The 43,682-nt window shown below is 51.5% G+C and carries 39 protein-coding genes; 28 read left to right on the top strand and 11 right to left on the bottom strand.

What is annotated here, in order from left to right; genetic code table 11:
- Positions 1-469 precede the first annotated feature (469 nt).
- Positions 470-1,009 (top strand): DUF962 domain-containing protein, encoded by a 540-nt coding sequence (locus ACMHXE_RS07050; RefSeq protein ID WP_101055418.1) that lies wholly within the window; start codon positions 470-472, stop codon positions 1,007-1,009.
- Between the two features lie 23 nt (positions 1,010-1,032).
- Here the strand turns inward: ACMHXE_RS07050 and ACMHXE_RS07045 are convergent, their stop codons facing one another.
- Together ACMHXE_RS07045 and ACMHXE_RS07040 are read right to left on the bottom strand one after the other, a co-directional pair.
- Positions 1,033-2,301: an HlyC/CorC family transporter gene (locus ACMHXE_RS07045; protein ID WP_165565390.1), complete on the bottom strand. Its 1,269-nt coding sequence runs from the start codon at positions 2,299-2,301 to the stop codon at positions 1,033-1,035.
- A gap of 99 nt (positions 2,302-2,400) precedes the next feature.
- Positions 2,401-3,189: an inner membrane protein YpjD gene (locus tag ACMHXE_RS07040; protein WP_101055416.1), complete on the bottom strand. Its 789-nt coding sequence runs from the start codon at positions 3,187-3,189 to the stop codon at positions 2,401-2,403.
- Positions 3,190-3,485: 296 nt separating this feature from the next.
- On the opposite strand from ACMHXE_RS07040, the gene ffh reads away from it, so the two are divergent.
- The 5 genes from ffh (at position 3,486) to rplS (ending at position 7,015) form a co-directional block, all read left to right on the top strand.
- Positions 3,486-4,859 carry a signal recognition particle protein gene (gene ffh / locus ACMHXE_RS07035; RefSeq protein ID WP_039034760.1) on the top strand — a complete coding sequence of 458 codons (1,374 nt, stop codon included), beginning with the start codon at positions 3,486-3,488 and terminating at the stop codon, positions 4,857-4,859.
- A gap of 204 nt (positions 4,860-5,063) precedes the next feature.
- Complete coding sequence (gene rpsP / locus ACMHXE_RS07030) at positions 5,064-5,315, top strand: 30S ribosomal protein S16 (RefSeq protein ID WP_025010564.1); 252 nt, start codon at positions 5,064-5,066, stop codon at positions 5,313-5,315.
- Positions 5,316-5,336: 21 nt separating this feature from the next.
- Positions 5,337-5,867: a ribosome maturation factor RimM gene (gene rimM, locus ACMHXE_RS07025; RefSeq protein ID WP_025010565.1), complete on the top strand. Its 531-nt coding sequence runs from the start codon at positions 5,337-5,339 to the stop codon at positions 5,865-5,867.
- Between the two features lie 16 nt (positions 5,868-5,883).
- A complete protein-coding gene (gene trmD / locus ACMHXE_RS07020) occupies positions 5,884-6,627 on the top strand; it encodes a tRNA (guanosine(37)-N1)-methyltransferase TrmD (protein WP_101055414.1) in 744 nt (247 codons plus the stop codon).
- Between the two features lie 34 nt (positions 6,628-6,661).
- The gene (gene rplS / locus ACMHXE_RS07015) at positions 6,662-7,015 is read left to right on the top strand and encodes a 50S ribosomal protein L19 (RefSeq protein WP_025010567.1); all 354 of its coding nucleotides are present in this window, start codon (positions 6,662-6,664) and stop codon (positions 7,013-7,015) included.
- Positions 7,016-8,106: 1,091 nt separating this feature from the next.
- On the opposite strand, the gene ACMHXE_RS07010 is transcribed toward rplS, so the two are convergent.
- The gene (locus tag ACMHXE_RS07010) at positions 8,107-8,496 is read right to left on the bottom strand and encodes a DUF3301 domain-containing protein (RefSeq protein ID WP_101055410.1); all 390 of its coding nucleotides are present in this window, start codon (positions 8,494-8,496) and stop codon (positions 8,107-8,109) included.
- Positions 8,493-9,506: a DUF3549 family protein gene (locus ACMHXE_RS07005; protein ID WP_101055408.1), complete on the bottom strand. Its 1,014-nt coding sequence runs from the start codon at positions 9,504-9,506 to the stop codon at positions 8,493-8,495. The genes ACMHXE_RS07010 and ACMHXE_RS07005 overlap by 4 nt, the downstream gene beginning before the upstream one ends.
- Before the next feature lie 104 nt (positions 9,507-9,610).
- Between ACMHXE_RS07005 and ACMHXE_RS07000 the strand changes: the two genes are divergently transcribed.
- Both ACMHXE_RS07000 and truC read left to right on the top strand, forming a co-directional pair.
- Complete coding sequence (locus tag ACMHXE_RS07000) at positions 9,611-9,934, top strand: YqcC family protein (RefSeq protein WP_101055406.1); 324 nt, start codon at positions 9,611-9,613, stop codon at positions 9,932-9,934.
- Entirely contained in the window at positions 9,906-10,748 is an 843-nt protein-coding gene (gene truC / locus ACMHXE_RS06995; protein WP_413731799.1) for a tRNA pseudouridine(65) synthase TruC, read from the top strand. Before ACMHXE_RS07000 ends, truC begins: the two co-directional genes overlap by 29 nt.
- 52 nt (positions 10,749-10,800) lie before the next feature.
- On the opposite strand, the gene ACMHXE_RS06990 is transcribed toward truC, so the two are convergent.
- The gene (locus ACMHXE_RS06990; RefSeq protein ID WP_099049524.1) at positions 10,801-10,977 is read right to left on the bottom strand and encodes a hypothetical protein; all 177 of its coding nucleotides are present in this window, start codon (positions 10,975-10,977) and stop codon (positions 10,801-10,803) included.
- Between the two features lie 127 nt (positions 10,978-11,104).
- Here ACMHXE_RS06990 and ACMHXE_RS06985 point away from each other — a divergent pair, with 127 nt between their 5' ends.
- The 3 genes from ACMHXE_RS06985 to purU all read left to right on the top strand — a co-directional run bounded on the left by ACMHXE_RS06985 (position 11,105) and on the right by purU (position 13,922).
- Positions 11,105-11,569: a flavodoxin gene (locus ACMHXE_RS06985; RefSeq protein ID WP_165565389.1), complete on the top strand. Its 465-nt coding sequence runs from the start codon at positions 11,105-11,107 to the stop codon at positions 11,567-11,569.
- Positions 11,521-13,002 carry a PTS transporter subunit EIIC gene (locus ACMHXE_RS06980; RefSeq protein WP_101055402.1) on the top strand — a complete coding sequence of 494 codons (1,482 nt, stop codon included), beginning with the start codon at positions 11,521-11,523 and terminating at the stop codon, positions 13,000-13,002. The genes ACMHXE_RS06985 and ACMHXE_RS06980 overlap by 49 nt, the downstream gene beginning before the upstream one ends.
- Before the next feature lie 86 nt (positions 13,003-13,088).
- Positions 13,089-13,922: a formyltetrahydrofolate deformylase gene (gene purU, locus ACMHXE_RS06975; protein WP_101055400.1), complete on the top strand. Its 834-nt coding sequence runs from the start codon at positions 13,089-13,091 to the stop codon at positions 13,920-13,922.
- Between the two features lie 25 nt (positions 13,923-13,947).
- Here the strand turns inward: purU and ACMHXE_RS06970 are convergent, their stop codons facing one another.
- The 4 genes from ACMHXE_RS06970 to map all read right to left on the bottom strand — a co-directional run bounded on the left by ACMHXE_RS06970 (position 13,948) and on the right by map (position 18,816).
- Positions 13,948-14,313 carry a DUF3718 domain-containing protein gene (locus ACMHXE_RS06970; RefSeq protein WP_101055398.1) on the bottom strand — a complete coding sequence of 122 codons (366 nt, stop codon included), beginning with the start codon at positions 14,311-14,313 and terminating at the stop codon, positions 13,948-13,950.
- 257 nt (positions 14,314-14,570) lie between these two features.
- A complete protein-coding gene (dapD, locus tag ACMHXE_RS06965; protein ID WP_101055396.1) occupies positions 14,571-15,395 on the bottom strand; it encodes a 2,3,4,5-tetrahydropyridine-2,6-dicarboxylate N-succinyltransferase in 825 nt (274 codons plus the stop codon).
- 17 nt (positions 15,396-15,412) lie between these two features.
- The gene (gene glnD, locus ACMHXE_RS06960; RefSeq protein WP_413731796.1) at positions 15,413-17,992 is read right to left on the bottom strand and encodes a bifunctional uridylyltransferase/uridylyl-removing protein GlnD; all 2,580 of its coding nucleotides are present in this window, start codon (positions 17,990-17,992) and stop codon (positions 15,413-15,415) included.
- Positions 17,993-18,012: 20 nt separating this feature from the next.
- On the bottom strand, positions 18,013-18,816 hold the full coding sequence (gene map, locus ACMHXE_RS06955; protein ID WP_101055392.1) for a type I methionyl aminopeptidase: 804 nt from the start codon (positions 18,814-18,816) through the stop codon (positions 18,013-18,015).
- Between the two features lie 416 nt (positions 18,817-19,232).
- Between map and rpsB the strand changes: the two genes are divergently transcribed.
- From rpsB to tilS, 17 genes are all read left to right on the top strand, one after another.
- The gene (gene rpsB / locus ACMHXE_RS06950; protein WP_025010979.1) at positions 19,233-19,961 is read left to right on the top strand and encodes a 30S ribosomal protein S2; all 729 of its coding nucleotides are present in this window, start codon (positions 19,233-19,235) and stop codon (positions 19,959-19,961) included.
- Positions 19,962-20,093: 132 nt separating this feature from the next.
- Positions 20,094-20,945 carry a translation elongation factor Ts gene (gene tsf / locus ACMHXE_RS06945; RefSeq protein WP_028779851.1) on the top strand — a complete coding sequence of 284 codons (852 nt, stop codon included), beginning with the start codon at positions 20,094-20,096 and terminating at the stop codon, positions 20,943-20,945.
- A gap of 69 nt (positions 20,946-21,014) precedes the next feature.
- Entirely contained in the window at positions 21,015-21,746 is a 732-nt protein-coding gene (gene pyrH, locus ACMHXE_RS06940; RefSeq protein ID WP_039034774.1) for a UMP kinase, read from the top strand.
- A gap of 28 nt (positions 21,747-21,774) precedes the next feature.
- Positions 21,775-22,332 carry a ribosome recycling factor gene (gene frr, locus ACMHXE_RS06935; RefSeq protein ID WP_101055390.1) on the top strand — a complete coding sequence of 186 codons (558 nt, stop codon included), beginning with the start codon at positions 21,775-21,777 and terminating at the stop codon, positions 22,330-22,332.
- Between the two features lie 84 nt (positions 22,333-22,416).
- Positions 22,417-23,244 (top strand): polyprenyl diphosphate synthase, encoded by an 828-nt coding sequence (gene uppS / locus ACMHXE_RS06930; RefSeq protein WP_101055388.1) that lies wholly within the window; start codon positions 22,417-22,419, stop codon positions 23,242-23,244.
- 20 nt (positions 23,245-23,264) lie between these two features.
- On the top strand, positions 23,265-24,122 hold the full coding sequence (locus ACMHXE_RS06925; RefSeq protein WP_039034777.1) for a phosphatidate cytidylyltransferase: 858 nt from the start codon (positions 23,265-23,267) through the stop codon (positions 24,120-24,122).
- Between the two features lie 4 nt (positions 24,123-24,126).
- Positions 24,127-25,317 (top strand): 1-deoxy-D-xylulose-5-phosphate reductoisomerase, encoded by a 1,191-nt coding sequence (gene ispC, locus ACMHXE_RS06920; protein ID WP_165565385.1) that lies wholly within the window; start codon positions 24,127-24,129, stop codon positions 25,315-25,317.
- A gap of 15 nt (positions 25,318-25,332) precedes the next feature.
- On the top strand, positions 25,333-26,715 hold the full coding sequence (rseP, locus tag ACMHXE_RS06915; RefSeq protein WP_165565384.1) for a sigma E protease regulator RseP: 1,383 nt from the start codon (positions 25,333-25,335) through the stop codon (positions 26,713-26,715).
- 31 nt (positions 26,716-26,746) lie between these two features.
- Positions 26,747-29,230 (top strand): outer membrane protein assembly factor BamA, encoded by a 2,484-nt coding sequence (gene bamA / locus ACMHXE_RS06910; RefSeq protein WP_101055382.1) that lies wholly within the window; start codon positions 26,747-26,749, stop codon positions 29,228-29,230.
- Positions 29,231-29,288: 58 nt separating this feature from the next.
- Entirely contained in the window at positions 29,289-29,786 is a 498-nt protein-coding gene (locus tag ACMHXE_RS06905; RefSeq protein WP_413731804.1) for an OmpH family outer membrane protein, read from the top strand.
- 4 nt (positions 29,787-29,790) lie between these two features.
- Entirely contained in the window at positions 29,791-30,816 is a 1,026-nt protein-coding gene (gene lpxD / locus ACMHXE_RS06900; protein WP_165565383.1) for a UDP-3-O-(3-hydroxymyristoyl)glucosamine N-acyltransferase, read from the top strand.
- A 37-nt stretch (positions 30,817-30,853) separates the two neighbouring features.
- On the top strand, positions 30,854-31,315 hold the full coding sequence (gene fabZ, locus ACMHXE_RS06895) for a 3-hydroxyacyl-ACP dehydratase FabZ (protein WP_025010987.1): 462 nt from the start codon (positions 30,854-30,856) through the stop codon (positions 31,313-31,315).
- On the top strand, positions 31,312-32,082 hold the full coding sequence (gene lpxA, locus ACMHXE_RS06890) for an acyl-ACP--UDP-N-acetylglucosamine O-acyltransferase (protein WP_039034782.1): 771 nt from the start codon (positions 31,312-31,314) through the stop codon (positions 32,080-32,082). The genes fabZ and lpxA overlap by 4 nt, the downstream gene beginning before the upstream one ends.
- Before the next feature lie 14 nt (positions 32,083-32,096).
- Positions 32,097-33,257: a lipid-A-disaccharide synthase gene (gene lpxB, locus ACMHXE_RS06885; RefSeq protein WP_413731790.1), complete on the top strand. Its 1,161-nt coding sequence runs from the start codon at positions 32,097-32,099 to the stop codon at positions 33,255-33,257.
- On the top strand, positions 33,254-33,874 hold the full coding sequence (rnhB, locus tag ACMHXE_RS06880; protein ID WP_039034784.1) for a ribonuclease HII: 621 nt from the start codon (positions 33,254-33,256) through the stop codon (positions 33,872-33,874). The genes lpxB and rnhB overlap by 4 nt, the downstream gene beginning before the upstream one ends.
- 240 nt (positions 33,875-34,114) lie before the next feature.
- Positions 34,115-37,588, top strand: coding sequence for a DNA polymerase III subunit alpha (gene dnaE, locus ACMHXE_RS06875; protein ID WP_248952712.1), 3,474 nt, complete (start codon positions 34,115-34,117; stop codon positions 37,586-37,588).
- Positions 37,588-39,156, top strand: coding sequence for a tRNA lysidine(34) synthetase TilS (tilS, locus tag ACMHXE_RS06870; RefSeq protein WP_413731788.1), 1,569 nt, complete (start codon positions 37,588-37,590; stop codon positions 39,154-39,156). The genes dnaE and tilS overlap by 1 nt, the downstream gene beginning before the upstream one ends.
- An 861-nt stretch (positions 39,157-40,017) precedes the next feature.
- On the opposite strand, the gene ACMHXE_RS06865 is transcribed toward tilS, so the two are convergent.
- Complete coding sequence (locus ACMHXE_RS06865; RefSeq protein ID WP_413731786.1) at positions 40,018-41,625, bottom strand: AAA family ATPase; 1,608 nt, start codon at positions 41,623-41,625, stop codon at positions 40,018-40,020.
- Between the two features lie 150 nt (positions 41,626-41,775).
- The gene (locus ACMHXE_RS06860) at positions 41,776-42,936 is read right to left on the bottom strand and encodes a hypothetical protein (protein ID WP_413731784.1); all 1,161 of its coding nucleotides are present in this window, start codon (positions 42,934-42,936) and stop codon (positions 41,776-41,778) included.
- Between the last annotated feature and the right edge of the window lie 746 nt (positions 42,937-43,682).

Genomic DNA, 43,682 nt, shown 5'->3' with positions numbered 1-43,682 from the left:
GGGATAGAGCCTATCCACGTGCGTTAAAAATGAGTAAAAACAAGTATCCCATTAAGCCTAAGAAAAATGCCGTTCACACTAAGTGAACGGCATTAACCCCAGGGTCGGCTTTTTATTCTGGGTTATTGTTCGAGGTGTTCACAGTGTCATTTACGTCGTCAGGATGAGCTATCTCTGAGGGTAGAGGAATGACTGATTTGGCTAATGATATTGACGATGCATTAGCTTCTGGAGGTAAACCGAACAAAGTTACTTGGATAGCTTTGTGCAAGTTGTTCAATGATGGGGAGTTATTGTCACCTAGGAGGTGTTGCGTTAATCTCAAACCATTAATTGGCCTAAATTGTCTTTGATAATTGGTGGCTGAAGCATAAGTAAGCGTTTGCTATGAGCGCTGTGACTCATTACCCAGGCACTCGAGGTCCCTGCTCAGCGGGAGGAGAATAATAACAAAACCAAGGAGAGTATTATGAAGTCGGCTGTTGAGCAGTTGTCCACCTATAAGAGTGTGCATCTGAACCCCACCAATATCAAAAGCCATTTTATTGGTATCCCATTGATAATCTGGTCAGTATTTTTAATGCTGTCGCTATGGCGTCTGCCTTTTGTTGAAGGTACGTTCAGCATAGCCATGCTGCTGGCTGTCGGGGTCATGGTCTATTACATTAAGCTGCATTGGCGTTTGGCGCTGGGACTGGCGCTGTTTATCCTGCCAGTGATTCTGACAACTGAATGGCTCTATAACCTGGGCTATGCCAGTATCTGGTTGGGAATAACCGTTTTTGTTATAGGTTGGATATTCCAGTTTATCGGTCACAAGTATGAAAAGGCCAAACCGGCCTTTATCGATGATCTCAACCAGCTGCTTATTGGCCCGTTTTTCCTGATGGCCGAAGTATTTTTTATGCTGGGACTGGAAGAGGAGTTGGATAACACTATTACCGCTATTGCTCGAGATAAACGCCGGGCATTGGAAGCCGCCAAAAGGGCAGCCAAAACTGCCCAATGACTTAGTTCAAAGCAAGTTGAGTGTCAGGATGGGCGATAAAATTGTGGCATGATCCGTACTGTTTTGATCATGTTGTCGGCCACTTCTACCACTTCCATCGGGTAACCTGCGAGCCGCAGGCTGGTGTTGGCCTGGGGGATCTCCTCCAGATATTCCAGGATCAAACCATTGAGGGTCTTGGGGCCGTCGGTGGGAAAGTCCCACTCCATCTCTTTGTTGAGGTCGCGGATATTGATGGTGGCATCGATCAGGAAGCTGCCATCCTGCTGCGGGGTAATATCTTCGCTGGGAGTGGTGATCATGGAAGTGGTAAAGTCGCCGACGATTTCTTCAAGAATATCCTCCAGCGTCACCAAACCTTGAATATCACCGTATTCATCCACCACCAGGCCGATGCGTTCCTTATTGTGCTGGAAGTTGGCCAATTGCACGTTGAGCGGCGTGCCTTCGGGAATAAAGTACAGCTCTTTTACAGCCCTCAGCAGGGAAGATTTACTGAACTGTTCCTTGGATTGCAGTCTTAACGCATCACGCAGATGCACAAAACCCACGGCATCATCTATGTTGTCACGATACAAGAGTACCCGGGTATGCGGGCTCTGAATAACCTGTTTGTTAATGCTCTTGAAGTCATCATTGACATTAATGGCGTAGAGTTCGGAGCGGGGCACCATGATGTCTTCCACTGTGACCTTTTCCAGATCCAGAATTGACAACAACATCTCCTGGTGGCGCCTTGGGATAAGGGCTCCTGCTTCATGCACAACAGTGCGGAGTTCCTCCTGGCTCAGGGCGTCATCGGTACGTATGGTGCGGATCCCCATCAGTCTGAGTATGAAAGACGTGATGATGTTGACGCTTTTGACCAGAGGCAAAAACAGCCATAACAACCACTTGAGTATCAGGCTTGAAGGGAAGGCGATGCGTTCTGGGTGCAGTGCAGCTACAGTTTTGGGAGTCACTTCGGCAAACACCAATACCACGAGTGTCAGTACCCCTGTGGCGATGGCTAGTCCTAAGTCGCCCCAGAGTCGGATACCCAAAATAGTGGCGATTGAGGAGGCGAGAATATTAACCAGGTTATTGCCTATGAGGATCAGGCCTATGAGTTTGTCGGGACGGTCGAGTAGTTTGATGGCGCGTTTGGCACCTTTGTGGCCATTATTGGCCAGATGACGTAACCGGTAGCGGTTGAGGGTCATCATGGCGGTTTCCGAACCGGAAAAATAAGCCGAAATCAGGATTAACAGCAGTAGAATTATCAGGAGTATGCCGGTCGATATATCGTCCAAAAAGGGGCCCCGTCAGGAATAGCGAAAGTTAGTAAATACTGGCAATTGGATGGAGTGTCAAGTCAGGCAAAGGTCTAGCCTTGCCCGACTTAATTCAGATTAACTCAGGATAAGTTCTTTGACGATGCGGGCGCCAAAGTAAGCCAGGGAGAGCAGGCTGGCACCGGTCAGACTGTAGATTACTGCCGTGCGGATACGACAACCCAGAGTATATTGCTGCCACAGCATAGCGATATAGACGAACCAAGCCAGAATGGAAAGTACCGCCTTGTGGCCCTTGCCATCGGCAAACATGTCATCAAGGAAAATAAAGCCGGTGGCCAGTGACAGACTCAGCAGAATCACCCCTATGATGATCAGATGATACAGCTGCTTTTCGACCGTCATCAGTGGCGGAAGCGCGGGGTTCAAAATCAGTTGCTTTTTCTTTAACTTATTTTGGATTACCGCCAGTTGTATGGCGTAAAGCGCTGCTATCATCAAGGCACTGTAGGCCATTAGCGACAACACCACATGGACCAATACTTCTGGGTGCAGTTCAAAATGAGTGATGTACTTAGGTGGCAGTAGCCATAGCAGGGATACGGATATCACAGAGCAGGCGTACACCACAGGTACCAGCACTATGACCTTGATACGGGAAAGTACCAAGGTAAAGGCCAGGGCGATAATCCAGTTCACCATAGATATTACATTGGTCAGACTGAAATTCTGGCCATCGACAGTAAAGATCGCCTGGTACAAGGCTGCAGCGTGCAGAATCACACCCAAAGCGGCAAAACCGGCAACGGCGCGGCGATTGGGCCCCTCGGCGTGAAACAAGCGGCTTGTCACTAATATCAGCGCTATGCTGTAGAAAAACATCGCGGCAGCAGAGAGAATGACCATCTGGGATTAACCTATCCTTATGTGTAATTGGCCTCTGTGGGCAGCTTTAGAAAACTTGCTGGTATTAGAATAACATGAGCCACTGGTAATTGGGCAGTGACCTAGACGACAAAATTACTCAGTGCCCGGTAGATTAGTGCGTAATAAAGGGTAATTGGTTCCCGTCAAAAACATTCATTTGTACCTTGATAAGCGTCTATTTAACCCCATGTTGAGAACAGGGCTGCATTAATACCCCGGCTATAGTTATAATATGCCCCATCATTTTACATTCATAAACGGTATAGAACTGGACGATGTTTGAGAATCTCACCGACAGATTGTCCCGCACCCTGAAAAATATCAGTGGTCGGGGTCGCTTGACTGAAGAGAACGTGAAGGACACCCTGCGCGAAGTTCGTATGGCACTGCTAGAGGCCGATGTGGCTCTGCCTGTGGTGCGGGAATTTGTCAGCAGCGTCAAAGAGCGTGCCGTTGGCCAGGAAGTGGCCAAGAGCCTGACCCCTGGGCAGGTATTTGTCAAAATCGTTCAGAGTGAACTGGAAAAAGCCATGGGGGAAGCCAACGAGGCTCTCAACCTGGCTGCTCAGCCACCTGCTGTATTGATGATGGCAGGACTGCAGGGTGCGGGTAAAACTACCAGTGTTGCCAAGCTGGGTAAGTTCCTGCGTACCAGACAGAAGAAGTCTGTACTTGTGGTCAGTGCCGACGTATACCGTCCGGCGGCGATTAAGCAGCTGGAAACCCTGGCCAATGAAGTCGAAGTCGAATTTTTCCCATCGGACGTCAGCCAAAAGCCGGTGGATATCGCCAATGCCGCCATCGCTTACGCCAAGCGTAAGTTTATCGATGTAGTGATTCTGGATACCGCCGGTCGTCTGCATGTGGACGAGGCGATGATGGATGAAATCAAGGCACTGCACGCCGCGGTCAAGCCGGTTGAAACTCTATTTGTGGTTGACGCCATGACAGGTCAGGATGCGGCCAATACCGCTAAGGCCTTTAATGAAGCGCTGCCGCTGACCGGGGTGATCCTCACCAAGGTGGATGGTGATGCCAGAGGCGGTGCAGCCCTGTCCATTCGCCATATCACAGGTAAACCGATTAAGTTCCTGGGGGTGGGTGAAAAAACAGATGCGCTCGAGCCTTTCCACCCAGACAGGGTAGCTTCCCGTATTCTGGGGATGGGCGACGTATTGTCGCTCATCGAAGAAGTTGAACGCGGTGTTGATAAGGAAAAAGCCCTTAAGCTGGCCTCTAAAGTGAAGTCCGGCGGCAGCTTTGACCTTGAAGACTTCCGTGAGCAGCTGCAGCAGATGAAGAATATGGGCGGCATGATGGGGATGCTGGAAAAACTACCCGGTGTTGGTCAACTGCCTCCCGATGCTTTGGCTCAGGTGCAAAACGGTAAGCTCACAGGCCAAATGGAGGCTATTATTAACTCCATGACGCCAAATGAACGTAAGCGTCCGGATATGATCAAGGGCTCACGAAAACGCCGCATCGCTGCCGGTTCCGGTACTCAAATTCAAGATGTAAACCGTTTGCTGAAGCAGTTTACCCAGATGCAGAAAATGATGAAGAAAATGTCCGCCAAAGGCGGCATGCATAAGATGATGCGCGGCCTGGGCGGCATGTTGCCCCCGGGAATGAAGTTCCCCGGTCGCTGATACAAAATGACCTTACTTGATGTTCTTAGCTATTGTCCCGCTTGGGATAAGCTGTGAATGGGCGTTGTAAAATTAGCCGGGATCGGTTGCAATCGCCCGAAAGTCAGGTAAAATCTTCCGGCTTTCTATCTGGGACTCTTCGCGAACACGGGGTTCCAGTTTTTATTTTTGCTGAAAAGCAAATCATTAGAGGATAAAGAACGCATGGTTACCATTCGTTTAGCTCGTGGTGGCGCGAAAAAGCGTCCATTTTACAACATCGTTGTTGCTGATAGCCGCAATGCCCGTGACGGTCGTTTCATCGAGCGTGTAGGTTTCTTCAACCCTCTGGCCAAAGGCCAGGAAGAAACTCTGCGCCTGGATCTGGACCGTGTTGAGCACTGGGTTTCAAACGGTGCTGCAACTACAGAACGCGTAGCAAAACTGATCAAAGACGCTCGTAAAGCAGCTGCTTAATAGCGTTTAAGGTATAGATTGATGAGCAGTAACCCACAGCCAATCGTGTTGGGCAAACTTGGTTCCAGCTATGGCATTAAAGGTTGGCTGAAAATCACCGCCTATACCGATTCTGTTGAAGGTATTTTTGACTATTCACCTTGGCTCATTAAAGAGCAGGGCGAATGGCGTGAAGTGAAGGTCACCCAGTGGCGCTATCAGGGCAAGGCGGTTGTTGCCGCACTTGAAGGGGTAGAGACGCGGGAGCGGGCGCAGATGCTCACTAACTGTGAGATCGGCATCTTGCCTGAGCAGATGAAAGACCTGCCGGAAGATGAATTCTACTGGCGCGATCTTATCGGCTGCGAAGTGATCAACACCAAGGGCTACAACATGGGTAAGGTCGATCAGATCGTGGAAACAGGATCCAACGACGTCTTGCTGGTGAAAGCCAACGCCAAAGATAGCTTTGGCAAAGCGGAACGTATGATCCCCTTTGTCACCGAACAGTTCATCAAAGAGGTGAACGTTTCGGCAAAACAGATTTTAGTGGATTGGGATCCGGACTTCTGAGTCGAGGAAACAGCTTATGTGGTTAGGGGTAATCACCCTGTTCCCGGAGATGTTTCGAGCAGTAACAGACTTTGGCGTGACGGGTCGGGCCGTGAAGAATGGCCTGCTGGAAGTACAGACGTGGAATCCCAGGGATTTCACCCATGACAGACACAACACAGTGGACGACAGACCTTATGGTGGTGGTCCAGGAATGTTGATGATGGTTCAGCCCCTTCGCGATGCCATTCATGCAGCCAAGGCTGCGGCAGGTGAGGGAGCCAAGGTGATATATCTGTCACCTCAGGGACGCAAGCTGACTCAGCAAGGCGTATCTGAGCTGGCACTATCATCCAAGCTGATCCTGGTGTGCGGTCGCTACGAAGGTATCGATGAGCGCATCATTCAGACGGAAGTGGATGAGGAGTGGTCGATTGGTGATTACGTGCTCTCGGGCGGTGAATTGCCGGCAATGACCCTGATAGATTCGGTTTCGAGACTGGTTCCCGGCGTGCTGGGCAAACAGGCCTCGGCAGAGCAGGATTCCTTCTCTGACGGATTATTGGATTGTCCTCACTATACCCGGCCTGAATGTCTCGATGGACTGGATGTTCCGGCGGTGTTGCTCAGCGGCAACCACGAACAAATTAGACGCTGGCGTCTACAGCAGAGTTTGATAAGAACACTGCAGCGACGACCAGAATTATTTGAAAATCTAGCTCTGACTGACGAACAGACGACTCTATTAGCGCAGTTCGTTGACGCAATGGACTCAGCCTAGTCGCAGCTCAGTTAATTCTAGAACGGAGTAAGTTATGAACAACATCATTAAAATGCTCAACGATGAGCAAATGAAAAAAGACGTACCTGAGTTCGGTGCCGGTGATACCGTAGTCGTTCAGGTTCGTGTTAAAGAAGGTGACAAAGAGCGTCTGCAGGCCTTTGAAGGCGTGGTTATCGCTAAGCGTAACCGCGGTCTGCACTCTGCATTTACCGTACGTAAGATCTCTAATGGTGAAGGTGTTGAGCGTGCTTTCCAAACGCACAGCCCACTGATTTCCAGCATTGAAGTTAAGCGTCGTGGTCGCGTTCGTCGTGCCAAGCTTTACTATCTGCGTGAGCGTTCAGGTAAGTCTGCACGTATCCGTGAGAAGCTGGCTACTAAGTAAGCCGCTACATAAAGACGCAAGTGTTCGCACAGAGACCCGCCTATATGGCGGGTTTTTGTTTTCAGCCCTAAACCTCCTTCATAGCCGAAGGCGTACATTCAGCTATGCCTGATGAATGTTTTTATTAGAAACTTCCCCTACCGCAACCAAAGCGCTCTGCTTGGGAATGTAAATTCTAAATATGGCATATGGGGCGGTAAGTTCCTGACAAGCGGCTTTTATAGAAAAGCGTTAACGTATTTTAGGGCGACACCTTTATCCCTTATTGAGATTATTGATGTTTGAGTAATTCTGTTGCAGATTTATAGGCGATATGTTTTTTGCTACACATCGTTTTCCATTAAAGCCGGGTCTTGTGTGCGAGATGTCTCACAAGGTTGTGAGACAAACAAGAGTTAAACAGCAGGTTTTGTCGCTGGAAAATAATTAAACCATTTAAAATTAATTACTTATTAAACCCACTTTAATTGCTGCAAAAAAGTTACATGAGTTATTGAACGGTTTGTGTACAACTCCTGAGCCCGGATTGGATTAGTATTTAAATTATCCAAGGAGAAGGATGATTCAGGGAGCAAGGTCAGGATGATCTCAACCGTGAGGAACTCGGTCCAAGGATGATTCAAGGAAGATGCCTATCAGGATGATGGCAAATAGGGAAAGGTACTGACCCAAGGAATGTGGTCAGCGTCAGGAAGACGAAACAGGATGTATTGAACGGATGCGCAAGGACGGTACTGGACACGCTTAAGGATAGAGCAAGGCCCGATCAAGGGATAATCGGGACTAAGGGAACAGGTACGCAAGTACAGGGACTCACCAGGATGGTACAGGGAGCGCAGGACGCACGGCAGACGCATGGATGGTGCAGGGAAGCAACTTAATAGCTGGAAGGCTTAACAGAGAAACAGATGGGCGCGGCTTAATTGTCGCGCCCTTTCTTATTTTGAGGCTTTGACCTCGGGAGTATCTGCACATCAGGCTTTGATGGCTTAATATTTCAAAAGACAGCTTAATAGATAAACTCAGTCGTTCAATACTCTGAATTTTAATGGCAGAACAAGCCTCACTTGCTTTCAGCGGTAGGGAGGACCTCAACGGCACTTACCCGAACTGCACCCCCCTCGTGAGCCACAGCCGCCACCGACGCTGCCCCTGGCCGTTGGCGCTTCATGCCACTCGGGTTCGGGAAATATTGGCCATTCAATTTTCTGGATCTGTTTGCCATGCATCAGAATATGGCCGCGATACTGGTTGATGCCATCGGTACTGAACTCAAACATAAAGCGTGCCTTCCAGCACAGACCATTCTTGCCACCTATGCTGGGACGCGCCGACTCCATGGCAATGGCCAGCATCTGCACCTTTTGTCGTTGGCATTCCCGCTCGGCAAATACCCGGCTGAGTTCGGCCATTTGTCGCAGCTGCCAGAAAAACGCAGCAATCATAACCAGCGCTGCGATCAGTAGAAAATCTGTCATCATTCTGTGGTCGCCCTGAACAGACCGCCAATGGCGCCGGATAGGCGGTCACTGCGGTGAGGATTGCGAAGTTCGCTCAATACCTGGGTACGTATCCCGGGTATGGCCACAATATCAGCAAAGATTTGATTAAAGAAGCTTTGCTCCTGCAAAGCCAAAGCCTCGAGATAAATTTTGCGGCATTCATCCTGTTTCAGACTAAGCCAGCAGCGGGCGGCGATGGCGACCAGGGCATCAATATTTAGCGTTTGTTGCTTGTCCAGCTCAGTTATCGCCTGTTGGCAGAGTCCCGGGTGAGACGCCAAGGCGCGAAGGAAGTAAACCTTATGCTCAGGGGCAGCTTCTTTGAATGCCTGGAAGATCGTTTCGGCAAGCGGCTCAGGCAGCAATATATGTTCCAATTGTTGGCAAAGGGCAATCTGCACCTCGGTGGCGCCTTTGTTCAATCCTTGCTGCAACAGGGCTGAGTGGTCCAGTTCATTGACCCGGGCACAGATATCCGCCAGCCCTTGCAGTCCCAGATGTTGCCAGTTATCGGCAGCCACCTTGCCGCTCAGGTATTGGCAGGCATATTCATACTGTACCGAAGCGGCTTGTCCCAATTGTTTACGCACCAAGGCGTTGAACAGGGCCAATTTTTCCTGCGATGGCTTGAAACTGAAGGGGTGATTGGCCATCTGTTGCTGCTGGGCTTCACTCAGTTCACGGGTCAGGTTTTCCCCCATGGCTTCAAGCAGCATCTGAATAAACTGGCTACGCGCAGCGGGGACCAGGAGTCCGCGCTCATCCAAGGGTAATTTCAAGAACCAGATATACTGCTGATTACTGCCATCCCAGAACACCAGGGCAAACTGGGCGTGCCCTTGAATGGGAAAGGGGTAGGGGCTTTGAAGGGCTTCTATTTGATGAAAAGCCATGGGATCTATGTGCTGCACCCTGCGGCCGAGATCATAGACCTGATATTGGGTGTTGGCGGCGCTGAGAAGTTCGCTGAGGGTAGTGATACTGTCCATGCTCGTTTGACTCTTGTACAACAAATGCGGTGCATTATAGGGATAAGCTTGGCCCGATGGTATGATTGACGCCAATTTATTGTTTTGGATCTGCGAGGTAACAGATGCCTTTTCTGGCGACTGAAAAACTCCTGTTGGCCTTAGAGGTCGAATTGAAAGCGCTGGGAATGTGGAGCACAACTGCTCCAGACGAGGCAGCCTTGACCAGCCAGGTGCCCTTTGCCTGCGATAGCATGGCGTTTGAAGCTTGGCTGCAGTTTATTCTGTTGCCGAAAATGCGCCTACTGATAGAAGCACAAATGCCGTTGCCATCGTCCATAGCAACTGCGCCTATGGCCGAGCACGTTTGGGGTGAAGCGCCCACCTACCGTAATTTGATCACTTTGTTGAGAGCCTTGGATGAACTCCTTACCAAACAAGCAAGATGAGACTCAGCTTCAAGCCGAGCTTTCGGAGCAACCTTTGACTCCTGTGGATGAAGAATGCCCCGAGATCCGTATCCTCTATGAAGATGAACACCTGGTTGCCATTCATAAACCGGCCGGATTGCTGGTGCACAGAACCTATCTGGCGCGAAAAGAGCGTTTTTTTGCCATGCAGCTGACCCGGGATCTGGTGGGTTGCCACGTGTTTCCTGTGCACAGGTTGGATAGGCCGACCTCGGGCGTCCTGTTGTTTGCCAAGAGCAGTGAAGTTGCTGCTATTTTGTGTCAGCAGTTTGCTGGGCGCGAGACGCGTAAGGAATACCTGGCCCTGGTGCGCGGCAATATGCACCAAGCCGGTACGCTCGACTATCCACTCAAAGAAGAGCTCGATGCCGTGGCCGATAAACAGGCCGATCACAACAAGGAAGCCCAGGATGCCATTACTCAATATGCGCCGCTACTCAATGCTGAGATCCCTTTCCCATCAGGGCGGTATCCCAGCAGTCGTTTCGCCTTGATGCGCCTTTCGCCGTTAACCGGACGAAAGCATCAACTCAGAAGGCATATGGCACATCTGCGTCACCCCATTATCGGCGACACCACCCACGGCGATGGCAAGCAAAACCGTTTCTTTCGTGAACACTTTGGTCTCAACCGTTTATGGTTGCTGGCTCAGAGCTTGAGCTTCACTCACCCAAAGACAGGCGAACCCGTCACCATAGTGACAGAGCCGGAGGCCGAATGGCAGCAAGTGTTCGATGGCCTGGGCTGGGATGAGTCCCAGCTTGAGTCAGACAGCGGTTTACTGCTGGCTTAGGGAAGGTGCGAATAAGTCCTCGTGGCACACATGGGACTTGTTCGCACCTTCCTTAGGTTTCGTCTTTATTGGTGCGCTGGTGCATCATGTCAAGCAAGGGACGGTAGGCGTCGAGTGGATAGTGGGCATGGTGTTGGTCTTGTTGAGCGGCTCTAAAGTAACACATACGGCGCACATGAGTTGCCCTTTGATGTTGCTTCTGAAGTTTCTGTCTGCTGCTCTGTCGCATCGCTGCGTTTCCTTATCGCCAATGGCGTGTCGGCTTGGTGTCTGTTGATGCTTATGCTTGCAGCATAAGCAGACGATACAGTATGGTGGAGAACAATGAATATTGGCTCCGAGGTGCAGAGTATAACATGAAAAAAGTGAACCTGGTGTTTGGAACTGTCTATGGTAATGCCCAGTTTGTTGCCGAGACGCTCCAGAAGCAGCTCCAGACTCATGGTGTGGATGCCAAACTTTGGCAAAGTCATGAGCTTAAAGGGTATGTACCGACTGCCGATGAGTATTTGTTGCTGATATCTTCCACTACCGGGCAAGGGGATCTTCCGGATGATATTTTGCCTTGGTTTTTGGAACTGAAAGATACGGCCCCCTACTTACCAGAGCTTAGATACGGGGTTATTGCCCTGGGAGACTCGAGCTATGAGACCTTCTGTGGTGCCGGTAAACAATTGGATGAACTGTTTGCGGAGCTTGGTGCCAAACGTATCGGTGAGCGTTTGGAGATTGATGCCTGCGAAACCATGGAACCCGAGGTCGAGGCTCAAGAATGGCTCAACAACTGGCTACCCCTGCTGAAAACAGAAGCGGGCGCCTGAAAGGCTTTTCACAACATTGGTTTAAGTTTGCTCAGCGCCTGAGTCAGGCGCTGCTTGTCCCCATAGCTATCCTGCCCGCTGCCGGGGTGATGAAAGGCCTGGCCAGTACGCCGACAGGTATTTTGTCTCCTTCGCTCAATGAGCTGTTTGCCACCACAGGCAATCTCATCTTCACTATGATGCCGCTGCTGTTTGCCATCGCCATTGCCATAGGTTTTTGCCGCGATCAGGGGATTGCCGCCTTCAGCGCAGCGTTCGGTTTTGGGGTATTCAATTCCACTTTATCGCTGCTTTCCTCGCAAAACCCCGTGCATACCTCGGTTTGGCTCGGAGTGGAGACCATAGATACAGGTATAGCCGGTGGTATGTTGCTCGGGGTAATGACCTGCCTGGTGATGGCCATGAGTCGTCACTTGCGTTTGCCGGCTATCTTTTCCTTTTTTGAGGGCCGCCGCAGTGCGCCATTGCTGATGCTGCCGTTGGCTATGTTACTGGCTTATTTGTTGGCGCTTATCTGGCCACCTTTGGCTCACTATATTGAGGTGTTCTCCAACTGGGCTGTGTATCAAAAGCCGCAGCTGGCCTTTGCCATCTATGGCACAGTGGAACGCCTTTTGTTGCCACTTGGGCTGCACCATATCTGGAATGCGCCTTTCTACCTGGAACTTGGGCAGTATTATCAGGATGGTCAATGGCTCAGAGGCGAAGTGGCGCGCTACCTTGCCGGCGATCCCCAGGCCGGCAATCTGGCCGGGGGCTATCTCATCAAAATGTGGGGTCTGCCGGCGGCGGCCCTGGCGATTTGGCGCTGTGCCGACAAGAGTGAACGCAATCGGGTGGCAGGCATCATGCTGTCGGCGGCGGCCACCAGTTGGCTCACCGGGGTGACAGAGCCGATTGAGTTTGCCTTCCTGTTTGTGGCGCCTTTGCTGTATCTGGTGCACGCACTGCTGACTGGGCTGGCTTATGCAGTCTGTATCTGGCTCGATATTCACTATGGGCTGGTGTTTTCCAACGGTTTGCTGGATTTTGCTCTTCTGTGGCATCAATCTGCCAACGCCGGTTGGTTTCTGATCCTGGGTCCCTTGACAGCTGTCATCTATTACCTGATTTTCCGTGCTTCCATTATGGCATTCAATCTCAAGACGCCGGGGCGGCTGGAGCCGGAAAATGCCTCGGGCGGCAATCTGCTGGCCATGATAGGTGCCCTTGGCGGCGCCGCCAATATCCGCAACCTCAGTGCCTGTATGACCCGTTTGCGCCTGAGCGTCGAACGTCCTGAGCTAGTGGATAAATCCCGCCTATTGGGATTGGGTGCCAAGGGCGTGATAGTGGTAGGGCAGGGCGTCCAGGTGGTGTTTGGCACCAAGGCCGAGACCTTGAGAGGGCTTTTGCAAAGGTATCTGGATAGTCGTCAGGCCAGCCGGGGATAACGAGCTGCTTTCAATGAATAAATTTTAAGCGCACCAGCGGCGAGACTGTGGCATATTCAAACTTTGATACTGCGACAGGAACCGATATGCCACGCAAAATACTGATGATTGATTGTGCCGATGAATATGGGCTTATCGCCAGAGTGACTGGAGTGTGCTTTCAGCACAGACTGAACATCATCAAGAACAACGAGTTTGTCGATAATCAACAGGGGCGCTTTTTCATGCGAACCGAACTTGAAGGCGAATTCGATGAAACTAAGCTGCTAAAGGAGTTGGCCGAGGTACTGCCCAAGCAAAACCATATGAAACTGGTGGATGCCGGACGCAAGCGCATAGTGGTGCTGGCGACCAAGGAGGCCCATTGCCTCGGTGATCTCTTGATGAAAACCTACTATGGTGCCCTCGATGTGGAAATCGCCGCCATAGTGGCCAACTACGACACACTGGCACCGCTGGCGGCTAAGTTTGAGGTGCCTTTTCATCACGTCAGCCATCAGGGGCTGGATCGCAGCGCCCACGAGCGTGCCATGTTGGAAATTATTGCCGGCTACCAGCCTGAGTACCTGGTACTGGCCAAATATATGCGAGTACTCACCCCAGAGTTTGTCGAGCAGTATCCCAATAAGATAATCAATATTCATCACTCCTTTCTGCCGGCCTTTATCGGCGCCAATCCCTATCGTCAGGCGTGGGAGCGCGGGGTGAAAATTATTGGTGCCACGGCACACTTTGTGAATAACTGTTTGGATGAGGGACCTATCATCAAGCAGGATGTGATCCCTGTGGATCACAGTTACAGCGCGGCAGATATGGCCAAAGCCGGCCGAGATGTGGAAAAAAGTGTTCTCAGCCGGGCTCTGGCGCTGGTACTCAACGAACAGGTCGTGGTGTACGGCAACAAGACCTTGGTATTTTAACCCGAGTATTTGGGGCTCAGTAGATTCAGCGGAAACTCACGTAGAGTTTTTCCTCCTCTGGGATCATAGCCATATCGGAAATGGTCACTTTGCCGGGCAGGAAGCGGCCAATCTTTTTGGCGGTGCGATCGGCGCCATGACTCATGGCAAATTGATGCAGTGACTCACCATTGCATACCAGTCGAGGGAACACTCGCTGTTCATTGATCCGGTACTCACGCAGGGTGGTGGAAAATTCTATCATGCTGTTGCTGGCACTGGACTTACAGACCTGGATCAACGCCTGCTCAATATAAGGATCCATTGCAGCCTGGGCACTGAGAGAGCCAAAGCTCAGGCCGGCCACAGCCAGTAATACGGCGCCGGTGCGGGTACGTTGGCAAATGTTCATGGCTTGCTCCTTTTCGGGATGCTTCAAGTACCACTTAAGTACAGTCGCAGCAGCGGCATTTTCCAGTGATTGAATAGAGGCTTTCTGTCAGCAGTTGTTGCTGTTTGGGCAGGGCGTGTCCCAAGGTGTGGAAGTTTGTCTCTTGGTAAGTAAATGTGTCTGCCTGTGCCCTTATGGGCAGAGCAGACAGACACATAGATGGGGATACTGACCTAATAAAGCGTTTATTGCTCGAGGTTAGCTCCCGAGGGCAAGGGTCAGTCGACCATCCGCAGCAGTTCGTTGATACCCACTTTCCCGCGGGTCTTCTCGTCTACCTTCTTGACTATGATGGCGGCGTAAAGGTTGTACTTGCCGCAACTGGATGGCAGGGTGCCTGACACCACCACAGAACCTGCTGGAACCCGGCCATAGTGAATTTCACCGGTTTCGCGGTCATAGATGCGAGTGCTCTGGCCGATATAGACCCCCATGGAGATCACTGAGCCTGCCTCGACTACTACGCCTTCAACTATTTCAGAGCGGGCACCGATAAAGCAGTTGTCTTCAATAATGGTCGGGCCGGCCTGCAGTGGCTCAAGTACGCCACCGATGCCGACACCGCCGGAGAGGTGCACGTTCTTGCCAATTTGTGCGCAGGAGCCAACCGTGGCCCAGGTGTCGACCATGGTGCCTTCATCTACATAGGCGCCCAGGTTAACGTAAGAGGGCATAAGCACAGTGTTTTTACCGATGAAAGAGCCTTTACGTACTGCAGCAGGTGGCACGACACGTATGGCTTCGGCGCGAAAACGCGCTTCATCATAGGCGGCAAACTTTTGTGGTACTTTGTCGAAATACTTGGTTTCGGCCCCGTCGATTACGCCATTGTCGAAGATGCGGAAAGACAGCAAAACGGCTTTCTTGAGCCATTGGTGCACATGCCATTGGCCGTCCAGTTTCTCGGCCACTCGGGCCTCTCCTCTGTCCAGCATGTCAATCACTCGTTCCACGTCGGCACGCAGCTCGGCGTCAACTGTGGTTGGGCTTATCTGTGCGCGAGCTTCAAAAGCCGCCTCAATACGTTGGCGTAAAGCCTCCATTGGTTTCTCCCGTTTACTTAGGTTGTTGGGGTCCCGAATTGGGACAGGGCACTGATCAGTGACTCTTTCAGCCTGTGTTGCTGGGCTTCATCCAGTGCCAGTCCCTGATTGGTTTGTAGAATAAAAAAGTCCTCGGCGCGCTCGCCTATCGTGGTGATCTTGGCCGCCAGAAGGGTGACATCACAGCGATAGAAGGTTTCACCTATCTTGGCCAGCAGACCCGGGCTATCCAAGGCTATCAGTTCCATCATACTTGTACCATGGCGGCGGGTCGGCAGAAAACTGACCTGAGTCGGAACTTTAAAAGGTTTCATCTTGCGCGACAACTTGCGAAAGCGCGGGAGCTTGGGTTGTTCGCCACTGAGCGCCTTGTCAAGGGCCTTGCGTATGCTTTGTATCCGCGATAGCTGACTGACAGCTTTGCCGTCCTGCTCGAGGATCACAAAGGTATCCAGAGCGTAATTGTCCTTGGATGTCATAATGTTGGCATCATGAACATTGATATTCTTGTTGTCCAGCACCGCCATCACAGTGGCAAACAGCTTGGGTTTGTCCTGGCAGTAGACAAACAGCTCGGTGCCGCCACGGGTGGTGTGTTTGGATACCATCACCAGAGGTTCATCCTGCTTGTGCTTGAGAATGGCTTCGGCGTGCCAGGCGATTTGATTGGGTTGATGACGCAAAAAGTAATCGGCCTTGAATCTCTGCCATAACAGATCCAGCGCTTTTTCCTTGAAGCCGCGCCGCAGCAACTCTTTCTTGGCCTTGGCTTGATGCTCCCGCACCCGAGCACGAATATCCACCGGTTTTTCTTTGCCGCGGGCAAGCACCCTCTGAGTGGCAAAATAGAGATCCCTCAGCAGAGAGCCCTTCCAGTTGTTCCAGGTTTTTTCATTGGTGGCACAGATATCGGCTACCGTCAGGCAGTAGAGGTAACTCAGGTGCACCGCATCGCGAACTTTATCGGCAAAGTCGGCGACCACTTCCGGATCGGAAATATCCCGCCGCTGGGCGACAATCGACATCAACAGATGATTCTCCACCAACCAGCTGACTAAGCGGCCGTCGTGGTCGTTGAGGCCGTGCAGTTTGCAAAATTCCAGCGCATCGACGGCTCCGAGCTTACTGTGATCGCCGCCGCGCCCCTTGGCGATGTCGTGGAAAATGGCCGCCAATACCAGAAGCCCCTTTTTTGGCAACTGATTGATCAGTACCGAGCCGAGTGGGAATTCCTCTTTCTGTTCTGCCTGGGCAAATTTGTCGATATTGAGCAGCAGCCTGTGGGTGTGTTCATCCACAGTGTAGGCGTGGAAGAGGTCGAACTGCATCTGGCCCTCAATGGCGCGCCAGGCAGGTAAATAAGCCGACATCACCCCGTGTTTGTGCATCAGCGACAGAGCGGCAATACCGCGAGGATGGCGGAGAATTTCCATAAATACCCTGCGGCAGCCCTCCCGGGCCATCAGAGGTTGTGGCTGGGCCCGTCTGGCTCTTCTCAGTGCCCTCAGGGTTGGGGCGTAAATCCCCTGAATGTTGGAATTGCGGGCCACATGCAAAAACAGCCTGACGATTTCTTCCGGATCGTCAAACAGCGCCAAGTCCAGCGCCTCGATAAAGCGGCCGCGACGCTGATAGTGTTCATCTATAGGCTGGATTTCCAGCGCTTGGGTATGTCCCAAGGTGGCGCGTTTGAACAGTTGCAGCAGCATCTCGTTGAGCTCCATCACCCGCCGCACTGTGCGGTAATAGTGCTTCATCATCTGCTCGACAGCCAGTTGGGTAGCGTCTTCGTAACCCATGAGGCCGGCTACTTGGCGTTGCAAGTCAAACAGTAAACGGTTTTCGTCGCGGCCCGATGCCAGGTGCAGGGCAAACCTCAGCTCCCAGAGGAAGTGCTGACACTCCAGCAGCTCTTCGAGTTCGGCCTGCTCCAGAAAACCGTGCCCGACCAACTCTTCGAGTTTGGCGGCATCGAAGTGGCGCATGGCGACCCAGGCTATGGTTTGAATATCCCTGAGGCCACCGGGGCAGGTCTTGATATTGGGCTCGAGGTCGAAGGCGTTGGCCCTGGCGTGGCGGGCGCGCTGTTCATCGCGCTTGGCGCTGAAAAACTCGTTCGATGGCCAGAATTGGTGCTCGCGAATCGCGTCATAGAGAGTATCAAACAGGATTTCCGGGCCGGTAAGCAACCTGGCTTCCAATAGGTTGGTGGCTATTGTGATGTCCTGGCGACCCTGCTGCAGGGTTTCTTTCAGGGTTCTGACACTATGGCCTATTTCAAGACCAGCGTCCCAGAGAAAGGCGATATAGGCGCTGAGCCTGCTCTCGGCTGCCGGGTCCAGGTTGTCATCCACCAGAAACAGCAGATCTATGTCTGAATAGGGGTGCAGCTCGCCGCGGCCATAGCCGCCAACGGCGATAAGGGCGATGGGATAAGCATCCAACCCTTCGACCTGCCATTGTTCAATCAGCTGCTTATCGACAAAGCGACAGCGGCTGGTAACCAGTTCGACTATCTTTTCTCGCGAGGTAAACCTGTCAAACAGGGCCTGATTTTGCTCACAAAGTGCCGTTTTGGCTGCCAGCGCTGTGCTCATTCTATTCCTTGGGTGACGCCTTATTTGGCGTGATTGATGATCCTCGGGAAATCTTCCTCGGCGCGCAGCGTCAGAACTTCTACGCCGGTCTGGGTGATCAACAGAGTATGTTCCCACTGAGCTGAATTTTTACCATCTGAGGTGGTGACAGTCCAGCCGTCATCCTTGTTCAATACAGAAGTATGGCGACCGGCGTTGATCATCGGCTCAATGGTAAAGCACATGCCGGGGCGCAGTATGGTCTTGTCGTTGTTTTTGTAGTGCACTACCTGTGGTTCTTCGTGGAAGCCGGCACCTATGCCGTGACCGCAGTAATCCTGCACGATTGAATACTTGTCCAGGCCTGACTTGCTGGCCTTGATAAACTTCTCAACCGTGGTGCCAATTTCGCCCAGCTGCATGCCGGGGCGAACTTTACGAATGGCGGCGTAGAGACTTTCTTGGGCGATGCGGCACAGGCGGCGATCTTTCGGGCTGACATCGCCAATAAGGAACATTTTGGAAGTGTCGCCGTGATAGCCATCCTTGATGACAGTGATGTCGATATTGAGAATATCGCCGTCCTTGAGCACGCGATCGCTGGGAATACCGTGGCAGATCACTTCATTGATAGAGGTGCAGATGGACTTGGGAAAACCGTGGTAGTTGAGTGGCGCAGAGATGGCGCCTTGTTCTTCGGTGTATTTGGCGCAGATATCATTGAGTTCGTTGGTACTGACCCCGACCTTGACGTGTGGGGCTATCATTTCCAACACATTGGCGGCCAGCTTGCCGGCGGCGCGCATTTTCTCAATTTCTTCTGCTGTCTTGATGACTATACTCATGGGGCTTTCTCTTAATAACGAGTGCCTTGGCCAAGGCCAATTCACCTTGTTTGTGAAACGGTAAAATAACGCTGCTGACGCGGCTTTGAACTGAGTTTAAGGCCGACATGAGAGCGGTAAAAAGTTTGTGTTTGCCGGCGATTTATGGTATAAAGCGCGCCGTTATGTTTGACTCTAAGTGACTTTGAGTTGACGACTCTATGAGTTCGAATTAGCTTCAAGTCGGGCTGCCTTTGATGGGGAAACCCATTTTGTCGGCAGGTCAGAGTAAAGATGGCGGCCATTATACATGGCATTTAACTCAAATACTAAATCACACACGTATCGACACATTCTTCGGGGTGCCCGCGGCTTGGCCAAAGGGTCGAAGACATGGGATGCGTGGAGGTCTAACCCCTTAAATTAAGGTATAGAAAATGACTACAGTTTCAATGCGCGATATGCTCCAGGCCGGTGTACACTTCGGTCACCAAACCCGTTACTGGAACCCTAAGATGAAGCCTTTCATCTTCGGCGCCCGCAACGGTGTACACATCATCAACCTCGAGCACACTGTGCCAATGTTCAATGAAGCTCTGGCTTTCATCAGTAACATTGCTTCCAAGAAAGGTAAAATCCTGTTCGTAGGCACCAAGCGCGCTGCCAGTGAAGCCATTAAAGAAGCTGCCGTATCTTGCGAGCAGTTCTACGTGGACAAGCGCTGGCTCGGCGGTATGCTGACCAACTGGAAAACCGTTCGTCAGTCAATCAAGCGCCTGAAAGATCTGGAAACCCAGTCTGTTGACGGTACTTTCGACAAGCTGACCAAGAAAGAAGCGCTGATGCGTACCCGTGAGCTGGAAAAGCTTGAGAAGTCTCTGGGTGGTATCAAGAACATGGGCGGTCTGCCAGACGCCATTTTCGTTATCGGTGCCGACCATGAACACATCGCTATCAAAGAAGCCAACAACCTGGGTATCCCAGTTGTTGCCGTAGTAGATACCAACTCTGCTCCAGATGGCGTTGACTACATCATTCCTGGTAACGACGACGCTATGCGTGCAATCCGTTTGTATGCTGAGTCTGTAGCTGCTGCTGCCAAAGCTGGCCGTGGTCAGGACCTGGCTGTTCAAGCTGAAGAAGACGGTTTCATCGAAGCTGAATAATAAGGTGCGATGCTAGTACATCACCCTTATTAACCAAGAGATATGATTGGTTAACAGGGGCCATATGGCCCCTGTTTTATACCTACTTATCAACAGGTTAAATTTGTCGAATTATCAATTGAGGATTTAACAATGGCAATTACTGCTGCCCTGGTTAAAGAACTGCGCGACCGTACTGGCGCAGGCATGATGGATTGTAAAAAAGCCCTGACCGAAACTAACGGTGATATCGAAGCTGCAATCGATAACATGCGTAAGAGCGGCGCGGCTAAAGCGGCCAAGAAAGCCGGTAACATCGCTGCCGAAGGTACTATCCTGATCAAAAACGGTGCTGGTTACACTGCTCTGGTTGAAGTTAACTGCCAGACTGACTTCGTAGCCAAAGACTCCAACTTCCTGGCTTTCGCCAATGAAGTTCTGGACGCAGCCGCTGCTGCCAAAGTGACTGTTGAAGATCTGAAAGCCCAGTTCGAAGAAGCACGTGTTGCCCTGGTTGCCAAGATCGGTGAAAACATCAACGTTCGTCGCGTTGAGTACATCGACGGTGACAAGATGGCTTTCTACCGTCACGGCGATCGCATCGGTGTTGTTGTTACTGGTGAAGCCGATGAAGAAACGCTGAAGCACATTGCAATGCACGTTGCTGCCTCCAAGCCTGAGTACGTTAACCCAGAAGACGTTCCAGCTGAAGTGGTTGAGAAAGAGCGTTCCGTTCAAGTTGAAATCGCTATGAACGAAGGCAAGCCTCAGGAAATCGCTGAGAAGATGGTTGCCGGCCGCATGAAGAAGTTCACCGGTGAGGTTTCTCTGACTGGTCAGCCATTCATCATGGAGCCAAAGAAAACTGTTGGCGAAGTTCTGAAAGAGAAAGGCGCCACTGTGACTAACTTCATCCGCTTGGAAGTGGGTGAAGGTATCGAGAAGAAAGAAGAAGATTTTGCTTCTGAAGTAGCTGCCCAAATCGCTGCTTCCAAGAAGGCTTAATCGCCAATTCTTAACCCTCCCAAGACCGCAGCAGCCGCTGCGGTCTTGTTATGACCAGGACAGAAAAAGATGAGCACCAACCCAAAACCTGCATTTCGACGTATTCTGCTGAAACTGAGTGGCGAAGCCCTGATGGGCGAAGAAGGCTTCGGTATCGATCCCAAAGTACTGGATCGTATGGCCCAGGAGATTAAAGAGCTGGTTGAGCTCGGCATTCAGGTTGGCGTGGTCATCGGTGGCGGAAACCTGTTCCGTGGTGAAGGGCTGGCCAAGGCCGGTATGAACCGCGTGGTGGGCGATCACATGGGTATGCTGGCGACAGTGATGAATGGTCTGGCAATGCGTGATGCGCTGCACCGTGCCTATGTTAATGCCCGTCTGATGTCTGCTATTCCGCTCAATGGTGTGTGCGATAGATACAACTGGGCCGAAGCTATCAGCTTGCTTAAGTCCGGACGCGTGGTGATTTTTGCTGCCGGTACCGGTAACCCATTCTGTACTACTGACTCTGCTGCTTGCCTGAGAGGGATTGAAATTGAAGCAGAAGTCGTGCTAAAAGGCACTAAAGTTGACGGCGTATATTCAGATGACCCTATGAAGAACCCTGAAGCCGTCAAATACGATGAACTGAGTTACAATGAAGTTCTGGATAAAGAATTGAAAGTCATGGATCTGGCTGCTTTCACCATGGCCCGTGACCACGACATGCCTATATTGGTCTTCAATATGAATAAGCCAGGTGCGCTGCGCCGGGTTATCATGGGTGAAGAAGCCGAAGGCACGCTGATCAAAACGAAATAACCGACTGATTGCAAAAAGGACATTTAACGTGATTGATGCGATTAAAGAAGATGCACAGGTTCGTATGGACAAGTGTGTGGAAGCCACCAAGGCACAAATGGCCAAGGTGCGTACCGGCCGTGCTCACCCCGCACTGCTGGATTCTATCCAGGTGTCTTACTACGGCACCATGACCCCGCTCAAGCAGGTGGGTAATATTTCAGTTGAAGACAGCCGCACTCTGGCGGTTAACGTGTTCGACCGTAGCATGATCCAGGCAGTAGAAAAGGCGATCATGAGCTCAGATTTGGGCCTGAACCCTATGTCTGCCGGTGCGACTATCCGTATCCCGCTGCCGGCCCTGACCGAAGAGCGCCGCCGTGATCTGGTTAAAGTGGTTCGCGCCGAAGCGGAAAACGGTCGTATTGCCGTGCGTAACGTTCGGCGTGATGCCAACTCTGCGGTGAAAAACCTGGAGAAGGATAAAGAGTGTACCGAGGATGATGTACGCCGTAGCGAAGAGGAAGTGCAGAAGATAACTGACGCACATATCAAGAAGATAGACGAGCTGTTGGCCGCGAAAGAAGCGGAATTGATGGAAGTCTGATATTGACTCGCTAAACTAGAGTTGATGCGCCGTGTAGGGGTATACTACGCGGCGTTTGTCTATTTATAAGGGTTGTTTATTCAGATGTCATCCAATATGGAAGCCGATCCTACGACTCCAACCAGCACAGGTGACTGCCAGACTTCGAAGTGCTTACCTGAGCAGCTTTCAGAGCTGGTAAAACAGTCTATCCCGCAGCATGTGGCTATCATTATGGATGGTAACGGCCGTTGGGCTCAGGCCCAGGGTAAAGCCAGGGTTTTTGGCCATAAGGCCGGAGTCAAAGCCGTGCGCCGGGCCGTGAGTACAGCAAGGCAACTCGGGGTACGTTCGTTGACCCTGTTCGCGTTTTCCAGTGAAAACTGGCGTCGTCCGGACCAGGAAGTTAGCCTGTTGATGGAACTGTTCTTTACCGTACTGCGCCGGGAAATCAAGCTACTGCACCAAAATGGTGTCCGGTTGAATATTATTGGGGATACCAGTCGTTTTTCCGAGAGACTGCAAAAGCAGATCCGTGCAGCCGAAGAGAAAACCGCTGCCAACTCAGAGCTAATCCTCAATGTCGCCGCTAATTATGGTGGCCGCTGGGACATAATGCAGGCCGCCCGCAAACTGGCAGAAAAAGTCGAATCCGGTGAAATGACCAGCAGTCAGTTCAGTGAAGAGGCCTTGGCAGAACATTTGTGCATGCAAAATCAACATGAAGTTGATTTAATGATCCGTACGGGCGGGGATTACCGCATCAGTAATTTTATTCTCTGGCAGGCGGCCTATGCCGAGTTGGTCTTTACCGACACCCTTTGGCCGGATTTTGATGAGCAGGCATTTCGCCAGGCTGTGGCGACTTTTGCCAGCCGCCAGCGTCGTTTCGGTCTGACCGGAAGTCAGATAGAAGAAATACGCAGCGAATAACATCTTACGAGGGACATTTTTTGCTAAAACAACGAATAATAACAGCAATTTGGTTAATCCCACTGGTTATGGGAGCCATTTTTTTGCTCCCGGCGAGTTATTTTTCATGGGCCCTGGTGGCGGTATTCTTGATTGCGGCAAAAGAGTGGGGCCGCATTATCGACAGCCGTTGTGAGGTCACTCAATGGAGTTTTACCGCCACTCTGGCGATAGTCTTGGTGGCGATTAACCTACTGGTGCCGACCGATGCCGTCTGGTCCAGAGGTCAGTTACACCCCATCATGCTGGCCATCATTCTTATTGGTGCCTGTTGGTGGCTGTTCTCTCTGGTGCTGGTGATCTCCTATCCCCGCAGCGCCAAACTCTGGCAGGGCAGCCCCATGCTCAAGTCCATGTTCGGCCAGTTGACCCTGCTACCTTGTTTCGCTTCCCTGATCGCCCTCAAAGCGCTTAGCAGTCCTGCTGACCCTTATTTTGGCGGTATCCTGGTGTTCTTGGTGATGCTGACGGTATGGGCCGCTGATTCGGGCGCCTACTTTGCCGGTAAAGCGCTGGGGCGGATTAAGCTTATGCCCAATGTCAGCCCGGCCAAGACCCTGGAAGGTTTACTGGGCGGCCTGCTGACCACCATGGTGGTGGTGGCCGGAGTTTGCTATTTCTCCCCCGAGCAGGAGCTTGGATTGCTGATAGCAGTGACTCTATTTACCGCTCTGGCCTCGGCGCTCGGCGATCTGTCCGAGAGCATGTTCAAGCGCGCCGCTAAAATTAAAGACTCGGGCACCATATTGCCCGGCCACGGTGGTGTGCTGGATCGCATCGACAGCCTGACCGCAGCCTTGCCCGTATTTACCCTTATCTATATTGCATTCTGGATGTAGTGCTATGCAAAACATGGTGATTTTAGGAGCGACTGGCTCAATTGGTGCCAGTACCCTCAGTGTGATCCAACATAACCCGGCGGCATATAAGGTTTATGCGCTGGTGGCCAATACCAATGTCGACAAGATGGCCGAGTTGTGTGCGATCCACCGACCTGAAATTGCCCATATGGTTGACCCCAATGCTGCCAAGTTATTGGCTGGGCGTTTGGGGGCCGACTCTGCTACCCGCGTCAGTAGCGGTGAGTCAGAACTACTTGAGCTGGTGGCTCACAGCCGGGTCGATACCGTGATGGCTGCCATAGTCGGTGCCGCCGGCATGTTGCCAACGCTGGCGGCAGTCAAGGCCGGCAAGCGGGTGCTGCTGGCCAACAAAGAGGCACTGGTGATGTCCGGGCGCTTATTTATGGAAGCCACCCGTCAGTCGGGCGCGACTCTGCTGCCGGTAGACAGTGAGCATAACGCTATTTTCCAATGTTTGCCGGAAGCCGTGCAGCAACAGCTGGGCTATTGCGATCTTCAAGGTGCAGGTATTTCATCGATTTTGCTCACCGGCTCAGGTGGGCCATTCTTGAGCGCTGAGCTTGCCAGTCTGGCGAGTGTGACACCGGCCCAGGCCATCAAGCATCCGAATTGGTCCATGGGGCCTAAAATTTCTGTCGATTCGGCGACTATGATGAATAAGGGACTTGAGTATGTGGAGGCGCGCTGGTTGTTCAACGCCAGTGCCGAGCAGCTTAAGGTGGTTATCCACCCCCAGAGTGTGATTCACTCCATGGTGCAGTATCAGGATGGCAGCGTGTTGGCACAGCTGGGCAATCCGGATATGCGTACCCCGATAGCTCATTGCATGGCCTATCCGGAGAGAATTGTCTCAGGGGTTGAACCTTTGGACTTTTTCAAAGTCGGACAATTGAGCTTCTGTGAGCCGGATTTTGCCCGTTATCCTTGCCTTGAGTTGGCAATGACTGCCAGTGTCGCGGGGCAGGAGGCGACCACAGTCATCAATGCGGCCAATGAAATGGCTGTTGCCAGCTTCCTTAAAGGGGAAATTGGCTTTACCGATATCGCCCGGGTCAATGAAGCCTGCTTGGCCCGTGTGCCGCAATCGCCTTTAAATTCCATAGAGGATATTCTGGCATTGGACGGCCAAAGTCGTCAGTATGCCGAGGAAGCTATCGCCGTATGCAAGTGAGGAAAATAAGGTCTGATGTTTGATTTTTTATGGAACCTGGGCGCTTTTATCGTCGCCTTGGGGATACTGATCACCGCCCATGAATATGGCCACTTTTGGGTAGCCAGGCGCTGTGGTGTCAAGGTAGAGCGTTTCTCCATCGGCTTTGGTAAGGCAATTTGGCGTCGCTTCGGTAAAGATGGCACCGAATATGTGATTGCCATGATCCCGTTGGGTGGCTATGTCAAAATGCTCGACGAGCGGGTTGAGGATGTGCCAGAAGAGCTTAAAGATCAGGCCTTTAATCGCAAGAGTGTCTGGGCGCGTATCGCAATAGTCGCTGCCGGGCCGATAGCCAACTTTATCTTTGCCATTTTCGCGCTCTATATTATGTATCTTATCGGCGTGCCTTCACTCAAGCCGGTGATCAGCGATGTCAGACCCGGCTCGCCAGCGGCCGTGATGCAGATAGATGGCCCTCAGCAGATAGTGGCGGTTTCCGGGCAAAAGGTACGCAACTGGGAAGAAGTGAATCTGGCACTGGTCGGCCATATCGGCGATGACAGCATGAGCTTGACCCTGAGGCCGCTCGACCAGATATCTCAGCCTGACGATGGTCTTGAGCCTTCCGGGCGCACCTATCAGTTGGATATTCGCAACTGGCGTTTCGATCCGGAAAAAGAATCCCCCTTCAGTACGCTGGGGCTGGATATCTTCCGCCCGGATGTGATCCCTGAAGTGGAGACGGTTACCGAAGGCGGTGCGGCCGCCAAGGCCGGAGTTAAGGCCGGTGATATTCTGGTGGCCGTCAATGGTGAGGTATACAGCGACTGGCAAACCTTTGTCGGACAAATTAAAGTATCAGCCGGTAAGCCGTTGCAACTGACGGTTAAGCGCAGTGGGGAGCAACAGACCTTCACTCTGATCCCGGACAGCCGCAAGGGTGCCAATGGCGAAATGGAAGGTGTCATCGGCCTGGCGCCCAAAGCCCCCAAGTGGCCGGACAATATGTTGCTGGATTTGCAGTATGGCCCACTTGAGTCCATTTCGGTGGCGGCAGATAAAACATGGCAACTTGTGGTCGTCAGCTTTAAGATGATCGCCAAGTTGTTTACCGGTGATGTTTCGGTTAAAAATTTGAGTGGCCCCATCTCCATTGCACAGGGGGCCGGTAACAGCGCCAACATAGGGTTGGTATATTTTCTCGGGTTCCTCGCCCTGATAAGCGTAAACCTCGGCATTATTAACCTCTTGCCGTTGCCAGTGCTGGACGGGGGACACTTGATGTATTACTTGGTGGAAGTAATAACAGGTAAGCCTGTATCCGAACGGGTACAGGAAATTGGATTCAGATTTGGGGCGGCGTTGCTGCTGATGTTGATGAGTATTGCCCTTTTCAATGATTTTGCCCGACTCTGAGCAAGGACAGACAAATAATTAGAAGTGCGCTATGCGATTGAATAAACTTTTTGCCTCGATGTTATTAGTCGGCGCGTCGTTTTCAGGGAATGGTTGGGCAGAGTCTTTCCAACCTTTTGAAGTGACCGACATCCAAGTTGAAGGTTTGCAACGAGTGGCACTCGGTGCGGCCTTGCTGAGTTTGCCTGTCAAAGTGGGTGACACAGTCGACCAACTCAAGTTGCAACAGGCGATAAAGAGCCTGTATGCCTCCAGTAACTTTGAAAATGTTCAGGTGTCCCGCGATGGCGGGGTGCTGATAGTGTCGGTACGTGAAAGACCGACCATCAGTGCCGTGACCTTCGACGGTAACAAGGACATCAAAGACGAACAACTGCAGGAAAGCCTGGATGGTAGTGGTGTGAAGGTGGGCGAAGCCCTCGACCGCACCATGCTCTCGGGTATCGAGAAGGGCCTGCAGGACTTCTATTACGGCGTAGGTAAGTACGGCGCCAAGGTAGAGGCTCAGGTGATCAACCTGCCTCGTAACCGGGTGGAACTTAAGTTTAAGTTTACGGAAGGTCTGGCGGCCGAAATCCGTCAGATCAACATAGTGGGGAATGAGCGTTTCAGCGATGCCGACCTTATCGGTATGCTGGAGCTCAAAGACTATGTGGCTTGGTGGGATCTGTTCGGCGAGCGCCGTTATCAGAAACAAAAGCTGCAGGCCGACCTCGAAACTATCAAGACCCACTACCACAATAATGGTTATATTCGTTTCAAGGTGACCTCGACTCAGGTGGCTATGACGCCGGATCGTAAGGGCCTCTACATCACCATTAACGTCGATGAAGGCGAGCAGTATAAGGTTAAGGAAGTCAACCTGACTGGTGAACTCATGGGCCGCGAAGAGCTGCTCAAGGGAATCTTGCCTATCAAGGCCGGTGAGCAATACAACGGCGCCGATGTGACCTTTACCGAAGAGATGTACAGTAAGTATCTGGGCCGCTTCGGTTACGCCTATCCAGAGGTGAAGACTTTCCCTGAGATCGATGATGAAACCAAGGAAGTCACCCTGAATGTTAACGTTAAGCCCGGTAAGCGTGTTTATGTCCGCTCTATCAACTTCACAGGTAACACAGTAACCAAAGATGAAGTGATGCGCCGCGAGCTGAGACAGATGGAAGGGGCCTGGTTGAACTCGGCATTGGTCGAGCAATCCAAGGCGCGTCTCAACCGTCTGGGTTACTTTGAAACTGTCGATACTGAAACCGTGCAGGTGCCGGGCACAGACGACCTGGTAGATGTGGCTTTCAAGGTGAAAGAGCAGCCATCAGGCTCCTTTAACGCTGGTATAGGTTATGGTACTGAGTCCGGCATGAGTCTGCAGTTTGGGGTTCAGCAGTCCAACTTCCTCGGTACGGGCAACCAGGCCGGGATTAACCTGAATACCAACAAGTACTCCAAGAACGTCAACCTGTCGTATACCGATCCTTATTTCACCAAAGATGGGGTCAGCCTGGGTGGCAGCATCTACTGGAACGAGTTCGATGCTAACGAGGCCAACCTCGAACGCTATAAGAATAGCTCCTATGGTGTTGCACTCAATAGTGGTTTCCCCATTAACGAGTACAACAGGCTCAACGGCGGCATAGGCTATCGTCATAACACCATTTCTGAGATTTCCAGTTATGAGCAGGCGATTCGCTTCTATAACATTTACCGTGACAACGAGGATCCCAACTCTGACTTGAGCTTCGATAACTTCGAACTTAGCCTAGGTTGGTATCGCAGCACCCTTAACCGCGGAACCTTCCCAACCGACGGTTCATCCCAGCGTTTGAGTGGTAAGATCACGGTTCCAGGTTCAGATCTGCAGTACTTCAAGACTGACTTTGACACCAACTTCTACTGGCCGCTGACCCGTAGCCATAAGTTTGTGCTCTTGACCCGTGCCCGTCTGGGTTATGGCAACGGTTATGGTGGTTTCAATGACAACGACCAGATCCTGCCGTTCTGGGAAAACTACTACTCAGGTGGCTCCAGCTCACTGCGTGGCTTCAAGTCCAACTCTGTGGGGCCCAGAGCCTTCTATCTGTATCGTGGCAGCGAGCCTTGTGGACCCAATCCGGATGGTGAAGGCTGTAGCTTGCCGGGCGATCCCAACCAAGTTTACATCAGCTCAGGTCGTTCTATCGGTGGTAACGCCATCGCTACGGCCAGTATGGAGCTGATTGTGCCGACTCCTTTCCTGGATGAGGCCTATAGCAACTCAGTACGTACCAGCTTCTTTATTGATGCGGGTAACGTCTGGGATACGGAGTTTGATTATGACTCCTATCGTTTCTTGCCGGCGGATGAGTTTTCCAAGTTGGCCGACTACAGTGATCCGAGCCGTATCCGTGCTTCCTGGGGCCTTAGCCTACAATGGCTGTCGCCCATGGGACCCATGGTGTTCAGCCTGGCCTGGCCTGTTAAGGAATACGACGATGACGAGACCGAGATCTTCTCGTTCAATATTGGCAAAACTTTCTAAATTACATAAACTCGGCAAGCATTGCTGAAGAAAAACAAGGAGTCTGACTTTGAAAAAAATGGTAAACAGCGCACTGATGACGCTGATGTTGATGGGGGCTCCTCTGGCCGCCCAAGCTGAGAAACTGGCGGTTGTCGATATGGGCGCTGTGTTTGAACAACTGCCACAACGTGAGCAGATCAGCAACGCACTCAAGACTGAGTTCGGTGATCGTATGGCCGAAGTTCAGAAATTGCAGGAAGACCTCCGTGGTTTGCTGGAAAAGCAGCAGCGTGATGCCGCGCTGATGAGCGAAGCGCAAAAGACCGAACTGGTTCGTAAAATGGAATCTCTGAAGGCTGACTATCAGCTCAAAGGTAAGGCGCTGGATGAAGATCTGCGTCGTCGTCAGGGCGAAGAGCAAAACAAACTGCTGGTAAAGGTGCAGAAGGCTATTAACACCATAGCTGAAAAAGAGAAGTACGACATGGTACTGCAACGCGGCGCTGTGGTTTATGTTAAGCCAGCTGCTGACATCAGTTCCAAAGTGGTTGAAGCCTTAAGCAAAGGCAACTAAATCGATGAAGTTTTTTTCGTTGAAAGAGCTTGGCCAGCTACTAGGGGCTGAAGTTCGCGGGGATGACAGTGTGACTGTCTCCTCGGTGGCGACACTTGAAAAGGCGCGGCCGGATCAGATCACCTTTCTGGCCAACACCAAATATCGTAGCCAGCTGGAGCAGACTCAGGCCGGTGCGGTATTGATCTCGCCTAAAGAGTTGGACGGTTTTGCCGGTAACGCCTTGGTACTCAATGACCCTTATGTCGGCTTTGCCAGAGTTGCACAGTTGCTGGACAGCACGCCGGCCGCGGCAGAGGATATCCATCCCTCGGCGCAAATTCATCCCAGTGCCAAATTGGGAGAGGGTGTTGCTATTGGCGCCAATGCGGTCATCGGCGCCAACAGTATTTTGGGCGAAAATGTCCAGATAGGTGCCGGTACTGTGGTTGGTCAGGATGTCATCATAGGCTCAGGCAGTCGTCTGTGGGCCAATGTCACCGTTTATCACGATGTGCATATGGGGCAAAACTGTATCGTTCACTCGGGGGCGATTATCGGCTCCGATGGTTTCGGTTATGCCAACGAACGCGGTCAGTGGATCAAAATCCCTCAGACCGGCGGCGTGCGCATAGGTGACAGAGTGGAAATCGGTGCAGGTACCACCATAGATCGCGGCGCGATCGATCATACTGAAATTCATGATGGCGTGATCCTCGATAACCAGGTGCAAGTGGCTCATAACGATATTATTGGAGCCAACACTGCGATTGCCGGCTGCACTGTGCTGGCAGGCAGCGTGACTATAGGTAAACATTGTATCATTGGTGGCAATTGCGCGATTTCCGGTCATCTGAGCATTACCGATGGGGTGCATGTCACTGGCAGCACCAACATTACTAACGATGTTCGTGAACCTGGGGTATACTCCTCCGCCACTGTGGCCATGCCCAACAGGCTGTGGCGTAAAAATACGGTTCGCTTCCGTCAATTGGACGAGCTGTTCCAGCGGGTCAAGACCCTGGAAAAAACCGTTAAACCCCAAGATTAATACCGCTGTGTGTTAAGCGGCATGAGGAAACGAGTTCGTGTCTAATCAATTAAATACAATGGATATCAAAGAGATTTTGGCTTACCTGCCACACAGGTATCCATTTTTGTTGATCGATAGAGTACTGGATTTTACTCCGGGTGAAACTCTGCATGCGATCAAGAACGTCACCATCAATGAGCCTTTCTTTCAGGGGCATTTCCCTGTTCAGCCGGTTATGCCTGGCGTGCTCATTCTGGAAGCCATGGCGCAGGCCACCGGCTTGTTGGCGTTCAAGACCATGAGCGACAAGCCGTCTCCGGACGTGTTGTATTATTTTGCCGGTATCGACAATGCTCGTTTCAAACGGGTTGTTGAGCCAGGTGATCAGCTGCACTTTGAAGTGAAGATGATCAAGGAACGCCGCGGGATTGGCGTTTTCTACGGCGAGGCCAAAGTGGATGGTGAGCTGGTGTGTTCAGCCGAAATCATGTGTGCCCGCAGAGAGATTAGCAAGTGATAGATAAATTAGCTTTCGTTCACCCCGACGCCAAGATAGGTAAGAATGTTACTATCGGTCCCTGGAGTTATATAGGACCGGATGTGGAGATCGGCGATGATTGCTGGATTAGTTCCCATGTGGTTATCAAGGGACCCAGCATCATTGGCAAGGGCAACCGGATTTTTCAGTTTGCCTCAGTTGGTGAAGATTGCCAGGACAAGAAATATGCCGGTGAACCTACCCGGCTTATCATGGGTGATAACAATATCATCCGTGAATCTGTCACCATTCACCGTGGCACAGTGCAGGACAACAGCGAGACCCGTATCGGCTCCAACAACCTGTTTATGGCCTATGTACATATCGCTCACGACTGCGTGGTGGGCGACAATGTGATCATGGCCAACAACGCCTCTATTGCCGGTCATTGCCATGTGGGTGACTGGGCTATTCTCGGCGGTATGACAGGAGTGCACCAGTTTGTGCACATTGGTGCCCATGCCTTTACTGCAGGTTGTTCTTTGGTGCTGCAGGATGTGCCTCCTTTCGTGATGGCCTCTGGCCAGGCGGCCATTCCCCGAGGTCTGAATATGGAAGGCATGAAGCGCCGCGGTTTTTCCAAAGAGACCCAGCAAGCGCTGCGCCGGGCTTACAAGACCCTGTACCGCAGCAGCCTGACTCTGGAAGAGGCAGTCGCAGCTATGGCTGAAGACGCCGCAAAAGAGCCACAGGTACAAGCATTTGTTGATTTTGTGACCTCCTCAAATCGAGGAATTATTCGCTGACACAGTGAGAACGAATGACACAAAATAGAAAGTTAGTCTTTGCAATGGTCGCCGGAGAAATCTCCGGCGATATTTTAGGTGCCGGCCTGATGAGAGCATTGCAACAGCGCTATCCGGACGCCCGTTTTATCGGTATAGGTGGCCCTCGCATGGAGGCGCTCGGATTCGAGTCGCTGTTTGCCATGGAAGAGTTGGCCGTGATGGGAATTGCCGAGGTGCTTTCCCGTCTACCGAGATTGTTGAAGATACGCTCGAGTCTGGTCAAACAGATAACCGCGCTGCAGCCGGATTGCTTTATCGGCATAGATGCCCCGGACTTCAATATCGGCCTGGAGCTCAAGCTCAAGGCGCGTGGGATCAAGACGGTGCATTATGTCAGCCCGTCGGTTTGGGCCTGGCGCCCTAAGCGGATCTTCAAAATCGCCCGTGCCACCAATATGGTGCTGTCACTGCTGCCGTTTGAAAAAGCCTTCTACGACAAGCATCAGGTGCCTTGTACCTTTGTCGGCCACACTCTCGCCGATGAGATCCCGATGGAGAATGACAAGCGTCTTGCCAGAGAAGCACTCGGCTTGAAAGTCGAGGCTGAGTATTTGGCCATCCTGCCGGGTTCTCGTGGTGGCGAGTTGAAGATGTTGGCCCAGCCCTTTGTGGAGGCGGCCAGGCTGCTGAAACAGCGCTATCCGGATCTCAAGTTTATTACCCCTCTGGTGAATGAAAAACGCCGCGAGCAGTTTCTTGCCGCGCTGGAAACCTATGCGCCGGATCTGGAAATTCATATGACGGAAGGGCGCTCGCGGGAAGTGATGGCCGCCAGCGATGCCATCTTGCTGGCATCGGGCACCGCCACGCTGGAAGCCATGTTGGTCAAGCGCCCCATGGTGGTTGGCTATCGGGTCAGCCCTATCACTTACCGTATTGCCAAGCGGATGATGCAGATAAACCACTTCTCTTTGCCCAATTTGTTGGCCGGAAGGGAGTTGGTGGCAGAGCTTATCCAAGATGATTGCACTGCCGAGCGGATAGCCGAAGAGGTGGGCAAATTGCTGGATAAAGATAACCGGCCGCTGCTGGCCGAGTTTACTAAGCTGCACAGCCTGCTGGCCTGCAACGCCAGTGAAAAGGCGGCCCAGGCGGTAGTGGCCTTGCTCGATAAAAAAGCCGAGGAAAAATGACAGTCTATAAGCAACTCTCGGAAGCCGAAGCGCAGCTGTTGTGCCAGGGGCTGGTCGCCGGGGTAGATGAAGTGGGGCGTGGCCCCTTGGTCGGCGATGTGGTCACCGCGGCGGTGATCCTGGATCCCGCCAATCCCGTCACCGGCCTCAATGATTCCAAGAAGCTCAGCGAAAGGAAACGCGATGCCCTCTATGAAGAGATCTTGGCCAAGGCGCTGGCGGTCTCAGTCGGTCGAGCCAGCCCGGCGGAAATCGATGAGCTCAACATATTGCATGCCACCATGTTGGCGATGCAGCGCGCCGTTGCGGGCTTGAAGGTGCGTCCCGAAAAAGTCTTGGTAGACGGCAATCGGACCCCGGATTTTGGCCTGTCTTCGGCCGCAGTGGTTAAGGGCGATGGCTTGATCCCGGCCATCAGCGCCGCCTCTATCATAGCCAAGGTCACCCGCGACCGGGAGATGGCCGAGCTTGACCTCCGCCACCCTGAGTATGGTTTTGCCGCCCATAAGGGCTATCCCACCAAGGCGCATTTCGAAGCCTTGAGTCAACACGGTGTCTTGCCTGAACACAGACGCAGCTTCAGGCCGGTACGCGAATGGCTGGAGCAGCATTCATAAGCCGTTCTGAAATCTAAAGATGTAATCAAAAGGGCAGCAGCGGCTGCCCTGTCAGGTTTTGCTGCTGCATCTTTTCGTTGGGATACAGGTGAAAGCGAATCTGAGCCGAGAGTCATTTCTCGGTTAATTGGCGCTTCTGTCAACAGCAAGGTTAAATGACCGGTTTTAACTTTGGTGAACCTCCTCCGGCGTGTTATCTTTCCCTATTGATTTTTAGCCAGTCAGAGCAATCGGATTTTCATGTCACAGCCCCGTTTCGTCCATCTACGTGTTCACTCAGACTTTTCCATGACCGATGGTCTGGCCAAGGTCAAGCCCATTCTGGCCAAGGTGGCCGATGAGGGCATGGCGGCAGTGGCACTGACGGATCAGAACAACCTCTGTGGCCTGGTGAAATTCTACGGTGGCTGCCATGGCGCCGGGATAAAGCCCATCATAGGGGCCGACTTCTGGATGTTGGTGCCCGGCTTTGAAGATGAGTTCTGCGCGCTTACCGTGCTGGCCATGGATAACGACGGCTACCAGAATCTGACCCAGCTGATCTCCAAGGCCTATCTGCGCGGCCAGGTGCGTGACCGGGTCGCTATCGATCAGGAGTGGCTGCTGGAGCACGGCGCCGGTATTTTGCTGCTCTCCGGTGCCCGGGAAGGGGACCTGGGCAAGGCGCTGCTCAAGGGCAACCAGAACCAGGCCCAGGAACTGACCGATTTCTATAAGCAGCACTTCAACGACCGTTACTTTATTGAACTGATCCGCACCGGGCGCCCGGATGAGGAGCGCTACCTGCACATGGCGGTGGAACATGCCGCCAACACAGGCCTGCCTGTGGTTGCCACCAACCAGGTGGTGTTCATGACCCCGGAAGAGTTCGAGGCCCATGAAATTCGGGTGGCTATCCACGATGGCTACACATTGGCTGACCCCCGTAGACCCAAGAAATACAGCGAGCAGCAGTATCTCAAGACTGAAGATGAGATGTGTGAACTGTTTGCCGACATTCCGGAAGCGCTGCAAAACACGGTGGAGATAGCCAAGCGTTGTAACGTTACCGTGCGGCTCGGCGAGTACTTCCTGCCCAACTTCCCCACGGGTGAGCTGTCCACCGCGGACTATCTGGTGATGCGCTCCAAAGAGGGGCTGGAAGAGCGTCTCGAGTTCCTGTTCCCGGACCCACAGGAGCGGGCGGAAAAGCGCGGCGAGTATGACGAGCGTCTGGATATTGAGCTCAAGGTAATCAACCAGATGGGCTTTCCCGGCTACTTCCTTATCGTGATGGAGTTTATCCAGTGGGGTAAGGACAACGGCATTCCCGTAGGCCCGGGGCGGGGATCGGGTGCCGGCTCCCTGGTGGCCTATGCGCTTAAGATCACTGACTTGGACCCGCTGGAATTTGACCTGCTGTTCGAACGTTTTCTTAACCCCGAGCGGGTGTCGATGCCCGACTTCGACGTCGACTTCTGTATGGACAGGCGTGACGAGGTTATTGATCACGTGGCCGAACTCTATGGCCGGGATGCGGTATCGCAGATCATCACCTTCGGTACCATGGCCGCCAAGGCGGTAGTGCGTGACGTGGGCCGGGTGCTGGGTCACCCCTACGGTTTTGTCGACAGAATTTCCAAGATGATCCCGGCTGAGCCCGGGATGACGCTGGCCAAGGCGTTTGAGGCCGAGCCTGCGCTGCCGGAAGCCTATGAGGCCGATGAGGATGTCAAAGACCTTATCGACATGTGCCGCAAGCTTGAAGGGGTGACCCGTAACGCGGGTAAGCACGCAGGGGGCGTGGTGATTGCGCCGACCAAGATCACCGACTTCTCGCCGCTTTATTGCGACGCCGAAGGGAAAAACCCGGTGACCCAGTTCGACAAGAACGACGTGGAAACCGCCGGTCTGGTGAAGTTTGACTTCCTGGGTCTCAGAACCCTGACCATTATCGACTGGGCGCTGGGGATGATTAATCCAAGGCTCGCCAAGCTCGGCAAGCCGCCGGTCGATATTGCCGCCATTCCACTGGACGATGCCAAGTCCTTCGGGGTACTGAAACGCTACGAAACCACGGCGGTATTCCAGCTGGAATCCCGCGGCATGAAAGATCTTATCAAGCGTCTGCAGCCCGACTGCTTTGAAGATATGATCGCTCTGGTGGCCCTGTTCCGCCCAGGCCCGTTGCAGTCGGGGATGGTAGATAACTTTATCGAGCGTAAGCACGGCCACGAGGCCATCTCCTACCCGGATGAGAAGTGGCAACACGAGAGCCTTAAACCGATTTTGGATCCTACCTACGGCATCATCCTCTATCAGGAACAGGTGATGCAGATTGCCCAGACGCTGGCGGGTTATACCCTGGGCGGCGCGGACATGCTGCGCCGGGCCATGGGTAAGAAAAAACCGGAAGAGATGGCCAAGCAGCGTGCCGGTTTTGAAGCCGGGGCGATAAAAAACGGCGTCGACGGCGAACTGGCGATGAAGATCTTCGACCTGGTGGAGAAATTCGCCGGTTACGGCTTCAACAAATCGCACTCGGCCGCCTATGCACTGGTGTCCTATCAGACCCTCTGGCTCAAGACCCACTATCCGTCTGAATTTATGGCGGCGGTAATGTCCGCCGATATGGACAACACAGACAAGATAGTGACCCTGGTGGATGAGTGTGAGCGCATGGGGCTCAAGCTTATTCCGCCGGATGTCAACAAGGGCCTGTTCAAGTTTACCGTCGATGAAGAGCTCAATATCGTCTACGGTATAGGCGCCATCAAGGGCGTGGGCGAGGGGCCGGTCGAATCGATTCTGGAAGCCCGCAAGGGTGGGCCGTTCAAAGACTTGTTCGACTTCTGCGCCCGGGTGGATTTGAAAAAACTCAACCGCCGGGTGATTGAAAAGCTGATCAATGCCGGCGCCATGGACAATCTGGGGCCGCACCGGGCTTCAATGATGGCTACCTTGCCGGAGGCGATACGCGCCGCCGATCAGCACGCCAAGGCCGAAGCCATAGGTCAGTGCGACATGTTCGGTCTGCTCAACGACGACCCCGAGGACTGCAAGCAACAGTTTGTTGACTGCCCGCGTTGGCCGGACAAGGTCTGGTTGGAAGGGGAGCGTGAGACCCTGGGGCTTTACCTCACAGGTCACCCCATCAACCAATATCTCAAAGAGCTCAGGCACTACACCTCCGGGCGGCTCAAGGATATTCACCCCACAGACAGGGGCAAGACGGTCAAGGCCGCCGGATTGGTGGTCGCCACCCGGGTGATGCTGACCAAGCGAGGCTCCAAGATGGGGCTGCTGACACTGGACGACAAGAGTGCCCGTCTGGAAGTGATGCTGTTTACCGAGGCCTTCGAGAAATTCAATCACCTGCTGGAGAAAGACAGGATCCTCATCTGTGAAGGTGAAGTGAGCTTCGATGACTTCTCCGGCGGCAACCGGATGACGGCGCGCAACATCATAGATATGGGCGAAGCCCGCAGCCACTTTGCGGCGGCGGTGGAGCTGGATCTCGACGCGGCAATATTGAGCCCGGAATGGCTGACACAGTTTTATGAGACCCTCTCGCCCTGGCGCGGCGGCTCTGTGCCTGTGGCAATCAACTATCGTCAGGCACTGGCCAAGGGGCAGTTCCGTTTGAGTGACGACTGGCGGGTAAACCCCAGTGATGAACTCATGATGGCACTGGAAGCCATGCTCGGCACAGATAAGGTCAGGATCCTCTTCTAATGCCCCACACTCTGGTCGATACCCTGGTACTCAAGTTAACGGCGCTGCTGGAGCAAATCGGCGCCACGGCTGACAACCACCTCTGGCTGGGTTATAGCGGCGGTATGGACTCAGAGCTGCTGGCCTATACCTTGGCGCGCTTTCGCCAGACTCATCCCAAGACGCCTTATCAAATCTCCCTGGTGCACGTACACCATGGCCTCAGCTGTAATGCCGATGCCTGGGCGGCCCATTGTCGCCAAAGAGCCGAGCATTATGGCCTAAATTTTGTTCTTCGGAAGGTGCAACTTGAGCTCGGCCCGCGCGTTAGTATTGAGGCCGAGGCGCGGCGCGGCCGCTATCAGGCGATTGCCGAGCTGCTCAATCCTGGCGATATTCTGCTGACGGCCCATCATCAGGACGATCAGTTGGAGACGCTGCTGCTGGCGCTCAAGCGTGGTCAGGGCCCCAAGGGACTGGCGGCCATGGGGCAAGCCCAGCACTTGGCCCAGACACCCAGGGAAGAAAGTGCACCATGCTGGCAATTACGGCCCATGTTGGATAGCAGCCGGGCTCAGATAGAGCAGGCGGTGGCAAGCCTCGAGTTGCCCTATATCAATGATGAGAGTAATCAGGACACCCAGTATGACCGCAACTTCCTGCGCGCCGAGGTGATCCCCGTACTCAAGCAGCGCTGGCCTTCAATTGCCACTACGGCCTCACGCAGCGCCGCGCTGTGCGCCGAACAGCAGTTGCTGCTTGATGAAGTCAGCGTCGAAAAGTTGCAGCCCTTGCTCGGCCGTTGCCGCTTCAGCGGCGTTCGGGTACTGGATAGCGCCGGGCTCAAAGTGCTGTCACCCCAGTGGCAGGCACAGTTGCTGCGACAGTTTATTCAGATGCAGCGCTTGCCCTTACCGGCGCAGGTGCAGTTACAGCAAGCCTTGGCGCAGCTAATCGATGCCAGGGAGGATGCTCAGCTTGAGCTTAGCTTTAAAGGATTGCTCCTCAAGCGTTATGGGCAACAGATCTATGCCATGGCGCCTCTGCCGGGGGCAGCATTCCAGCTGCTTGATGGGGTAGGTTCGGTTGAAGATGTGGCAGCAAAAAACTCGAAACTGACTCTGAGCCAAAAGCAGCTGCAAGCATTGAGCCAAGGGCAGAGTCTGAGTGTTGGGCTCACCTCCCCCTGGCAGCGCCTGGAGCTGACATTGGCTGACTCAGGGCCCAGGGTGGCGCTGGCTCAAGTAATGGCTCCCCTAATGGCTTCACTATCGGCTCCGCAATTGGCTTCACTATCGGCGTCACTAGGGGCAAAAGTTCAGCCATCAGATACCGCTGCAGCACCTGAACTGGTCATGGGGCTCAAGGGCAGTTACCGCTGTCAGCCCCACAATAGAGACAAGGGGCGGGAGCTCAAGAAACTCTGGCATGAACTTGGAGTGCCACCCTGGCTCAGAGACAGAGTGCCGCTGCTGATGCAAAATGGCCGACTGCTGGCGCTGGCCGGTGGTTTTGTCGAGCGTAGCGCACTGGCCTCTGGCTCTGAACCCGGAATCGTGTTGAAACTGGTTGCTAAAGCAACCCCTTAGCGCCAATAGTTGTGGGCACAGTGGCTAACATGGCTTTGAGCCAAAACTCATCAATGAACTTGGTCCTAGCGGCTAGATAAGTTGTAGCCTATCACCAGCGGTGAGCTCTCGCACAGGCGATCCTGTGATTCGCTGTGAACCCATCCCTGGGTGCTCGACGAAAACGTCCCTGTTTTCGACGGTCACAGTTTCGCCTGTGCCTGGGAATTAGGTGTATGTCTGCAGATTCTTCAGATGTTTCAAGTTACTCCATTCTCACAGAATTGCACTAATTCCCCCCTCGGTGTCGCCGAGAGCCGCTGGTACCGCGGCTATCATGGCTTTGAACCAAATCTCACTAATAAACCTGGTTTTAGCTGCCAGCTAAGTTGCAGCCCATCACCTGCGGTGCGCCTTTCGCACAGGCGATCCTGTGACTCGCTGCGAGTACGTCCCTGTAAGCTCTGCCTCGCCATCCCTGGCTCGGAAGGTCACAGTTCCGCCTGTGCCTGGAAATGAGGTGTATGTCTGCAGACTCTTCAGATGTTTCAAGCTACTCCATTTTCACAGAATTACATCGATTCCTGCTCGAAGCAGCTGTCCTGCCCTTCTCTAGATTGAGGCAAGGCTCTTGCGGCGAACACAAGTAATGCGAATAACCAAACTCGCGTGGCTCTATTAAAAAGAGTGCAAGGTCAACCGCCGACACTTACTCGCCAAAGTCCGACTTTCAGAGTGTCCTTACCGGAGATTTTTTGGGGCTCCGGTAAGGACACTTTTACCTATTTGACAATGGGAATCATATCAACGCCCGCATTTGCGGCTGGTTTGGAGTGCAGCGGAAAACCAGTCCGACAACATGCGCTTGTTATGTGAATATTTCTACCCCACCGAGACGTCAGGTAAAGTAACTCTAATTTCTTCAATCACTTTGGGCGCAAGATGGTTATTGAGATTTCTAATCAACCAGTGCTCAAATTCTGCAAGTCTTGTGTTTCTCAGGTGAGAAGACGCTATAGCCAATAGCCCCTTGTTGTCGTAAATTGAAAGCAGTTCTATAAGGTTTCTTTCTTCTAATGCATTCTCAATTTTGCTTCTAGCATAATCAGATAGTGCTTCAATATTGAGGTTAGTAACCTCTGCATCAAGTGATGACCTCAACTCCTCCACTGATGAAGAATCACTCAAATCAATTTTCTTTAGCGCCCGATCGATTCGTCTACGACAAAATCTAATTACTGCGTCCTCTTTATTCTTATCTGAAACGCTATCAATAATTGCCGTAGTAAAGCCATCCAACTTTGCCTCCAGATCGGAATCAGTAAAGCCTTCATGCTCCAATATGGACTTAGCAACATTGGGTTGCAGGAAAATATTTTCGATTTCGCTGAGCGGCAAAACTTTAATCCCTAAGCTTGAGAGATATTCTTTGTCTCCATCACTGTAATCATCAGCATCTACAATCCCTGAGCATGACACACGAGTAAGCGATGTATTTTGGCGCATAGTTACAACGGAATGAATTACTTGCTCACAGGAGCCTCTGGGAATCACAGTCCATTCTGGATAGCAGCATCTGAAAGTTGCGCGATCTAAACTTTCACCATTTCCCTCTACAAATAAAATAGGCTTTCGACTTCCTAATATTAGGGTTAGAGTATTTTCATCAAACCCACTATCATCTTGAATCTTATTAATTTCCCACAACGGTGTAGGATCATACTTATTAATCACATATTTTTCTGCAACTCTGGAACAAGCAAATTCAATATCATGAGTTATGAATAGAAAAGCGCAATCTGGCCTCAATGCTTCCAGCTCGTCCCATAACTTTGACATTATTGACTTATGAACATGAAGTTCAGGCTCATCAAAAATTAGTAGTGTGTTTGGCTCTGCGACTAAGGATTGACCTAGCATGTAAAAAACGGCTCGTTCGCCGTCACTCATGTCAGCTGCTGAGTATTTATCGTTTGAACCACTTATGGAAACCATAATATCGTCGCCACTAACATGTAGCTCACGATGAGGTAGTAGCGATTGCCAGACCTGAGTCAGTATCTCAAATTTAGTTGCTTTAGCTTCTTCATTCTCGCCAGCCCTAACACTTTTATGAGTCTCGAGGGAGGTGTTAGTTTGTTCTGCAAATAATGTTTGCAATAAAAAGTCGAAGTCGTTTAACAAGGCAACAGCTGCATTATTCCCCCATCGATTTCCACTTCGATTTGCAATTGTGGAGTTTTTATGATTCCAACCTGTCTTTAAAGCTATTCTCGCGTCTTTTTCACTAATTTTTGCAACTGATGGGTTCAATGATAATGCCCGGTGAGCGGCTATTCTATGAGCTTTCTCACCGAGGCTTTCCTCTATAAAGGAAGACAATCTTGTCTTTCCTGCACCATTGGCACCAACAATAACTACTGAGGCACCTTTTTCTATTCTTAATATTTCAGAACCATTTTCTTTGGGGATAGTTATTTCAAAAGACATATTTTTCCTTACATATTGCAGGGCTCAAGATTCACATAACGCCCTGTTAACAGGCTAAATATAGTTGGCTAAAATAAGCGACGAAGGAGCAAAAGCCAACTGTATTTTGTCCTTGTTTAACAGCTTGTTAAGTGCAATACACCATTCTATTTACCGATAAGCATATTGCGAATATATAATAGTTAATAATATAGGAGACAGTATTTTCATGAATGAAAGGAATTTTTGTAACTTGCTAAACGCCTTTGTTCTACTATCAGATTCATCCGGATAATTCTTAAAGAACCTCCTATATGATATTTTGCGTACAAGACCAAGAATCTCGTTTGAGAAGAACATAACAAACATTGCGCCCGTAACCGCTTTAGGCAGGAAGACAGATATATCCTGTAAAGTTAAGCCGTACCAAATAAAACTAAATCCAGAAAAGGTGATTAGATAAGCAAGTGCAGAGGTTAGTATTATCGACTTGGCGTCTTTTTTAGCTTCTTCTTTAGATATTTCATCCATTACCTTTTTATATCTTTCTGGATCTTCTTTTTCTAGATTAGCAATTTTTCCATAATTACTGTAATCAACCTCGGGCATTGGCAGTTGAATGATAGTAACTAGCCAAGAAAAAAGGATTGATGACAATGCGAATACAATTACAAATTTATTTATATATCCCGGCGTTGCCGGATTAACAAATACATCATAAATGACAACAATCTGAATGAAGAAAGATGCCAATAGTAATGTAATTAAAATTAAAGCAAATATCAGGGCAAGAAACGCAGCTAAAAGTACAGAAAATCCGTGCTGATGGACCTTTTCGCCTTTCGTGATCTTCTTGAATAGTGCATCAGCAGCATAATCTACCCAAATGTGTTTATAAAAATCTCGAACATTCTCGTCAGGTGCTATTTTTGCTATGCACTCATTAATTAAAGCATCAATATACTTTTTATACGCAGTCAAAAGTGCGGATACTGGAGTGACTATTGCAGCAATAAAAAGAATGAATTCTTTGTAGTACCCTAGATTCTTAAAGCTATACCCTAGAATTCTTAACTCAACGCCTTGTAAGTTTTGCGCTGAATACAAAGAAACCATGATGATTGAGTAAAAAATAAGAAGCTTAAATGTTAAAGAGTTTAACCTTGCTGATTTTTCAGTTAATTTTTCAAGGTACTCTTTCCCAAAAAATTCTTCGAAGTTATTACCTTCATTGATAACTTCTCTAAAACTATCAACTCTCCTTGTGAGGTTTGACTTCCAAGTAGTTTTTTTGAATTGCTTTAAATCGTCAGATTCTGACAACGATGACATTAGTAAATCCTTTTTAGAATCGCCGATACTTACAAGGCACTTAACAGCTGTATAGTGCGCATGCGCGTTTTAGTCCTCAGAGGAGTGTAAACGCGCATCGCTATCTGTTTGTATTAGCTGGATATAATAGAGTTTAGTCCTAATATCCCTTGCAGCTAAACGCGCATGCGCGGTTTCCAAACCTATTATCTACCAGCTGTATTTTTTAACGTTATGAATTTAATAGTATTTTCTAAAATGTTACAGAAATAACGCGCAAACTTAGCTGCAAATTTCCGGCATTTTTCCTAGAACGTCAATAATACTGTATAGAAAATCAGTTCTTAGGCACTTACCATGAGCGCTTCAAGCCCTGCAAATAAGGGCCCTAAAACCCAGGTCTTACAAAAAACGTTAAGTAAAGCCATGGCTACCGTACGGGTCCAAACTCTGTTCGTCCCTGCATTCCGCTGAAAACGGAAAAGTGCTGTTTCTGACCTTAAGCTTAAGGAAGTGCTAAAGCCAAGCTATTGAATTAGTTATACAATAGCTTGCATTGAATGTGAAAACAATTAGCCAAAGGTCAAGTTTTGACAAAGGCAACAAAACCCTGATTTGAGGTGTTTTTGAAGCAGAATTGACTGGGTGTTTGCATTCTTCCCTTTTTCGACAGTCATAGTCCCACCAGAACTAGAACCAGAGCCTGAAAATGAGCTGCATTTCTGCAAGCACTTCAGATATTTCAAGCTACTCCATTCTCACAGAAT

This window comes from Shewanella sp. BJSY2023SW007, assembly GCF_047314525.1.
Taxonomy (GTDB): domain Bacteria; phylum Pseudomonadota; class Gammaproteobacteria; order Enterobacterales; family Shewanellaceae; genus Shewanella; species Shewanella chilikensis.
This window is presented reverse-complemented; position numbering and strand designations above follow the sequence as displayed.

Coding starts and splice junctions, on each gene's coding strand:
- ACMHXE_RS07050 (WP_101055418.1), top strand. CDS start 470: ATGAAGTCGGCTGTTGAGCAGTTGTCCACCTATAAGAGTGTGCATCTG.
- ACMHXE_RS07040 (WP_101055416.1), bottom strand. CDS start 3,189: ATGGTCATTCTCTCTGCTGCCGCGATGTTTTTCTACAGCATAGCGCTG.
- ffh (WP_039034760.1), top strand. CDS start 3,486: ATGTTTGAGAATCTCACCGACAGATTGTCCCGCACCCTGAAAAATATC.
- rpsP (WP_025010564.1), top strand. CDS start 5,064: ATGGTTACCATTCGTTTAGCTCGTGGTGGCGCGAAAAAGCGTCCATTT.
- rimM (WP_025010565.1), top strand. CDS start 5,337: ATGAGCAGTAACCCACAGCCAATCGTGTTGGGCAAACTTGGTTCCAGC.
- trmD (WP_101055414.1), top strand. CDS start 5,884: ATGTGGTTAGGGGTAATCACCCTGTTCCCGGAGATGTTTCGAGCAGTA.
- rplS (WP_025010567.1), top strand. CDS start 6,662: ATGAACAACATCATTAAAATGCTCAACGATGAGCAAATGAAAAAAGAC.
- ACMHXE_RS07010 (WP_101055410.1), bottom strand. CDS start 8,496: ATGATGACAGATTTTCTACTGATCGCAGCGCTGGTTATGATTGCTGCG.
- ACMHXE_RS07005 (WP_101055408.1), bottom strand. CDS start 9,506: ATGGACAGTATCACTACCCTCAGCGAACTTCTCAGCGCCGCCAACACC.
- ACMHXE_RS07000 (WP_101055406.1), top strand. CDS start 9,611: ATGCCTTTTCTGGCGACTGAAAAACTCCTGTTGGCCTTAGAGGTCGAA.
- truC (WP_413731799.1), top strand. CDS start 9,906: ATGAACTCCTTACCAAACAAGCAAGATGAGACTCAGCTTCAAGCCGAG.
- ACMHXE_RS06990 (WP_099049524.1), bottom strand. CDS start 10,977: ATGCGACAGAGCAGCAGACAGAAACTTCAGAAGCAACATCAAAGGGCA.
- ACMHXE_RS06985 (WP_165565389.1), top strand. CDS start 11,105: ATGAAAAAAGTGAACCTGGTGTTTGGAACTGTCTATGGTAATGCCCAG.
- ACMHXE_RS06980 (WP_101055402.1), top strand. CDS start 11,521: ATGGCTCAACAACTGGCTACCCCTGCTGAAAACAGAAGCGGGCGCCTG.
- purU (WP_101055400.1), top strand. CDS start 13,089: ATGCCACGCAAAATACTGATGATTGATTGTGCCGATGAATATGGGCTT.
- ACMHXE_RS06970 (WP_101055398.1), bottom strand. CDS start 14,313: ATGAACATTTGCCAACGTACCCGCACCGGCGCCGTATTACTGGCTGTG.
- dapD (WP_101055396.1), bottom strand. CDS start 15,395: ATGGAGGCTTTACGCCAACGTATTGAGGCGGCTTTTGAAGCTCGCGCA.
- glnD (WP_413731796.1), bottom strand. CDS start 17,992: ATGAGCACAGCGCTGGCAGCCAAAACGGCACTTTGTGAGCAAAATCAG.
- map (WP_101055392.1), bottom strand. CDS start 18,816: ATGAGTATAGTCATCAAGACAGCAGAAGAAATTGAGAAAATGCGCGCC.
- rpsB (WP_025010979.1), top strand. CDS start 19,233: ATGACTACAGTTTCAATGCGCGATATGCTCCAGGCCGGTGTACACTTC.
- tsf (WP_028779851.1), top strand. CDS start 20,094: ATGGCAATTACTGCTGCCCTGGTTAAAGAACTGCGCGACCGTACTGGC.
- pyrH (WP_039034774.1), top strand. CDS start 21,015: ATGAGCACCAACCCAAAACCTGCATTTCGACGTATTCTGCTGAAACTG.
- uppS (WP_101055388.1), top strand. CDS start 22,417: ATGTCATCCAATATGGAAGCCGATCCTACGACTCCAACCAGCACAGGT.
- ispC (WP_165565385.1), top strand. CDS start 24,127: ATGCAAAACATGGTGATTTTAGGAGCGACTGGCTCAATTGGTGCCAGT.
- rseP (WP_165565384.1), top strand. CDS start 25,333: ATGTTTGATTTTTTATGGAACCTGGGCGCTTTTATCGTCGCCTTGGGG.
- bamA (WP_101055382.1), top strand. CDS start 26,747: ATGCGATTGAATAAACTTTTTGCCTCGATGTTATTAGTCGGCGCGTCG.
- ACMHXE_RS06905 (WP_413731804.1), top strand. CDS start 29,289: ATGGTAAACAGCGCACTGATGACGCTGATGTTGATGGGGGCTCCTCTG.
- lpxD (WP_165565383.1), top strand. CDS start 29,791: ATGAAGTTTTTTTCGTTGAAAGAGCTTGGCCAGCTACTAGGGGCTGAA.
- lpxB (WP_413731790.1), top strand. CDS start 32,097: ATGACACAAAATAGAAAGTTAGTCTTTGCAATGGTCGCCGGAGAAATC.
- rnhB (WP_039034784.1), top strand. CDS start 33,254: ATGACAGTCTATAAGCAACTCTCGGAAGCCGAAGCGCAGCTGTTGTGC.
- dnaE (WP_248952712.1), top strand. CDS start 34,115: ATGTCACAGCCCCGTTTCGTCCATCTACGTGTTCACTCAGACTTTTCC.
- tilS (WP_413731788.1), top strand. CDS start 37,588: ATGCCCCACACTCTGGTCGATACCCTGGTACTCAAGTTAACGGCGCTG.
- ACMHXE_RS06865 (WP_413731786.1), bottom strand. CDS start 41,625: ATGTCTTTTGAAATAACTATCCCCAAAGAAAATGGTTCTGAAATATTA.
- ACMHXE_RS06860 (WP_413731784.1), bottom strand. CDS start 42,936: ATGTCATCGTTGTCAGAATCTGACGATTTAAAGCAATTCAAAAAAACT.